Raw genomic sequence first — 53,839 nt, 5'->3', positions numbered from 1 at the left:
AAAATCCGTAGCAAATGCTACGGACAACCCGTCTCGCTATCTTTACCGGGTTTATTCTACCAAAACCCAAAACCCAAAACCCAAAACCCAAAACCCAACCCGTCCTCACCCCCGCTTCAAACCCTCCCAAACCGTATTTACGGCCGTGTTCAGCAACATAACATCCAGCGTCAGATCACCCGAAAGTTTCATTTTTACCACGGCGGTGATGTTGCCGTAGACCATCCAGGCCATCAAGCGGGAGGAAATGTCTTTCAATTGTCCCGTGTGAATCCCTTTTCGTAAAAACTCCCAGAGTGGCTGATAAAAGTTGAACATTTCCTCTTTGGAGAGCTTGTTCATAATGGGCGAATTGGCGTAATGCTCAATAAACAGAAACTGATCGGGATGACTTACATAGTAGTCGTACAAACCCAGAAATACACTTCTGAACCGATCACGGTACGGTTTAGTCGTATCATCACTTTCCTGAATCACCAGAGCAATTTTGTCCCGGTACAGGAGGAAAAGCTCATCAATCAGTTGCTCCTTGCTTTCGAAGTAATGATAAATCGTTCCGGCGGCTACGTTGGCGTGCTGAGCGACCATACTCATGGGTGTGGCATGGAACCCATTCTTTGATATCAAATCCAGCGTAGCCTCCAGAATCGCCGTGCGTTTATCCAGAGGTCTGTCCGATTTTTTAGGGGTATCAAGCCGTTTCGCCATGCCTCGTAGCCTTTGTTAAGTAATCAATGGATTTGAGTTCGTATTCGTGATTTATTGCAGACGAGCCACAATGATCCCCGTCTGATCCCGGTGCCGGTTCAAATACGCCGCCAACGGTTCCGCCGAAATCACTACCTTTTTCTGATCCGTTGAGGCGTGTAGCAAATACACCTTCCCCCCTTTTTGGTAGGCAAACCCTTCGTGTGAAACATCCAGTCCAGCTTTGGCTGAAGTAATACCAATGATATCGCCCGTACGCAGTTTCGACTCGATGGCAGGTAGTTTATCCTTCGGAATGTAGTACTTCTGAACCTGATTCAAGGCCTGTTCCAGGGACTGTACTCGCTCGAAATTCTGCGAATCGGCCAGCTGAGCGTATAAATTCCGGTGCTTCGTCATGAAGTCAATGGGTTTATTGTAGGGTACGCCACCCCACTCCTCTGCCATCAAGCGAGCATCGCCATAGCGAACCAGTTGCTGTAAAAACGATGAAAAATAGTGCTGCCGACTTCCATACCCCTGCACCTTCCCCTGATCGTAGCGATACCGGGCTAACTGGTGCTTAAAGTGATCCACGGTCAGCGTATCGGACTCAATGGTTTGGGTAAGGGCCAGTACATTTTCCACAAACGTCGTACAATCCAGTTCTCGCAGGTTTACCACCAGCTGTTCATCGCCGGGCTGTTCGAGAGTACGGGCCACGTAAGGCGTATTAAGAAAACTCAGGGCTACGGTACCCACCGTTTCTCCCGGCGTCTGACCTTTGGGGATTTGTAGCTTTTGCTGAATTAGCTCCGGGTCACCTATAACGCAGGCCAGCCATAAGCCAAGCCACATACTTACCTTTATCATTGACTGAATACGTAGAATCGTTTGTTAAGCCTTCTCTTCATCATCGACACGCAGGGTCATTAACCCCGCGATGATCAATAAAATTCCCCCGAAGACGATAACCTGAATCGGAGCCCAACCTACCAGCTTGATGAGATAGGATAATCCTAGGCTCGCCAGAAACTGAGGGAATACAATAAAGAAGTTGAATACGCCCATAAAGTAACCCATTCGTTCGGCAGGCAGGCTACCGGATAATAAAGCGTAGGGTATGGTCAGAATACTCGTCCAGGCAATACCGACGCCGGTCATGGAAAGTAACAGCCACTGAGGATTTTGTATGAAATAGATCGAAATGAGTCCAAACCCTCCGATTACCAGACTTAGCAAATGGGTCATTCGACGTCCGATTCGGGCGGCAATGGTTGGAACCAGTAGGGAGAAAAGGGCCGAGACGCCATTGTATACGGCAAATGCCGTTCCCACAAAATTGGCCCCTTCGTTGTACCGTTCGGAATGCGTATCGCTGGTTCCGTAGATGTGTTCCGTTACAGCATTGGTCGTATAAATCCACATGCAAAACAGCCCAAACCAGGTGAAAAACTGTACAACGGCCAGTTGACGCATGACCTTAGGCATTTGAAACAGGCCCGAAAAGGTTTCCCTGAATTCATCCCCCAGGCGACGATGTTGTCCTTCCTGACGGAAGGCTTCCAGATTTTCGGGTGGATATTCTTTCGTCGTGAGTACGGTATAGGAAACACAGGAAATAAAGGCGGCGGCTCCCAGGTAATACGACCACCGAACTGAGTTTGGAATTTCACCCGGATCTGCCGTATTCGCCACGCCAAGGTACGTAAATATAGCGGGCAGTGCCGACGCTATTACCGCTCCCACGCCAATGAAAAAGCTTTGCATGGCGAACCCAGACGTACGTTGTTCACTGGGCAACAGGTCGCCCACAAAGGCCCGGAACGGTTCCATCGAGATATTAATGGATGCATCCAGAATCCAGAGCATACTGCCCGCCATCCAAAGGCTGGAGGAATTAGGCATGAAAATCAGAGCCAGCGTAGCAAATACGGCTCCAAAGAAAAAAAACGGTCGCCGCCGCCCCCACTTGGGGTGCCAGGTTCGGTCACTGAAGTAGCCAATGATGGGCTGTACCAACATGCCCGTTAGCGGAGCCGCAATCCATAACAAAGGGATTTCTTCGGCGTCTGCTCCAAGGGTGGAAAAAATGCGACTCGTATTGGCGTTTTGCAGAGCAAAGCCAAATTGAATGCCCATGAACCCGAAGCTCATGTTCCAGATTTGCCAGAACGATAACCGGGGTTTTGAAAAAATGGAAGCAGAAGCAGGGGAACCGGGCATTCGCGTAGGGGATGGATTACGTTTGGGGAGTGATTTCGAAAATCAACGCACTATTGGCCGGAATTTGGACGGCAATTCCATCGGTGGCCTGGAAGCTTCCTTTTACTTTCTTGTTCAGGAAAATTTCCCTGTACGCATACGATGCCTGCGGTGAAAGGCCCGCCATATTCCAGAACAATTCGGGGATTCGTACCTGCGTTTGATACGTCTGCGTTCGACTGAAATTCGTTACGATCAGTAAGATCTGATTTTCGGTGTACCGTAGGTAACTATACAGTTTCGATTCGTCGTAGCCCGCGGATTGGCCGCCCCCATTCACGTACTGTACATCAAAGAAATTGCCGTATTGAATGGCTTCCGACTTGCGACAGAGTTTGTTGACAGTCAGGTAAAAATCGTACAGCTTTTTCTCTTCGGGCGACAATAGTCCGCCGTCGAATTTCCCATCATTCATCCACTTCTGCCACTGCGGCACCCGCCACCAGTCGAACAACGTAGTTCGGCCATCGTTCGTCTGGAACCCTTCGGCTTCGGCAGCGGGCTCGCCTACTTCCTGTCCGAAATAGTACATCACCGGACCGCGTCCCTGCGTGGCACTCACCACCCAGGCGGGAATGGCATACTCGGCTTTTCCGGCAAAAAATTCACTGGCAATCCGTTGCTCGTCGTGATTTTCCAGGAAACGTAACATGTGTTTCTCAATATCGCCGGACTCGTGTTGCCACACCCGCGTAATGCCCGAAGCGTGTCCCCGATCTTCCATCAGCTCTCGCAGGGTATCGTACATCCCTACTTTGTCGTACAGGTAATCAAACTGACCTACGTGGATGTAGTTATGGTACCGTAGCGGGTTATAGATTTCAGCGATAAAAATGACATCTCCTTTGGCTTTAATCTGGGGGATACACCAGGCCCAGAATTCGACCGGTACCATCTCGGCCATGTCGCAGCGGAAGCCATCTACGCCTTTCGCTACCCAGTACAGCAGAATGTCCCGCATTTTCAGCCAGGTATCCGGAATGGGGTCAAAGTGACAGGAACGACCATTCTGGTAATCAACGCCGTAATTAAGCTTACTCGTTTCGTACCAGTCATGGATACTGGGTTGAGCCTGAAATACATCATTTCCCGTGGCCCGGGCCGGATACTCGAAGTACGGGTGCGGGGACTCGATGGGCAGGTGAACGCCTTCCGGAATGGCAAATTCTTCGTTGGGCAGATAATAGAAATTGTTGGCCGGAGAAAAAGCCTGCGTATTCACGTCCGTTTCGCCAAAATCAAGCACCCCGGCGGGCTTGGCATCGGAGTGATACTGACGAGCCACATGATTCGGTACAAAATCAATAATCAGCTTTAGCTTCTGTGCGTGCACCCGTTTCACCATCGCTTCAAACTCCTCCATCCGCCGCGAAGGGTTCTGAGCCAGAAAGGGGTTTACGTCATAGTAATCTTTGATGGCGTATGGCGAGCCGGCCCGACCTTTCACCACGGCCGGATGATCTTTGGGAATACCGAGAGCCGAAAAATCTTCCATGGTGGCGTGTTCCAGCACACCCATCGTCCAGACGTGGGTCATACCGAAATTCTTCAAATTTTTCAGAGCGGTATCACTAACATCACTAAACGTGCCGGTACCATTTTCACTCAACGAGCCCCAGGGCTTTACCTGCGACTGTTTATTACCGAACAAACGAATGGTCAATTCATAAATGAGCAGCTTGTCGTTTTGCTTTTCTACAGACATGGTTGTTTTCTTGGGAAGTTATGAAATGACACTACCGCATTTTCACCGGAAGTGTTTCAAAAATCAGGGTTCTGAATCACACTTTCGAATTCTTTTCCCGACTATTTTTTCTTTACTATTACCCTTAACTATAATTAAGTATCCAAATCAATCAATTTTATCGCAACAAATTAATATTTCCGTAAATTTTACGTTCGTTTGCTACTCACTTTAATTATTCGCCCCATGTTTTTGCGGATCAGTTTTTTCTGTTTTCTGCTCCTTGAGACGCTACCCCTGTTTGCCCAAGGTCTTAAGATCCAACGTATTAACCCCACCAACTGGTACGTTGGAATGAGAAAGCAACAGGTACAGCTACTGGTATACGGGCCGAATATCAAAGGTGCGAAAGTGAAGGTTAATTACCCCAGCGTGTTTGTCGACCGGGTGCATCAGGTGGAAAGTCCGAATTATGTGTTTGTGGATCTGACCATCGGGGCGGATACTAAACCCGGCACCCTCCAACTTCAGTTTTCGAAAGTATTTCCCTTAACGGAAAGACGGAATAACAGTACGATCGTCAACGGGGGCCGGGAAATGATTGTCACCGTACCCTATGAATTGAAGGCTCGTACGGCCCGCCCCCAGACTGTCGATTCGCGGGACTTTGTGTATCTGCTGCTTCCTGATCGCTTTGCCAATGGCGATCCTTCCAATGATCGTTTTGCGGATATGGCCGATACGCAACTGGACCGTACCAATCCGTTTCTGCGACACGGTGGCGATCTGGCGGGTATTATGAAACACCTCGATTACTTCAAAGAACTGGGCGTGACCACGTTGTGGCTTAATCCCGTCATCGAAAACGATCAGCCAACCACCAATGAAGGTGGGGCCATGCGTTCTTCGTACCACGGTTACGGCTTTACGGATCATTACAGCGTTGACAAACGCCTGGGCGGGAACGAAGCGTACCTGAAACTCGTAGCGGCGGCTCACGCCAAAGGGTTGAAAATCATGCAGGATGCGGTCTATAATCACGTGGGGAAAAATCACTGGCTGGTTCGGGATTTACCCGCCAAAGACTGGCTGAACCAGTGGCCGCAGTACCAGAACACGACCTATAAAGACCAGCCCATCGTAGACCCCTACGCTTCGGAGTATGACCGCAAAGTGAGTCAGGATGGCTGGTTCGTCCCTTTCCTGCCCGATCTGAATCATAAAAATTCGTACGTAGCAAATTTTCTGATTCAGCATGCCCTCTGGACGGTCGAGTATTTCGGCATCGATGCCTGGCGGGTCGATACGTATTTCTACAACGATCTGAACTTCATGAATACGCTCAACCAGCGGCTACTGGAAGAGCATCCCAACCTGTACATCTGTGGTGAAAACTGGGTAAACAGTGTCACAAATCAGGCGTACTTCGTGAAGAATAAACTCAATGTTCCGTGGAAGAGTAACCTGCCCGGAGCCATTGATTTTCAGCTTTATAACGCCAGCAATGATGCCCTGAATCAGAACATCAACCGCTGGTACGAAACGCTGGGGCAGGATCTCCTCTATGATGATGCGTTCCGCAATCTGATTTTTCTCGACAATCATGATCTGGATCGCTTTTATTCGGTGATTGGGGAAAATTTGGACAAGTACAAAATGGGCATAACTTTTTTGCTTACGACCCGCGGTATACCCCAACTTTATTACGGAACGGAACTTCTCATGAAGAATTTTAAAAATCCATCGGATGCTGAAGTTCGTAAGGATTTTCCGGGAGGTTTCGCCAATGACCCTGCCAGCAAATTTACAGCCGCTGGCCGAACCGCTACCGAAAATGAAGCTTTTACCTATGTACGTACGCTGGCTAACTTCCGTAAAACCTCCACAGCTCTGCAAACAGGAAAATTGACGCAATTTTTGCCACTGGACGGAATCTATGCGTATTTTCGGCACGATACTAAGGGTACGGTAATGATACTCATGAACGCCAATACGACGGAGAAAACGATCGCTACGGATCGCTTTCGTGAACGTATGAATGGCTTTTCTTCGGCCAAAAATGTACTGACGGGAACCGGCGTAGCGAATCTACAGCAGATTCAGATTCCCGCTCGTTCTTCCCTTGTACTGGAGCTTCAATAACTGGAAACCAAAACTTTAGATTGCCTTGAAAGCTTGCCTGTTTGATCTTGACGGAGTAATTGTTGATACGGCTGTTTATCATTTTAAAGCCTGGCGACGACTCGCCAATGAACTGGGTTTTGACTTCACGGAACACCAGAACGAACAGTTGAAGGGTGTTTCCCGCATGGAGTCGCTGGAATTGATTCTGCAATGGGGTGGCGTTACGTTATCCGATGAAGAAAAACAGCAATGGGCCGCTCGCAAAAACGAATGGTATCTGGCCTATGTCAATCAAATGACGCCACAGGAAGTTCTTCCCGGCGTTCGTGACTTTCTTGATTCCTTACGAAAAGCGGGGATTGGCATTGCGTTGGGTTCCGCCAGCAAAAACGCCCGGCTGATTCTGGAGCGAATTGACATGCTCGATGCCTTTGATGCCATCATCGATGGTACACATACCACCAAAAGCAAACCTGATCCGGAAGTTTTCTTACTCGGAGCCCAGGCCTTACACCAGAATCCCGCCGATTGTGTCGTCTTTGAAGATGCCGTGGCCGGCATTGAAGCCGCCCACCGGGGGGGAATGAAAGCCGTCGGCGTCGGATCTCCGGAAGTACTCACGGAAGCAGACGTGGTCATTACGGCCTTCACGGAAACCAGTTGGACCAAGCTCAGCGACGAACTGCTGGGTTGGCAATAAACCCCTTTTGAAAAGAACTCACGTACGCTCGGACTACTCCTGACTGGGCGTACTTCACATATCGATTAGTAATCCCTCCTACTGGAAACAACTAATCGCTGAACTTAAACTCGGATGAAAAATTATTTGAAACACGATGAATGGTGCATCATCGAAGAAGGCTTCCATGCGGACTGGAATGAAATCACCGAATCGGTTATGTCCCTGGGCAATGGCCGAATGGGTCAGCGGGGCAATTTTGAAGAGGGCTACTCCGGCAAAACCCTGCCGGGTAACTACGTAGCTGGCGTCTACTTCCCGGACAAAACCCGGGTTGGCTGGTGGAAAAACGGCTACCCCAATTACTTTGCGAAAGTCATAAATGCCGCCAACTGGATTGGTATCCAGATTGAGCTGGAGGACGAAAAACTGGATCTGGCGAACTGCCACGTGCACGAATTCCGTCGGACCCTGAACATGAAAGAAGGCTGGCTGAGCCGTTCGTTTGTGGCGATGCTGCCTTCCGGCAAACAGGTGGGCGTCACGGCGAAACGGTTTTGTTCGCTCACGCACGATGAGGGCGGGGTCATTCGCTACTGCATCAAGCCCCTGAATTTTGATGGTAAACTCACCATCATGCCCTACATCGACGGGACGATTTCCAACCGCGACTCCAATTACGATCAGAAATTCTGGCAGGAGATTCACCGGGAAACGGGTTTTGCGGAAGGCTACCTCCACCTGACTACGGTACCGAATGAGTACGGGGTACCACAATTCGAAGTCGTTACGGGTCAGAAATTTTCTTTATACAAAGACGGAGCTTCGTTTCCGTTTCAGGCCTTGCCCGTCAAGCAGGAAGGTTTCGTTAGCAGTCGAATTCAGTTGGACGTCATTGCTGGTGAAGAAATCGCTCTGATCAAATACGCCTGCAACCTGAGTGACCAGAATCACGCCCGTGAGGACCTGCTCGCCCACGCCAAGACGTACCTGGCGACTATGGCCGAAAAAGGATACGAACAACTCTTGCGGGAACAAATCGAAGCCTGGGCCCAGAAATGGCAGCAGATGGATATTGTCATTGAAGGAGACGTCGCGGCTCAACAAGCCATTCGGTTTAATCTGTTTCAGCTCAGTCAGACCTATACGGGAGAAGACGATCGCCTTAACATTGGTCCCAAAGGATTTACGGGAGAAAAATACGGCGGCGTGACCTATTGGGATACGGAAGCGTACTGCATTCCCTTCTATCTCTCCACGGCAGAACCCAAAGTAGCCCGTAACCTGCTCATTTACCGTTGGAAACAACTGGGCAAAGCCATTGAAAACGCCGAGAAGCTGGGTTTCACGGGAGGAGCGGCCCTGTATCCGATGGTGACGATGAACGGCGAGGAATGCCACAACGAGTGGGAAATTACCTTCGAGGAAATCCACCGTAACGGAGCCATTGCCTACGCCATCTACGATTACATTCGGTATACCGGCGATACGGCTTACCTGGGTGAATACGGCTTTGAGGTACTCCTGGGCATTGCCCGTTTCTGGTCGCAGCGGATTACGTGGTCAGACGAGCGTCAACAATTTGTCATGCTCGGCGTAACCGGACCGAATGAGTACGAAAACAACGTGAACAATAACTGGTACACGAACTACATCGCTCGCTGGTGCCTGCAATACACGCTGGAGGTAACCGATCAGTTGAAGACTACGGAATCCGAGCGTTACGCCACTTTGAGTCAGCAACTGCAGCTCAACGAAGAAGCGGAGTTTGGTCGCTTCCAGGCTATTATTGACCAGCTTTACTTACCCGAGTCGAAAGAATTAGGAGTTTTCCTGCAACAGGATAGTTACCTGGATAAAGAACAAATTCTCGTAACCGACCTGCGTCCCGAAGATCGTCCACTGAACCAGAAATGGTCCTGGGATCGGATTTTGCGTTCCCCTTTCATCAAGCAGGCGGACGTATTACAGGGCCTGTACTTCTTCGAAGATCAATTTGAGGAAGCGACGATTCGGCAGAACTATGATTACTACGAACCCCGTACGGTCCACGAATCTTCCCTGTCGCCCTGCGTACATGCCATTTTGGCGTCCCGGCTGGGCATGGATGATAAGGCCTACGAAATGTATCTGCGGACAAGTCGTCTGGATTTGGATGATTATAACAATGATACTGAAGATGGACTGCACATCACTTCCATGGCAGGTACCTGGATGTCAGTGGTTAAAGGCTTTGGGGGCCTGCGGGTGAACGACGGACAGCTTCACTTATCCCCCCGCTGCCCGGAGCAATGGCAGAGCTATTCGTTTACCATTCGTTTCCGGGACAATATTCTCAATGTACACGTCCGTCCGGATGGCACAGTAATTGAGAACATGGCGGGTGACGAGCTTACGGTATGGGTTCAGGGCGAAAGCCGCAGCATTCCTGCGGCAGTAGTCGAAGCCCCCGAGGAAGAGTAATTTTCTTTGTGTCCGTAACGCTGTTTTACTTTTTGTCAACCGAACGATAAGATAGCATGAGTACTTTAAATGCCATTGGTTTAGATACCGATAAATCCGCTGAATTAGCCCAGAAGCTCAACCAATTGCTGGCTAACTATTCCATTTTTTACCAAAATACCCGTGGGTATCACTGGAATATCAAGGGCGAAAAATTCTTTGAATTACACGTAAAATTCGAAGAGCTGTACAACGATTTATTACTAAAAATTGACGAAGTAGCCGAGCGGATCTTAACGCTAGGGTATACGCCGAACCACAACTATTCGGAATATGCCCGTCAGTCGCAAATTCTGGAAAGTGCCAAAGTTTCCAACGGCACTACGGCGGTAGAAGGCATTCTGAATTCCTTTAAGGTAATTATGCCCCTGCAACGCGAAATTCTGGCGGTAGCGGGTGAAATTAATGACGAAGGAACCAGTGCCCTGATGAGTGATTACATTCGCTCGCAGGAGAAAATGGTCTGGATGTATTCCGCCTTTTTAAATAACTAAGCACAGGTTGGACTACTTACCTTGCGGAGAGCCGTTGTCAGACAACGGCTCTCCGTTTTTCTCAGGCAACCGGTTAATTTTACACGCATGCTAGTAATCGATGCCGCTCTTCCTTTACCCGAGCCTCAGACGGAGTACGAAGGTCAGGCCATAAACTTTTGCCAGCAGTGGCTTTCGGGTCAATCGCATTTCCAACTGCAGACTTCCGGTTCGACGGGTACGCCCAAAATCATTACGCTAACTCGGGCTCAGATGCAGGCTTCCGCCCGCCTTACGGCCGAAACTTTTCAATTGCAGCCCGGCGATCAGGCCCTTTGCTGTTTGAATGTCAACTACATTGCGGGAGTAATGATGCTGGTTCGCACGCTGGAATGCGGATTACGCACTTTTGTGATGGAACCCAGCTCCGACCCATTACCCAAGGATGTCTCGCTCGATTTCGCGGCGTTTGTACCCCTGCAACTGCAACATTTGCTGGAACAAGCGAGTGAATCTTTGCCGCAGCTCAATCAAATGAAGGCCCTTATCATTGGTGGGGCGGCCGTTTCGCAGAGCTTACACGCAGCCTTACAGGTAATACAGGCTCCCGTATATGCTACGTATGGCATGACCGAGACGGTTTCGCACATTGCCGTTCGCTGCCTGAATGGTCCCGAGCAGTCGGATTACTTTCAGGCCTTACCGGGAGTAGCTCTAGGGCTTGACGAACGCGATTGCCTGCACATTACTGCCGCTGCTTCTAATTTCGAACGAATTCAGACCAATGATGTCGTAGAAATGCAGGACGGTGGACGTTTTCGTATGCTGGGTCGGGCGGATCATATCATCAACTCTGGAGGGATTAAAATTCAACTGGAAGAAGTAGAGCGTTGGGTTGAACCGATCGTACGGGCCTATTATCCCGGGAAACGTTTTTTTGCCTGGGGTTTCCCGATGAACGGCTGGGGCAGGCACTGACGCTCGTCATCGAAGCGGAGTCGCTCGCTCCCGAACAAAATCAGGAACTGCTCCGGCAACTTAAAAATCAGCTTCCCGCGTATAAGTCCCCACGGTCTTTGCGTACGGTACATGCTTTCCAGCATACGCCTACGGAAAAAGTTGACAAACGGGCCACGGTACAGGGACTACCCACTGAATAATTGCTAAGATCTGCCCGAAAACTGCCTCTAAACGCCGAAAACTAAAAACTATTCACTATTTTTCACGCACAGAATTGTGCTTATGGAAACTCTTCTTCGATCCATCGAGATCAACTATCAAACGGCAGAGCTTATCCCTGCTCCCTATTCCCATAAATATTTCATCCGCTGTACGGTCAATCGGGCGGACGAATTACACGTGGTTTTTCGCATTGAATACACCGATCGGGACGATCTGACGGAAGAGGAAATTCTGGGCGAAGGATTCACGGGTAACGATGATTTCGAATGGGAAGGTACCCTCCTACCCGTCTGGACGGAAGAACTTCGGTCGCTGGTTGCTAAAACCGACTTTTATAAGACCAGTCGTCCGGCTCAGGAAGCTGAAAATCAGTTCTGGCTCAACATTGAATACAAGGATCAGGAACCCCTTTTGGGCAAACCCCGGAACCGGGAGCCCTGGGAATACCTGTCGCAGGAACTTATTCAGGCCATCTACGAAACGGCCCGTCTGGAAGCTCCGCTGAAACTCATTTATCTGAAAAAACTGAAGGATAAATCGGTACAACTGGAAATGAACGTCTTCTTCTCCAAACGTACGGTGAAGATGAATATGCAGGTGGACAACATTGAAAAGTCGAATGAACTTCGCTGGGATACGTTGAATCCGGTGCTACGGCTCATCTATGCGGGTGAGTTTCTGGCCGAAAAAGCTACGCCCAAGAAGCCCGATCATCCGGGTAACTTTATCAATGTCGGCGACGGCCTTTGGTACGAATTTGGCAAATCACTGGTTAATCCGAGCGGTAACAATCGGTTTCTGAACGACATCGAACGTACGTTGGACGAACTTTCGCAGTTGCCTACAGAATAAACAAAAAGCGGATGGTTGCCATCCGCTTTTTTATGTCTCAGGCTTTCGCCCGATCAAGTTCTTCTTTTAATTCTTCTACTAACGCTTTCATACGGTCAAGCGATACGGGCGGTTCGGGTAGCTTGGTACTATAAAAGCCGCGAACGGCCCAGACTTCTACAATGTCCTTCAGGGAAAGTTCGATCGTCTGAATACCTGGATTATCCGAACTTAGTAAAAGCGTACTTTTGATTTTCAGCTGATTATAGACCCGTCGGTACAGTAAACCCTGCATTCGGGATACGATCAGATAGTGCCGGGAGTCTTCAAGTGTATACCAATCCGTTACCTGTTCAGCAATCAGAATGGAACCGGGAATGGAAAAATCATCGCCTACTTCAAAAGCCCGGACAACACCCGCTTTCGTCTGCGGTCCCTGAAACGGCGGCAACTGCTGAATGTACTCCCCCTGCCGCGATTTCATGACGTATTCGCTCATCCGCCCCTGGTTGACCAGCCGAATAACCGAATCTACCGGAGTTGGGGCTGTCGTAACGGGAGCCTGAACCACGGAGGGAGCCGTAATCGTTGTCCGATTGAACGCTTCCGATGCTTTGGGTAATTCTACGGGCGTATCGGACAGAAAATCCAAGCGATTGAGTTTACGAAGCGTTACTCGCTGAGCCACCAGATTGACCTGCGATTTTTCCCGAAAATACGTATCCACCACTTTTTGAATGGGCTGCGGTGGACGGGCCGTTTCAGGACGGTAAACGGGAGGCGGAGGTGTCGCGGAGGCGGGACCTAAATTCAGGCTGGGCGTATCACGAATCCGGCGTAAATCAACCGTCAGCAACTGATCGAGCGTCACGCCAAACAATTGCGAAAGTTTAATGAGCGTCTCACGGGGCGGGTTAGCTCTTGCCTCTTCGTACGCACCAATGTTTGGCCTTTTGGTACCCAGGCGACGAGCTAACTGCTCCTGTGTCAGATCGTTACGGTTCCGCAGATACCGAATATTCTCGCTAATGATGCTCATACCGCCTCCTAAATTGACAAAATTTTTAGCAAAACTATTTAAAATAGAAAGCGAGTCAAGTTTTTTGATTCTTCGTTTCCTCAGATTCACCCCGTTTTTCCTCAAAAAAACCAATACGCTCAAATGCCCCTGCTAAAAATTTCAAAGTTTGTGCTTAGCTTACACCCTTCATTTTTTCCCTAGATTCGTAGGAATGAATCGCTTTCTTTTCTGTGTATGGTGCTGTTTGACTGGCTATCAGGCACTTGCTCAATTAGGTAACACCAGCCAGAATCCTGCCTCCATTCGCTGGTTTCAGTACCGGACGCCCCACTTCCAGATCATTTATCCGGAAGGTCTTGATTCAGTTAGTAATCGACTGGCAAATACCATGGAAACGGTTTATGAACCCGTATCCAAGACCCTCGGCCGGAAACCCCGTCGTATTCCTCTGGTGCTGCAAGCCCAAACTACGGTTTCCAATGGATTTGTGACCCTGACGCCCCGTCATACGGAGTTCTACATCACGCCGCCGCAGGACGCCAATTTTCTGGGAAATAATCGCTGGCTTGACCTGCTGGCCGTGCACGAATACCGGCACGTCGTTCAGAATGAGAAAGCGATGACCGGTATTAGTAAGGGATTGTTCTATCTGTTTGGCTACAATGCTACTAATTTTCTAAAAACCGGCATCCCGGACTGGTTTGCGGAAGGAGACGCCGTGTGCACGGAAACGGCACTCTCTCCTGGCGGACGTGGGCGAATCCCGGAGTTTAACCTGTTGTTTCGCACCCAGTTACTGAGCCGGAATAAACCTTTTAGCTATCCTAAAATCGTTGCGGGTTCGTACCGGGATAACCTTCCCGACTGGTACGTACTGGGCTATCACCTGACGAATTACGCCCGTAGAAAGCTGGGGCCTGAGGTCTGGAATTCGGTTCTTGATCGGTACTACCGTTTCCCCTTCTACCCCTTTTCTTTTTCGGACAAACTGCGGAAAATATCAGGCTTACGGACGGAGGACTTGTATCAGGAAGCAGCGGCTGATTTCACCCAACAGTGGGCTGCTCAGCAAGCCGTAGCGTCGCCCGCCCCACAGGTTTCTACCAAACCCATTCGAGTGTATACGGATTACGAGTACCCGCAACTATTGCCCGATGGCCGGATCGTTGCGTTGAAGTCGGGATTAGCGAATATTCCCGCCTTTGTACTGCTGGACGGGCAAAACGAAACCAAGCTGTACGAAACGGGTTTTCTCCAAAATTCCGCCACCCTTTCGCTGGGCCAGACTACGCTGGTTTGGGCGGAACAACACTTTGATCCCCGCTGGGGCATGCGGGATTATACCGTACTTAAGACGCTTGACCTGCGTACGGGAACGATGCGGCAGGTCACCCGAAAAAGTCGCTATTTTGCTCCGACGATTTCGCCCGATGGGCGTACCATTCTCACGGTGTCCATTGATACGGAAGGAAAAAGTGAATTGGTGTTAGTGCAGGCTTCCGACGGTCAGGTTCTTCGGACTTTTCCGAATCCTCAACAGTCTTTGTACCAGCAGCCCCGGTTTGCGGCGGATGGTCGCCGGGCCATTATGGTACGACAAGTGGGTTCTCAGAAAACGCTCACGATACTGAATCTGGAGACCGGGCAATTGCAGGACGTCTTTCCACTCCAAACACAGAATCTTTCTCAACCGCTGTTGTACGATAACTGGGTGCTTTACAATGCTCCGTACACGGGTACCGACCAGATTTACGCATTTCATCAAACTAGCCAAAAGCATTACGCCATCACGCAGCGGCCTTTTGGAGCGTACCACGCCGCTCTTTCGCCCGATGGTCGTACCCTGGCTTTTCAGGATTTTACAGAACAGGGTCACCGGATTGCCCGACTGCCCTTTAACCCGGCTGAATGGACTGAACTCACGGAAATCCCGACCGCCCCTACCCGCTCGTTTGGTCCGCTGGTACAACAGGAAAACAACCCTGCGTTACTGGCTTCCGTACCCAATCAGTCGCACGTTCGCAAGCCCTATTCCAGGGCTCATTTATTTAAAATTTACGGCTGGGGACCGGTGCTGACTTCGTCCGAGACGGACTTATCCGTGGGCATCCAATCGCAGAATCTGCTTTCTACGGCCTTTACCTCGGCCGGGTACACCTACAACGCCAACGAACGACAGGGCCGCTGGGAAGGCAACTTCAGCTACTACGGCTGGTATCCGGTCATCGATGTGAGTGTAGCGAGTGCCGGACGTCAGACGGTTTTTTCCATTGACGAGCAACCACCCATCGATAGCCTCCGAAAAGATTACTGGCGACAAAACGAACTTAACGTCGGACTACGCCTGCCCCTGGTGTTGACCCATTCCAAGTATCGGGAAGGCCTTTCGCTCGCGGTACAGGCCAATTTTATTCAGACGCAGGGTTACGATCTTCCCCTACGCAGCCGTACCGAGCCGGGCCGTCATAATTTATCGGCCACCACCGTTTCCCTAAGTTACTCCCGTCTGTTACGACAAGCCAAGCGGGATGTGCAGCCTCGCTGGGGACAAACGTTTAGTCTCTACGCCCGTAATACGCCTTTCGGAGGTGTACTACAGGGTAACTTACTGGCTTTACAAACGAGATTGTACTTTCCGGGATTTTTTCCCCATCATTCCATTCGTCTTTTCGGCGGTGTACAGTTTCAGGGTTCCGGCGACTCGTACGTATTTGGCAGCCCAATGTTTTACCCCCGGGGATATGCATACGCCAGTGCTGCGAAACTAACCACGGGTACGCTTCAGTACCAGTTGCCACTGGCCTACCCCGACTGGAGTCTGGGTCGCTTGCTGTACGTGCAACGAATCAAACTGAATGCGTTTGCGGATTTGGGCTATGCCGTCACGGGTGACCGAACCCGCACTTACCAGTCCACGGGTGTTGATGTTACGTTCGATTTCAACGTCCTGCGTTTACGGCAGGCTTTCGAACTGGGCTTCCGGGGCCTCTGGACCCGCGGCGGTACGTTTCAATCTCAATTTTTAGTTATTAATATTGGATTTTAAACCCTTTCCATCCGTTTCATTCTTCTCTATTCCGTATGAAAATCCGATCGCTCTACCTGTTTTCCACTCTGCTGCTGAGTAGTACGCTGAACGCTCAGCCTTCCCAGGAAAAACCCGTCCCCTTTGTGGCTCCGCCCAGCCCCGTTGAAACCAAAGGGCAAGTGACCATTCAGGGCAAAACCATTTCGTACACGGCCCGTACCGGCTACCTTACGCTGAAAGACGAAAGTGGTAAAGCCAAAGCTAACATTTTCTTCATCGCGTATACCCGGGATGGGGTGTCGGATCTGACGAAACGTCCCATTACGTATACCTTTAACGGTGGACCGGGTTCGGCTTCGCTCTGGTTGCACCTGGGATGCATTGGGCCCCGTCGGATTCCCATGACCGACAAAGGAGAATCGCTGGCTCCGCCCTATGCCCTGGTCAACAATGAATATAGCTGGCTCGACAAAACGGATCTGGTTTTTATCGACCCCGTCAATACGGGATATAGTCGGGCCGCAGCCGGTGAGAATGAGAAACAGTTTCTCGGGTACAATGAAGACATTCAGTCGGTGGGTGAATTTATTCGCCTGTACACCACGCAGTACGGCCGCTGGGGATCGCCTAAATTTCTGGCGGGCGAAAGTTACGGCACTACCCGGGCGGCGGGTCTTTCGGGCTATTTGCAGGATCGTTATAACCTGTACATCAACGGCATATCGCTCATCTCATCCATCCTGAATTTCCAGACGGCCCGTTTTGACCGGGGCAATGACTTGCCTTTCGCTCTGTTTTTACCTACGTACACGGCGATTGCCTGGTATCACAAGAAACTGGCTCCGGAGTACCAGGCCGATCTCAAGAAAACGCTTCAGGCAGCCCGCGAATTTGCCGCGGGCGAGTACACTACGGCTCTGATGAAAGGTGATTTACTGACGGAAACCGAAGAAAAAGCCTTGGTTGAAAAGCTGTCGAAGTTTACGGGCCTTTCCCAAACCTATCTGCGGCAAACGCGTTTACGCGTTGAAATTGGCCGTTTTGTGAAAGAATTACTCCGTTCGGAAGGCAAGACGGCGGGTCGGCTGGATGGCCGCATGACCGGTACGGATTTCGACGATGCGGGCGATGGCTACGAGTTCGATCCCAGTCTTGATGCTACGATTTCCGGTCCGTACTCCACGGCTTTGAATCACTACGTTCGGCAGGAACTCAAGTACGAAAATGACCTGCCTTACCTGGCCCTGACGGGGCGTGTACAACCCTGGAATTACAATAATGTCCAGAATAGCTACCTCAACGTGAGTGAAACCTTACGGCAGGCCATGAGCAAGAACCCCTTTCTGAAAGTTTGGGTGGGTGCGGGTTATTACGATCTGGCGACGCCATTTTTTGCCGCCGAGTACACCTTTCACCACATGGGACTTAAACCGGAACAGCGGAAAAACGTATCCTTTACCTATTACGAATCCGGGCACATGATGTACATCCATAAGCCGTCGCTAATCCAGTTGAAAAAAGATGCCGACACCTTTTACGATCAGGCTCTGAAATAACCGGATGAATTTCATCAAACGTATAGTTGCCAGCCCGAACAGGCTGGCAACTTTCGTTTCATGGGCCTCCCATCGCCTGAATTCACATTTTTTAACAGCTAAAAAGGCCCTTTTCATCGCAAAAGCGGCCTATGGCTATTGGCAAATCCATTTCTATCGCCCTAATTGCCCCCATCAAAGTAATGTTTGTACCCGTAAATTTTTAACACTTTAGCCATGAAACGTTATCTAGTTGCCTTCGCCATGCTGTTGTTCAGCACTTACTCTTTTGCTCAATTCGGTTCTAACCGCAATCGGCGTAACGACCGCGAAGCCGTTACTTTTTTCTCAAACTCCAACTACCGGGGTCAATCCGTACAGCAATATTCCGGTGATTTCCGAACTATCAATTTTTCCATTGGTTCCATTCGCGTACCCAATGGCTACGTAGTTGAAGCGTTTTCGGAACCTAATTTCCGGGGCCAATCGGTGAAGTTCAGTGGTAACGTAGCCCAGTCGGGTAACCAGATTCGTTCGTTACGCATCGTGCAGGACCGGAACTACAACGGTCGCCCCGATTATTCCGATAACCGTCCGGGCCGTGGCCGTCCGGATTACAATGATCGGCCGGGCTATAACAACAATCGGCCCGGGTACAACGACAATGGCTCCGTCGTTCTCTTCGCGGATGACGACTATCAGGGAGGTTCGGTGACCCTGAATACGGGTCGTTATCGTTCGTCAGCCCTGGGTCAGATGAGCAAAAAAGCTTCTTCGATTCAGGTTCCGGCGGGTTACACCATTCAGGTATTTGAAAACGATAGCTTCACGGGCAATTCCTACACCCTGACGAGCAGTAATAACCGCTTACGGAACATTGGCTGGAATGACCGCATTGGTTCCGTGATCATTACTCGCGGCGGTCGTCGCTAGAGTATAACTCGTTCAGTACACACAAAAAGAAAGGCAGTCTTCGTGACTGCCTTTCTTTTTGTAGGGTTCAAAATCGGTAATGGTCGGAAAGAAACTTTCGATCCTTACCAATTAACTGCAATACCTAGAACTGGAAATAAATAAAGGGCTGCACTTCTGCTGACTGTACCTGCGTCATCAACAGAATAACCGCCAGTAGCCAGGCCAGTTTACCCACGAGTGGCAGACGCGTAATCCAGTTTTCGGCCTGTAGTTCCAGTGACCGGGGCATAAAATGCAGGGTGTACCCCAACAACATCACCAGCAAGACGTTTTGATACCCTTCAACAAACTGGACAATCAGCGTTGGGTCAAACTGAGTAGCAATCTGATGCAACAGCTGCTGAGCAATTTCCATGGAATCGGCCCGGAAGAAAATCCAGCAAAAACAGACAAAATGAAAGGTCAGTAGCTGAGCCAGCCAGCGGTACATCGGGTACGCTCCGGGAGAAAAAACGAACGAATGAACCGATGAATGACCAGGGCCCCGCCGTGTAATCCCCCCCACAGCATAAATCGCCAGGCGGCCCCGTGCCAGAGTCCACCCAGAACCATCGTCATGAAGAGGTTGAAATAGGTACGGAATATCCCTTTCCGGTTTCCTCCCATCGAAATGTACAGGTAATCGCGGAGCCAGCTGGACAACGAAATATGCCAGCGACGCCAGAATTCGGTAATGTTCCGGGATTGGTACGGGGAGTCGAAATTGACCGGATACTCGAAGCCCAGCAACAAAGCAATGCCAATCGCCATATCGGAATAGCCCGAAAAATCGCAGTAAATCTGCAAGGCGTAGCCATACACGCCAAAGAGATTTTCCAGTCCCGAGTACAGGGTAGGGTTATCAAAAATCCGATCGACGAAGTTGATACTGATGTAATCGGAGATGATCACCTTTTTAAACAATCCGCTGCCAATTAGGAAGACCGCCCGTCCAAACTGTTCCGGCGTTACGACCGTGGGTCGGTAGAGTTGCGGAATGAAATCTTTGGCCCGTACGATTGGTCCTGCTACCAGCTGCGGAAAAAACGAAACGAAAAAGGCGTAATCCAGGATACTCTTGACGGGTTTGATTTCGCCCCGGTAAATATCGATGGTATAACTCAGGGACTGAAACGTATAAAATGAAACCCCTACCGGAAGAAAGATCGGCAGCGGATTATACGGTTGATGGGAAAACTCAGTCCAGGCCTGATAGAAAAAGTTGGTATACTTGAAATACGCCAGCAGACCCAGATTGAGGATCAGGTTGAGCACCATCCAGAGCCGTTTGAATATCTTCTGATCAGCATCGTAGATAAACCAGCCCAGTACGTAATCCACCACGGTCGCGAGTACCAGTAACAAAAAATACCAGCCCGAAGATTTGTAATAGAAATACAGCGAAAACAAGGTCACAAAAATCACCTTGCCCCGGTGGTTCGGCTGTAGTAGTACGTAGATCGACGAGAATCCCAGGAACAACCACAAAAACAGGCCACTGTTAAATAGAATCGGAGCCTCGGGCTGATACTGAAGCAGTTCCGTTAGTTTACTAAAGTCGATGGGTGGCATAATCGTTGAAGGCTTGCATTAAAGCCTGATACAGTAAATTTCCCTGCAATTCGTAGCCTTTGCGGTTGTAATGAACACCGTCGCTCGTAATCAGATGATTTTTTTTCCAGAACGCGGCTGGTCCCGTAATTCCATACAGATCCCAGCACGGCAGGTGATGTTCGCTGGCGTAGTTCAGGATGGTCTGGCGTACTTCCGCCATTTTCGGATTGGCGTGCGTGCGACGCTTGTACGAATCAGCGGGCGTGGTCAGTAAAATCGTAGCCTGCGGATTCGACTTTCGCAGGGCCTGTACCAACGCATCGATGTTCGCGTAAAACTCCGTCATGGTCAGAGCTGCACTATGGGCCTCGTTGGTACCCAGCGAAACCAGAATAAGCTGCGGATCGAGTCCTTGGGTTTGTTCGGCAAAATACTGGGCATCGCGGTAATGGGAGAACTGAGCCCCGTTTACCCCTACCGAGTGATACAGCACGCCAGGCTGACCATTTTCCAGACTGAACCCAAACAACGTCGCATGGTTTTGTCCGGCTTTTGTCTGTACGGATTCCAGCGAAAACTCATCGTTGAGTTCGTTGAGATCCACTAAAATCGGCAGTTGTCCCTCCGTTCCGCCGGACGTTTGTACGGAAGCCATCACGGCTCCCGAAGCATCCAGAATGTTGAAATCGTAACTGTTGGTATCCCGCAGACAGAAAAGTTTTAGCCGGTCAAACTGATACCCCAGAGCCGAGTCCGAGCGAATCTGTACGTTCATTCGTTTACCCGGATAGGTATTCCGAATGGTTACGCCTCCGATTCCGATCGGTAAATCTCCGTCCGGAAAAACGCAGCGTCTGGCTTGCCAGATGGCATCACTGTTAGTACGGTAGGTATGGGGTTCGTTGGTACGGGCCACGTGCAGGGGCACAACCAGGCCCCGTCCGGCATTCCCAAACTCGTACTGAAACTGTTTCCGAACGGTATTGGTCAGGAAATCAGCCTGCAGGTGGGAATCGCCAATGTGCAGAATATTGACAACGCCCTGCTGCTTTGCCTTTAACTCCGCCAGAGCATCAAAAAACGGATTCAGGCTTTCGACCTGCTGGATCGCGTTGGTTCCGGAGGTCTCGATGCTGGGAGACAATACGTTGACGAGAGCTGTCTGAGCCTGAGCGTTGGGCAGCAGTACGCATAGCAGCAGGCTCAGTCGTAAGATTCTGATCATATTTTTTCTTTTCAAACAAGAGGGCTTTGGCCAGCAAACGGGCAATCTTGCGGCCACCGGCGTATTTCAGGTGCGTGTAATCTTTATTGGCCAGCCCCGCATTTACGTACTTGACCATTGAGCCTTCCCCACCCATAGCTTCCCAGAGGTTCCAAAAGGTTACGCCCGTTTTGCGGGACATGCCGCGTTGGGCTTCGATCAGGTACGGGATACTGGGAAAAGAAACGTAGGAGTCCGCCTGTCGCATGCTCCGGTCCGATACACCGATGATTAAAATGCTGGCTTCCGGAAAACCTTTTTTGATTCGTTCGATGGCCGCCATCATTTTGGGAACGTACCAGCCCAGTTGCGTCGTATTCGGCTGAATGACATTTAAGCCATATTGCAGAATGACGAGTTTGTAATGCTGCAGGCTGTTAAACTGCTGGTACATCGATTCCGACACCCCCAGCAAACCCCAACCCGAATTTCCCCGAATACTGAAATTGTCTACATACACGCCGTGATCCGACTCGAAGCTTAAGCCGTACAGGGTCAGGCCGCTACCGAACGAAAACCGAACCTGACTCCCCGCTGCCGCCACGTCATGCTCGGTCAGCCTGGAGTGGGCTGTCAGGGTATCCGCCTGCTCCGGTTGTGACCCGAAGGTGTACCGCAGAGCACTGCTCCGATCCGCCTGATAAAAGACCCGCACGCGATCGAAGTGACTTGCCCCAAAGGGCCGTCCGGTACTGTAATTTACGACGTTGTTTCCCTCCGGAATAAAGCTGTATCCAGCTACACCCAGGGCGGGACTTCCCTGCTGCTTTTGTAGTACAGAATACGTTTTGAAATTCCGGAACTGATGGCGGATGGTCGCCCGAAAATTGGCTACGGGCGACGTGAGGGGTACGTAGCCCACGCCCCGCCCGCCGAATAAAGCTTGTAGCGTATCCCGAAAATCGCCGCATAACATATCACCCTCAATAAAGGAATCGCCGAAAAAGGCAATGCGTACGGGTCTGGTCTGAGCCTCTTCACTCAGGGCTTTCATAATCTGCTTGAGTCCCTGTCCCGTACTGTCGTAATCCTCAATACAGGTAATGCCGGCTGGACAGGGTAACTGATGTTTCTGTACGGCCACGGGCTCTTCAGCCTTCGGTGCAGTTTTTGCCGAGGGCGTTTTTTTAGCAAGAGACAAAGGTGGCGAGGGCTTCGTATCTTCCTGAATAGACGAAAACAATCGAACTGGTTTCAGATTTATATCGCTCCAAACCCTCTCGGGTACATACGAAAAGGCCACTAAACCAGCCACCAGCAACAAGGTCAATACAGGAACCTGCCGCAACGAATTGGAGGCCATGAAAAATTAGATACGGAGTTGGGTGAAGAATACCTAATCATTTGCGGACTTCCGTGGTGATTCAAATGAATCGGTTGGAAGCCCGCAAACGAACATTACTTTTTATAAATGCTGCCTTTGGCTGCCAAAAGCGTGTTTTGCATCAGTGAAATAATGGTCATTTGACCAACGCCACCGGGTACGGGCGTGATAAAGCTGGTCTTGGGAGCCACTTCATCAAATTTAACGTCTCCCTTCAGCGAGAAACCCGATTTTTTGCTGGCATCCGGTACGCGTTCGAGGCCTACGTCCAGTACTACGGCTCCTTCTTTTACCATATCCGCCGTAATGAATTCCGGGCGACCCAGAGCCCCTACCAGAATATCCGCCTGACGGCAGATTTCGGCCAGATTTTTGGTTTTGGAGTGCGTGATCGTTACGGTACAGTTACCCGGATACGTATTGCGTTGCATCAGAATGCTCATCGGTAAACCTACAATCTGGCTGCGGCCCACGACGACGCAATGTTTACCCGCCGTTTCGATGCCGTAATGTTCCAGCAGCATCAGGCAACCCTGAGGCGTAGCTGAAATATAGGCGGGCAGGCCTTTGGCCATGCGGCCGATATTGATGGGGTGAAAACCGTCCACATCTTTTGCCGGATGAATCGTTTCCATCACGGCATCAGGATTGATGTGAGCTGGCAGAGGTAGCTGGACGATCAGACCGTCCATGTCCGGATTTTCGTTGATTTCGCGGACTTTATCAAGCAGTTCGGCTTCCGTTACCGATTCGTCAAACCGAACCAGCGTCGACTCAAACCCCAGTTCTGCACAGGCTTTGACTTTGTGAGCGACGTAGGTTTCGGAAGCTCCATTACTGCCCACCAAAATCGCCACCAGATGGGGCGTTTTGCCGGATTGAGCTTTCAATTGTTGTACTTCTTCGGCGATCTGGGCCTTGAAATGGGAGGCAACAGCTTTGCCGTCAATCAATTGCATAATATTCTGCTCTAAATAGTAAAACGAAAATCAAACCCAAAGATACGCAATCCAGTGATTCCCTTCGTTCCCTTTAACTCATTTACCCAAGAAAACTAGCCCACCCCGCTTTGATAAAAACTGCGGGCAAATCCAGCCAAAGAGTTGATTTCAGGGCAGTTACGACGTATATTTGCAATGATTTATTACGCGTAACCCATGCAATTATCTTTCTTACCCGCTGACGAACGCCGTTTTTTATTGACCTGTTTGCTCAAGTGGTTTTCGATTCCCGCCGGAATCGGCCCCGGCTGAAAACCATTACCAATCAACGGGTTCCGGGCGATTTGTCCGTCCGTTGTCCGCTGCGTTTACTGCGTCAGTTTCCGGAAGGAACCATTTACAAACTGGATGCCCGGCTGGTACAAACGCCGGGAAAACAGCCGTACCTCGTCGCCGTTAATCAACGAACGCTGCACCGGGCTCTTGAATTTTATGACCATAATCTGACCGTACAGAACGGTGAATGTAAGGCTCCCCGCCCATCCCGCCGGGTCGTGAAAGAACGAACTCCCTAACTTTTCAGGGCTTTTCAATTGATATTCCACGCACTAGCTAAATTTTTACGCTTCCTATTACGGGCTTCTTTGCCTGCTTCCTTTCGATTCCTGTCTCTCCTTTCCCATTTCCTGCCAAACAATCCGTATTTTTGGGCGTTTTTCTACTAAAAACCATCGGTACTATGCCGGAAAACACGGAAGCAGGGGCGTTCGAAAACCCCATTAACCCAGACAAGGTAGCCGAAAATCCCGGTCTCCTTCCCTACGCCCATAACGCGGGCAGTGCCGTCATTCGTCCCGAAGACGAAGGTAAAATCAAAGCTAAAGCTCTGACCGCCATGCGGCAGCAGACGGGCAAGCAGTACGATCAGCTTGCCGGGCAAATGAAAACCCTGCTGGATCAGGCCAAGGCCATTCAGAAGCGGGTGGAAGTTTCAGAACGGGTCTATACAGCGGCGATTAACTTTGAGCCCTTCATTGGTCAGACCATGTATCTGTACGAAAAAGCGGATGGCTCAGACCTGCTCTCGCTGGTGGCTCCGCACGAATGGGGGCGTTCCTTTAAATATAACCGCTACGTAGCTCAGGTAACGATGCTGTACGATCACACCTGGGATGTACTGTTTTATAACGACGAAGGCGACGAAGAACGCGTTGAAATTTAGTCGCTGCGTAAAGACTTCATCTTGAAAATCACGAAGTAATGAGTAATAATCCGAAAACTGCTCCGATCCTTTCCTGGCAACTGCCCTGGGAACCGATTAAAGAATACCGCGAAATCCGCTATTTGTACTACGAAGGAATCGCGATGATTTCGATCAACCGTCCAGAGGTACATAATGCCTTTACGCCCCTGACGGTCAATGAAATGATTGAAGCGATGGAACTGGCCCGTCAGGATACGCGGGTCGGCGTAATCATTCTGACGGGTGAAGGCGGTCGGGCATTCTGCTCGGGCGGCGACCAGTCGGTACGTGGTCACGGTGGCTACGTGGGCGAAGATTCCGTTCCCCGTTTGAACGTCCTGGATTTACAGCGTCAGATTCGTTCGATTCCTAAACCCGTCATTGCAATGGTAGCCGGATGGGCCATCGGTGGCGGACACGTCCTGCACGTAATCTGTGACCTGAGTATTGCGGCGGAAAACGCCCGGTTTGGCCAAACGGGACCGAAAGTGGGAAGCTTCGACGGTGGTTTCGGTGCCAGCTACCTGGCCCGGATCGTGGGTCAGAAAAAAGCCCGTGAAATCTGGTACCTCTGTGATCAGTATGACGCTCAGGATGCTCTGTCCATGGGTCTGGTTAATAAGGTGGTACCCATCGAAAAACTGGAAGAAACAACGGTAGAATGGTGCCGTAAGATTCTGGCAAACAGCCCCATCGCTCTGCGGATGCTCAAGTCTTCGTTCAACGCCGACCTGGACGGACAGGCGGGTATTCAGGAGCTGGCCGGTAACGCCACCCTGCTGTACTACCTCAGCGACGAAGCCAAGGAAGGGCAGCGTTCGTTCCTGGAAAGACGCAAACCCGATTTCCGGAAATTCCCGCAGTTCCCTTAATAGTTTACGGTTGACAGTTTTCTGTTTTCAGTACATGCTCTGGTACTACTTTATTACGTATCTATGACTGAATCGATGTTGGCACGGCCATAAATCTGCTCTTATGCTAACTGGTAAGTAATACTGAAAACAGAAAACTAACCACTGAAAACTGAACGTATGAACTATCTGAAATCCATTTTGCTGTTTACGGCTCTTGTGACTCTTTTGGGCAGTTGTCGGGATACGAGTGATCCACAGGATCGGGATGAACTGAGTTATCTGCATCAAACCTGGAAACACTCCGACGAAGAAGATACCGAAGGCCGCCTGATTTATCGCAATGCCGCTTACAAGTTCCCGACTACCAAAGACCGTCAGACGTTTACTTTCAGTGAAAATGACGTACAGGTTTCGGTTATTAAAAACAACAAGCTTACCCCGTACAAAGGCAGCTATACGGTAGTAATGAACGGTAATTCCGTGAAAGAACTGACCCTTAACTACACGGAAGCGGGTCAGCGAATCCCTACGGTATTACGCTACGAAGTACTGATTCTCGCCAAGGATGCCCTCATTCTGAAGGTCCTGTAACGAGCGATCGGGCTTGCCTTTTTGCGGCTAATTCCCCCAATTGTAAAATTCATGAATTTTTGGCTCGTCAAATCCGAACCTTTTAAATATTCCTGGAATGATTTCGTTAAAGAAAAGCGAGGCGTCTGGGATGGTGTACGAAACTTTCAGGCTCGTAATAACCTGAAGGCGATGGCAGTCGGAGATTTGGTGTTATTTTATCATTCAAACGAAGGAAAAGAAATTGTAGGCATTGCTAAAGTGGTACGTGAGGCGTATCCCGACCCCACCACGGAGGATGACCGCTGGGTAGTCGTGGATCTGGAGCCCGTCGAGAAGCTTCCCCGAAGCGTCACGCTGGAAACCATCAAAGCCGATACCCGCCTGCAAAACATTGCCCTGATCCGTCAGTCACGCTTATCGGTTTCCCCCGTCCGGCCCGAAGAATTTGATATCATCGTTGGATTAGGCCATGAACATGCGTAGCCCCCTTATTGTCCTTGCCCTCATATTGGGCTCTTTTACTCTATTCGCTCAACAGAAGCGACTTGAAATCCCCATTCCCACGTCTACCGCCAATATTTTCACGATACCCGTGGGTCAGGAAGGCGTGATGCTGCTCACCCAAACGGGCCGAAACTCGTATCACATCGATCGGTTTGATACCAATCTGGATCGTAGCTGGTCGGTAGATGGCACGATTACGGATGGCCTGGAATACGTCACGTATTCATACGACGGCAAAAGCGTATATCTGCTTTTTAGTCGGAACAAGAGTAATGTGTACGAAATCATCAAGGTATACGTGGGTCCGGGTTTCACCGAAAAATTTGAAATTCATTCGGTGGATAAAATGGAAATTTCCCAGTTTAAAGCCTTCCACGACGGCGTCTATATTGCCGGTGTGGTTCGGGAGCAACCCATCTTATCGTACACGAACCTGCAAACGCGTCAGAATCGACTGCTGAATGCCTCCTTCAAAGGTCAGGCCGAAGTACAGACCATTGACGTAGATTCGGTAACCAACCGTGTGAACGTCACCTACGCCGTTCGGAAAAACCGGGAGTATTCCATTGTGGTGAAATCCTTTGATGATGCTGGAAAACAGCTTTCGGAGATTGTGGTAACCCCCGATGAAGATTACGCCCTGCTCGATGGCCGCCTGAGTCCGCTGGCCGATGGTACGAATCTGATGATTGGCACCTATGGCTTCCGGAATATGCAGTCGCAGACGAAGGGCCGAATGGTACAGGGGATTTACATCTGTAAGGTAACCGATAACGAAATTCTGCCCCTGAAGTATTACAGCTTCACGGATTTCAAAAACTTCTTCTCCTACCTGAGTCCCCGCGATCAGGAGCGTCGTGAGCGTCAGGTTCAACGCAAGAAGGAAAAAGGCAGCGACCTGAAACTGAATACCCAATTACTGTTACACGATCTGATTCAGAAGGATGGACAGTTGATTCTGGTTGCTGAAGCCTTCCAGGCTACCTTCCGTAATAATGGCAACGCCTGGGGTTACGGTGGTGGGCCCTGGGGCGGTCCGATGGGCGGTTTTTATCCCGGCTGGGGTTGGGGGATGTATAGTCTGAATCCCTTCTACTTCGGCAATCGTGGTTTCTATAACAACGGTTCCCAGATGTTTGATGGCTGGCAGTATACCCACGCCGTGGTGGCAGGTATCAACCAGCAGGGAGCATTGGTCTGGGACAACAGCTTTGAAATTGACAAGGTAAAAACCCTGTCCCTGAAGGAAAAGGTAAAAGTAAATCTCCAGAATGATCAGGTAACGCTGGTGTACAGTGACAAAGGCAGCCTCCGCTCGAAAAGTATCAAAGGCGGTATGGTGCTCGAAGACGGTACAGCTCAGGCGATTGCCACGAGCAACAATGGGGACCGGGTTCGTCGCAACTCGACCGATAATCTGGATTACTGGTACGATAACTACTTCCTGGCCTGGGGTTTCCAACGCATCACCAACGATGCCGAAGGCCGTCGGAACGTGTTTTATCTCAATAAAGTAGCGTATTAATTTTGTTCGAATACGATACGAAAGGACTGATGATTCCCCTCATCAGTCCTTTTCCTATCTATGAACGATCAACTTCTCTCAGGAATAGTAGCCCTATGTTAGTCCTTAGAAGTAAGACGTTCATCGATGAACGAACCGCACGCTCGGTAACTTGTACGAACGTGTGATTAAACCTGAAAGACTGAAGGCAAGCAAAAAAACTTGTCTAAACAATACCTTTATGAAATTACTGACGCCCACCCCCTGGTCTGATTACGAACTGATTGACTGCGGAGGTTTCGAGAAATTAGAACGCTTTGGTGCCTACGTACTGGCCCGCCCCGAACCGCAGGCCATCTGGGATAAAACCCTGTCGGATGCCGAATGGGAAAGCAAAGCCCAGGCGTACTTCAAACGCGAAAAAGGCAACTCCGAACGCGGCGAATGGCTGACGAAGCAGGGGATGCCCGACCGCTGGACGGGCACCTACCCCCTGGGTTCGCAGAAGCTTACCTATAAGCTGGCTCTCTCTTCCTTCAAACACGTAGGTCTGTTTCCGGAGCAGGCCGCTAACTGGGAATTCATCTACCAGAAAACCAGGGCACTCGGCGTAGAGAAACCCAAAGTCCTTAACCTGTTTGCCTACACGGGTGTGGCCTCGCTGGCAGCCCGGGCCGCCGGAGCTGACGTGACGCACGTGGATTCGGTAAAACAGGTCATTAGCTGGTCGCGGGAAAACATGGAACTCAGCAATCTGGAAAATATCCGCTGGATGGTGGAAGACGCCATGAAGTTCGTGAAGCGGGAAGTTCGTCGGGGCAACACCTATCATGGCATCATTCTGGACCCGCCCGCCTACGGTCGCGGTCCCGACGGCGAGAAGTGGGTATTGGAAGAACAGATCAACGAGTTACTCAAACTTTGTAAGCAATTACTGAACCCACAACAGCACTTCTTTCTGATCAATCTCTACTCCCTGAGTTTTTCGGCCCTGATTGCCGAAAGTCTGATTCTGCGAATTTTCGAGAAAACCGAAAATCCGGAGTTCGGGGAACTATACCTACCCGATTCATTCCATAAAAAGTTACCGCTGGGCATCTTTTACCGCTTTGCTACGGTTTAATGGCCGAGGTTTTTTGACTCCTGGCCCGTACCTTTCGCTTTGTTAGCGGAAACGGGCCGGAGCCTATCAAGATAGACGACTTATGAAACTATTGATCATCGAAGACGAGCCGAAAACCGTCCAGTCCATCAGACAGGGTCTGGAAGAAAATGGTTTTGAAGTAGATATTGCTTACGATGGTCTGATTGGTAAACATCTGGCCAAGCGAAATCCCTACGATCTGATCGTTTCGGATATTATCATGCCGGGCCTGAATGGCGTGGAACTGACCCGTGAGCTTCGGAGTGAAGGTGTGGAAACGCCCGTTTTGCTACTGACGGCCTTGGGTGGTATTGACGAAAAGCTGATGGGCTTCGATGCTGGTGCCGACGATTACCTGGTTAAGCCCTTTGAATTTGCCGAACTGCTGGCCCGTATCCGCGTACTGACCCGCCGCTGGAACGGCTCCATGCCCATCGCTTCCAATATTCTGCGGTATACGGATCTGGAAATGAATCTGGATTCGAAAACGGTAATCCGCGGCGAGAAGAAAATTGAACTTACCGCCCGTGAATTCGCCCTGCTGGAATTTATGTTACGGAATCAGGGCAAAGTGCTTTCGAAAGCCGAAATTGCCGAAAAAGTGTGGGATGTTAATTTCGATACGGGAACGAACGTGATTGAAGTATATATCAACCTGTTACGCAAAAAAGTGGACAAAGATTTCACGACCCGTCTAATCCACACCCAATACGGGATGGGCTACGTACTTAAGGTGGAAGATTAGCTGATGTTCCTGCCCACTTTCTCCTCTTTCCAAATATTGATTCATTAGCTTTCCATGCAAATTCGTACTCGTCTAACCATTCAATTCACCCTGCTGGTTTCGGTGATTGTTTTGCTGGCGTTTGCGGCCATTTACTACTTCCGGGAGTACTCCCTGCAGGAACAGTTCTATAAACGGCTCCGTCAGAAAGCCCTGAGTACAGTCGAGTTGCTGGTTAACCAGAATGAGGTAAACTCCGAGATTCTCAAGCTCATCGACCAGTCGAATTACGACCTGTTGTACAAGGAAAATGTCATTCTGTACACCTATCGAAATGACATCTACCATGCCAATAATGATACCATTCGCTTCGATCTGGACCGAAATATCCTGAACCGCATCCGACTGAATAAAGAACTGCGGATCGATCAGGGCGAGTATAAACTCTACGGACTCTATTACACCAGCGACGGCGAACGTATGGTAAGCGTAGCCGGAGCCGCCGACGTAGCCGATCAGGTGAGTATGCGTTCGCTCCTGCGGATTATGCTCTATGCCTACGTTGCCTGTATTTTGCTGGTAGCAGTAGTGGGCTGGTTTTTTGCAGGACGGGCTCTGGTACCCATATCGGACGTCATCAATGAAGTACAACGAATTTATCCGCAGAACCTGAGCAGGCGGGTGAACACGCAAAACGAAAAGGACGAAATCGGGCGGCTTACTTTCACGTTCAATGCCCTGCTTGACCGGGTGGAACAGGCGTTTCGTTTGCAGAATATGTTCATTTCAAATGTCTCGCACGAGCTTAAAAATCCGCTTACCAAGATTATCTCGCAACTGGAAGTAGTATTACTCCGGGAACGTAGTACCGAAGAGTACCGCCAGACGGCTTCTTCCGTCTTGGCGGACGCCCGCGACCTGAGTCAGCTCTCCAATACCCTACTCGAACTGGCTAAAGTTTCCGATCAGAATCAGCCCTTCCTAACGGCTCCCGTACGCATTGATGAAGTACTGTGGGATGCTCGTGATCTGCTCCGTTCGACTCATCAGTCGTATACCATCAAGGTAGAGTTTCCGGTTGACATTGAAGAAGATTCCGTTTTAACCTTAAACGGCAATGCGTATCTATTGAAAGTAGCGGCGATCAATCTAATGGAAAATGGCTGTAAGTTTTCCATCGATCATACGGTTTTTGTGAAGGTACTGCCCAGTGCAACGCAACTGGAGCTGGTCTTTAGCAACCGTTCGAATATTGCTCAGGAAGAACTAGGTCTGATTTTCCAGCCTTTCTATCGCAGTCAGAAATCGGTGCGTACTTCTGGGTATGGCATTGGGTTATCGCTCGTAGATCGTATTGTGAAATTGCATAATGGTACGATTGAAGTACATTCGCAGGAGGGAAATGTGACCTTCCACCTGGTCATTCCCCAGCATAAACCCAATTTTCAGTAGATTTTAAGGATTGCTTCACGTGTGCTTAAGTATTGGCCCGTTCATTTGTCCTTGCAAAGCAAACCAGTTTTCTCATCCGGTTAGATGGTTTGTAATGGGGGAAATGCAGACACGCTGGGGCCCATACCGTCGGCTCCAGCGTAGTCTTTTTGATCAGTAACCTCTTTTACCCTCATGAAGTATATGCCTTACCTGGTTTCCGCTATAGCCGGGTTTGCGTTAGGCGGTATGGTTCGTTGGTACTGCTATCCCTGGACCGACCTCGTATCCTCTCGTGAAATGTTCCTCGTTACGGTGCTCATTGGCGTACCTTCCGGATTCGTTTTACAAATCATCGCCGTTCGGTATCCTCCCCAGAGTCGTCTGCTTGATATACGGTTTTTCGTATGTTTGGGGATTGTCTGTTCTCTGATCTGGTAGGGCCATTTTTGTAATGTTTCAAGTAATCTTGTAGAAACATTCTTTCTTTATCGGCTTGTATCTGTCTAGTTACTCTTCTGGATCATTCATACCTTAAAGCTCTTCGAAAAGGCTTTAACCCGTTAAAGAAACCCACCCCTTTGGGCTATACGCAAAAAGTTACGAATCTTAACGTATATTCGAGACCTAAGAAAAGTGTTGTCCACTATTTGAATTATAGACAGTATAGTTAAGCTTCTAGAAGGTCAACTGATTAAGCCATTAACCTCTCGTACTTCACCCCCATCTTTACTGTATTATCGGTATGCATATCCTTTTTGTGAGCATCCTTTATTTGAGGCTAGCATCGCTTGGCCTCCCCACCCAGATCAGTATCAAAATTCTATTCTTTCAAAAAAGCTGCTACTCTAGAGCTTTCCTCTATTTTTTCAAACCACGTACGCTACTCTCTAATTAATACATCCTTGGTTTTAGGAAGGATTTGAAATCAAATTCAACCTTAAAGGATTCTGATCATTCAGCGTTTAAATGAATCAGTAGCTTTTCGCTTTTCTTTCAGCATTACCACGAATTCAGAATTATAGGTTCATTTTTAACTACACCACTAATGTACAAACTGTTTACTCCTCTCTTTTTTCTGATTTCTGTTCTATCAGCTTCCGCCCAAATGGGTATAGGTACGTCAACCCCACATGCAGGTGCTGCCCTTGATATTACCTCAGATGACAAAGCCTTATTAATCCCCAGGGTGACTCAGGCTAATCGTCCTGGTGAGATGGGTGGAAAACCGGCTATACCAGGCATGGTTATCTATCAGATCGATGGAGAGGCAGGTTTCTACGTCTTTGATCGTGAAGGTTGGGTAAAAATGTTGAAACCCCTGGATGCAAAACCTGATGGATACATTTTTGCAACCGGCTATCTCGCTTTGAATAATGTGGTTACAGCTAATCCAGGAGTTTCAGCACCTCTACTGTTGCAGGTTAACAACTCATCTCCCTATCTAAGTGGTCTGTGGACTGAAATACCCTTATATAAACCGGGTACTTATAGTATAGAGTATGATGTCACTCCAATTATTGTTGACGGCAATCAATACCAGGTACATCTCATCACTTCAGATAATAATGGACAACCTAATGGAATAGTACCAAATTCCGTTCAAACCTCTAACCCAGGAAACCCAAAAGTTCGGGGTCGTGCGTTTATATACGCTACAGCAGGCACAAAAATATCGCTGGCAATACTTCCATATCCTAACACCGCAACAACTACTCTAACATTTGATCAGGCATATTATCACCATAAAATTTCACTCACAATTATTAGGCAGTAATTTCCTAAATTGAGTTTATGACCCATCTCTAAGCACTCTTCGCCTAGTACATCCACATCAAAGATTTGATGTTTGAGTTTGTCGTGGAACAATTCAGCTTCACCCTCCACCTAGCGGATACTCTAGCCAAGAAGTAACTGGAGTGTAGAAAAGCGATAGGTCTTAAATCCGTTAGGATTGGGAATATGGTTAGACTTCCCTTACCTCTTTGCCTGCTCGAAAAATCGTACAAACGTAGAGCCTAGCGTAAAAGCTTTTTGTCGAAACGTTGATGTCTCCATTCTGGCTTTACGGCAACAATCTACTCACAATCAGCTTACATTAACGGTACTTAGAGTAGGTCTTCCGGACCTACTCTAAGTATTTTACAACAAGCGTATAATGCATCTTTTCCAGTAATCCATTACTTTTGACCCGCTTATGCTTTCACTTCACCGTACAAGGGTGAACGGTCTTTACCGGTTGGGACCTGAAGAAAGTACGAAGTGAAAGGATGCAGAGATACCTTGGCAGCAATATTCTTGCCCTGGACCGCATTCCTAGCCCCATACGATTTATATTTCTATAAAGCACAGATTTTCAGTTCGTTCTATTTGCACGACTGTATAAACTATGTAAGTATGGCATTTTACTTGAACGGACTTAGGTACCGACCCCGGCCGGCCAAACGGACTTCTGCCGGCATTCTCTCTGGACTACTCCTGCTTTCCATTTTAGGCAATCTCGTACAGTGGACCTCCCAAAAGGCCATACGTACGCAGTTAAACAATGCCATCGTTAGCAATGATTCGACGCTGGCGGCCAAACACGAAACCGAAAAACGGCTGCTTCGGATGGAAGAGGAACTGAACCAGCAAAAGACGTTACGACTCATTTCGGACAAACGTTAGAAGTACATCTCTTCCGCCAGTCGGAACGTGTTGCAATGAGCTTCGACAATATCGGCGAGCCGATGCGAGTAGCCCCCGCCCATGACCACCGCGAGCGGCAAACGGTAGCGTTGAGCCTGTTCGAAAACAAACTGGTCGCGACGGCGGCAGCCTTCTTTGGTCATCTTCAGCTTGCCGAGTTTGTCCGTTTCCAGCACGTCGACTCCGGCAATGAAAAAGAGAAAGTCGGGCTTTTCCCGTTCCAGTAAGCCGGGCAGCGTTTCGTAGAGTTGATGCAAATACGGTTCATCAGTCAGGTAAGAAGGCAGTGCGATGTCCAGATCCGACTTCTCCTTATGTAGCGGATAGTTGTCCTTCCCGTGCATCGAAAACGTAAACACGCGGGGTTCGTTTTCGAAAATGCAGGCGGTTCCATTCCCCTGGTGTACGTCCAGATCGATCACCAGAATTTTCTTCCGCTGTCCTTCATCCAGTAGATAATTCGCGGCAATGGCTACGTCGTTGAGGATACAGAATCCTTCGCCCTTGTCCGCGTAGGCGTGATGGGTACCGCCGGCAATGTTCATAGCTATGCCGTATTGCTGAGCGTACCGGCAGCAGTCGATCGTACCCTGAGCAATGACGATTTCGCGGTGTACTAAGGCCTCCGTTAAGGGGAATCCAATCCGCCGTACCATTTTATCGGATAAACGGAGGTTCCGAAGATCATCCCAGTACGTTTGCGTATGCGTTCGAAGAATCCAGTGCGGATCGAGGGGCTGGGGTTGAAAAAAGGAGTCCTCCCGAACGACGCCTTCCCGCAACAGTTGTTGGGGAATGAGTTCGTATTTTTCCATGGGAAAGCGGTGTCCTTCGGGAAGCGAATAGCAGTATTCGGCAGTGTAAGCAATTTTTAACATAGGGATTGAGTTGCCCCTGGCCCGCTACCATTTTCATTCCAGCGGCCCAGGTGGCCTTATTTTTTAGGCTATTGCGGATATTCAACCAACATATAGCTTATGAAAACGCTCCTGTTTGTATTCGCTCTGGGTATTACGGCCAGCTACGCTCAAACTTCCGTCAATGATTCTCGTAAGGATCTGATCGCGAACTTGAGCAGTACAGCCGATTACGCCACGTTCACCAACGCTCTCAATCAGAGCGGTTTGTCACAAACGTTACGTGCCAACGGTCCTTTTACCATATTCGCACCTACGGACAAGGCTTTTGCAAAGGTTCCTTCGCTGGATGAACTCCTGAAAAGCGAAAATAAACCCAAGTTGATCAAGTTACTCTCCAACCACGTCCTGACGGGAAAGTATACCGCTCAATCGATTCGCGAAGCCATTGAAAAAGGCCAGGGCAAAGCCACATTCAAAACCCTGGGTGGCGGCACCCTGACGGCAGCTTTATCAGAAAACGTCCTATTGATTACTGACGAAGCCGGGAGCACCTCCCGCGTGATCATGCCCGACCAGAATTCCGATAATGGCATTATTCACATTGTAGATACGGTTGATCAGACGAAGTAGGCATTTGTTTTCATACTAGTTTGTCACTACATTTTCGAAGGGTCGATGGAAGAGAATTTCTTTCGTCGATCCTTCGTTGCATATAGGAGTGATCTTGTAAATTGCTCCATCATCCGTTTACACTTTATATTTTTACATGGCTACGTGGTTTTTAGGAAAGATCCGATTTACAAAGGAAATTGATGCAGGGAAGTTTCAAACCGTTACGGAGGCGTATTTACTCGACGCCGTATCGTTTACAGATGCCGAAGCCCGCTTGTATGATTTGTTAGGTGACAACGCTCCCGATTTCCGGGTAACCAGCCTGTCGCCCATGAAAGTTCAGGAAGTTTTCCATGTAGAAGGCTCTGAATTAAAGTGGTTTAAAGTCAAAATTCTGATTACGACTTTTGACGAAAAAGCGAAGAAAGAAAAGAAGTCCTCGGCCTCCTTTCTCATCAACGCCGACTCCATCAAACAGGCCTACGATCGGGTGGAAGATGCGTTGGGTCGCGTAGAAGATTACGAAATTACGGACGTGTCCCTTACGCCCATTCTTGAAGTGGTTCCCTACGACGTGGACAACCAGAAGATGGATCAGTTGCGTCCGTTATCGGAGGCGGTGGCGGCGTTTGAAAATGATTCGAACGTACCAGCCAACGATTCACCCGAACAACCCTTTGAGCGGGTTGAACAAGCTGCGGAATAACCCCGGAATCCGGCAGGAGCGAATACCTGCCGGATTCTTATTCCTATATCCCCATCATGAAAAAAATCTGCTTTGCTTTACTCACTCTCTGGGCTACCGGCTGTGTAAGTAGCCAGGGCCCCAGCCGTACCTCTACCCCATCTCAACCGACTTCTCCTGCGGCTCCGGCCAGCGGCGGACGCGTAAATATCGCCCAGCATGCCGCCCGTTCGCAGGAACATAGTATTCTTACCAAAGCTCTCAAAGAGACCGGGTTTGTAAACACCCTCCAGAACTCTGGACCGTTTACGGTCTTTGCTCCCACGGACTCCGCCTTTCACAAGTCGCCGGAAGCTACTGCCCTGTTGCAACCCGATCAGATGAACCGCCTGCGAAAAGTGCTGGCCTATCACATCGTTACAGGCGTTTGGCAAACCAAAAACTTCCAGGAAGCTTTAGACCGGGGTATTCAACGCGTGGAATTGCGAACCCTCGCGGGCGAATACATCTACGTATCCAAGAACGGCGACCAGTGGTTGGTAACGGATAAAACCGGACATGAGGCCAAGCTTGAAACCACGGACTATGCCGTTAGCAACGGAATCGTACACGTAACTGACGCCGTACTTTGGCCCTAAGTCCGCAAGTTTCGGGTTACGGGCTTGCAATGAAGGCGGTATTTTTGGTTCATGAACGACTATCAACGTATTGAAAAAGCGATTCAGTACCTGAATACGCACTTTCAGCAACAGCCTTCGCTGGACGCGGTGGCTGAGCATGTACACCTGAGTCCGTACCATTTTCAACGCTTGTTTAAAGACTGGGCGGGGGTGAGTCCCAAGAAGTTTTTGCAGTACATCAGTCTCGAACATGCCAAGAGCTTACTAGCTCAAGGACACTCCCTGGCCGATACCAGTTTCGAAACCGGCCTTTCCAGTACCAGCCGTCTGCATGATTTATTCGTTACTATCGAAGGCATGACGCCCGGCGAATACAAAAACGGCGGACAGTACCTGCAAATTCAGTACAGCTTTGGTTCTACCCCTTTCGGACCGATTTGCATGGCTTCCACCGAAAAAGGCGTTTGCCATGTGGCGTTTATTACCAGTGAGGAAGAAGGTAAAGCCACTCTACAGCTTCGCTTTCCCCACGCTCAGCTGGAGCTTCTACCTACTGGCTTTCATCGGGCCGTGTTGCTGCGGTTTGAAGCTTCGCCTACGAATTTACCCCAGTTGAAGTTACATCTGAAGGGTACGGATTTCCAGCTCAAAGTATGGCAGGCTCTTTTACAGATTCCTCCGGGACGACTGAGTACCTATGCGGGTATTTCGCAGGCCATTGAGCAGCCTTCGGCCTGTCGGGCCGTAGGAACGGCGATTGGGCAAAATCCGATTGCGTACCTCATTCCCTGTCACCGCGTCATTCGCTCCACGGGCCTGATTGGTGACTACCACTGGGGAGCGAGTCGAAAAGCGGCTTTGATCGGCTGGGAATCAGCCCATATCTTAGGGGAACCGGAGAACGTTTGTTAGTAATTTTTAACACGACATTTATGGCATCGCATCGATAAATACCTAAACTTGCACTAGAATCAACGAAACCCATAATAACGATCACCCCTTAAAAATATAGGAATATGAAAGCGATTCTTTTGTCAGTCTTAGCCGCTGGTCTGCTCACCGCCACCCAGACCTTCGCTCAGGAAACAGCTCCCGTAGATGCGGCTAAAAAAGGTCAAATTATCATGAGTGCCCAGAAAATGATTGTGGAAAATGCCGTTCAATCACCGGGCTTAAAGACTTTTACCGCCGCGTTGAAACAAACCGGCGTTAGCAATACCCTAGCCTCCAGCGGTCCCTTCACGGTTTTTGCTCCTACCGACTCAGCATTTTCTGCCGTTCCTGACGCGGCTCAATTCGTTTCGGCTGGTAACGTGACGACCTTACGTAAAACCTTGCTTCATCACGTCGTAACCGGCAAGTGGACGGCTAACGACCTCCAAAACGCCGTGAATAAGGGCAAAGGGAAAACCGTACTCCGCACCTTAACGGGTCAGAACCTGACGGTAACAAAATCAGGCGATCAGTTTGTAGTAGCCGATGAAAAAGGCCATCAGGCAGTCGTCGAATTTCCTGATCAGGCTCAGAAAAATGGTGTAGTACACGTGATTAGTGCCGTACTCATGCCGAAATAATTATTGCGTTTTACCCAATACAAAAAGCCTTCTCTGATTACTCAGAGAAGGCTTTTTGTTACAAACGTCCGTCAGATTTCTTTGATGAACATGACCCGATCCTGTCCCTCCCCCGCGTAATTTTTAACGACGGGTACATCATAATCGCCCAGCTCACCGATCATTTTCATTCCCATTTTATAATGGTGGAAGGCAATTGATTTCGTATTCTCCGGCGTCGTAATGGCTCTTACATGCGTACGGCCTTTCGCTTGGCAATAGTTGATAAAATGCTGGTACAGGAGCGTACCAAGCCCTTTTTTCTGGTGACTTTCGCGAATCCCAACGAGATGGACGTATCCTGACTGATCCGTCTGGGAGAGAAAACCGAAGAGATACGCTACGGGTTTTTGTTCTTCCCGAATGACAAAAGCTGTATTCCCAAATTCGTGAATGTAAATGGGATGATGGAAAGATAGCGTACGTTCGCTTCCCCAAAACGCAACGATGTCCCGAATGATGATAAAATAGTCGTCGAGCGTACAGTTTTCGATAAGCATAGTTGGATGGTTAACAGTGGAAGAAAGCTTGGGGCATACAGATACCGTGGCAAATAAAAAGTCCCTAACCAATTTCGCAATTGATTAGGGACTTTTACTGTACGTATTCAGAAAGAATTACTTCACTTCTTCGAAGTTCACATCCTGAACATCTTTATCGTTACCAGCAGAACCGCCAGCCTGACCGTCGGTAGCATCACCACCGGGGTAACCATTCGGCTGAGCACCACCACCGGCATTAGCAGCATTGTACATTTCAGTAGAAGCGGCCGCCCAAGCATTGTTCAGTTGTTCGGAAGCAGCATCGATAGCCGCAACGTCCTGGCTTTGGTGAGCCGTACGCAGAGCAGCAACGGCCGTTTCTATGGCTGATTTATTGCCTTCTGACAGTTTATCACCGTACTCTTTCAGTTGACGTTCCGTTTGGAAAATTAGTGAATCGGCTTGGTTCAGCTTCTCGATTTTTTCACGTTCAGCCTTATCGTTGGCTTCGTTCGCTTTGGCTTCGTCACGCATCCGTTGGATTTCGGCGTCGCTCAAACCGCTGGAAGCTTCGATCCGAATCTTCTGCTCTTTGTTCGTAGCCTTATCTTTAGCAGATACGTTCAGGATACCGTTCGCATCCACGTCGAAAGTTACCTCGATTTGAGGAATACCACGGGGTGCGGGCGGAATATCGCTCAGGTGGAAACGACCCAGGGTACGGTTTTGACCGGCCATCGGACGCTCGCCCTGCAATACGTGAATTTCAACCGAAGGCTGATTATCCGACGCCGTTGAGAACGTTTCAGATTTTTTCGTAGGAATCGTGGTGTTCGCATCGATCAGTTTCGTGAACACACCACCCATGGTTTCGATACCCAGTGACAAAGGAATAACGTCCAGCAGCAGTACGTCTTTCACTTCACCCGTCAATACGCCCCCTTGTACGGCAGCACCAATGGCTACGGCTTCATCAGGGTTGATATTTTTCGAAGGTTTCTTACCGAAGAATTTCTCTACTTCTTCCTGTACTTTCGGAATCCGCGTCGAACCACCTACCAGAATCACTTCGTCGATTTCGGAAGTGCTGATGTTGGCGTTCTTCATCGCTTTGCGAACGGGTTCCATCATCCGTACGAACAGGCTATCCGCCAATTGTTCGAACTTCGCCCGCGTCAGCGTACGCACCAAGTGCTTGGGCATACCGTTTACCGGGAAGATGTACGGCAGGTTGATTTCCGTTTGGCTGGAAGAAGAAAGTTCTACTTTCGCTTTTTCAGCGGCTTCTTTCAAACGTTGCAGAGCCATCGGATCCTGACGCAGGTCTACACCTTCGTCTGCTTTGAATTCGTTGGCCAGCCAGTCGATGATCACTTGGTCGAAGTCATCACCACCTAAGTGCGTATCACCGTCGGTTGATTTTACTTCGAATACGCCATCACCCAGTTCCAGAATCGAAATATCGAACGTACCACCACCTAAGTCAAACACGGCAATTTTCATGTCATGTTTTTTATCCAGACCAAAGGCCAGAGCAGCAGCCGTAGGCTCGTTAATGATCCGTTTTACGTCCAGACCAGCGATTTGTCCGGCTTCTTTCGTAGCCTGACGCTCGGCATCGTTAAAGTACGCAGGTACTGTAATAACGGCTTCCGTTACGGTTTGCCCCAGATAATCTTCAGCCGTCTGCTTCATTTTCGTCAGAATCTGAGCTGAAATTTCCTGAGGCGTATACAGACGGTCACCAATCCGTACACGAGGAGTATTGTTAGGGCCTTGTTCTACGACATACGAAATGGTTTTCATTTCGTTTTGTACTTCCGTAAAACGTTTACCCATGAAACGCTTGATTGACTGAATAGTATTCGTAGGGTTCGTAATAGCCTGACGTTTGGCAGGATCTCCCACTTTACGCTCGCCATTACCATTATCCATAAAGGCTACGACTGAAGGAGTCGTACGACGTCCTTCGCTGTTTGGGATAACAACGGGCTCGTTACCTTCCATTACAGCAACGCAGGAGTTTGTCGTGCCTAAGTCAATGCCAATGATTTTTCCCATGATAAAGTATTTGGTTTAATTTCTCGGTTATCGGTAGATGCTATATTTATCTAAATCCCCGTGCCTATCGCTATTTTCTGTCTTAATTCTGACAGATTGACAGCATAAAAAAGGGCCCGCAGGGAAAAAATCTGCGGGCCTTTGACACAAACTTTACTCATCGCTGAGGTACTGACAGTTTATTTACCAAAAAGTCCGCCCAGCATACCGCCGAGTCCGCCTTCGTTGTTTTTGTCATTTTTATCGTTGGACGAGCCAAACAAGCTACCTCCAATATTCTTCAAATCATTCATATCAAGTTTACCGTCGGCCAAAGCCGCTCCTACCTGATTAAAGTTAAATCCACCCGTGTTGGCGTCCGTACCCGCCAGAAGTGATCCCATCATGGAATTAGCATCCACGGATGTATCGTTCGGATTGTTCAATTTTCCGATGATTGTACTCAAAACCATTGGCACGATGGCTCCAACAATGTTTTGAGCTACGGAACCACTGATTCCAAATTTGTCCATCAGACTCCCTATGGCATTTTGGGAAATTCCCGAAACAATGGGACTCTGTTGTACTGCCTGGCGACCGGAGAATAATTCCATCAGGCCACTGATGTTTCCCTTGGCCGCTTCGCCCTGTAAACCCTGTACGATAGACGTAAAGATGGTCGTCTGAGCGGCTTCGTTCTGTTGTTCAGGAATAGCCGGATTGTTGACAATGGCTTCCTGTGAATTATTTTTGACGAGATTGAGGAGCTGATCTAACATGGTTGTTTATTAGTAAGCGTATGGTCGTTTTTACTCAGCAATAGTACTCTACTTTTTTGAAAAACAAAAATTACCTTTGCTGCATTACTTTGTAAAAAAGTTGAGCCTACCTCCCTTAGTACGCTTATTTTTGATTCAATTTCGGACTTTTTCAACCTTACGATTATGGCTGCCCGACTGGCTTCAAATCTCTTGATCGAAAACCTGAAGCAGGAAGTAAATGGCCTGCTCTATACCAGCGAATCTGATGCTCCTTTTGAGGTAAACGCGTTGCCTGAATGGCAGGAAGAGACGCCTCCCGAGGCAGAAGCATTGCGTACCTTGCTGGGACTAGAAGCGGATGTACCCGTGAAAATCCAAAAAATAGAATCGTTTTTCAGACCTCTGCTGAAGACCTATGACTGGTTTGGGGAAGAAGAAAATCAGACGGTAGAACGCTATCAGCAATTGAAAAGCTTCGTCGCTACGCAATTGACGAAACCTCAGGTATACCGCGTGGGAGAAGTAGAAATCGATATTTACATCGTGGGGCAGTCCGTGGATGGCCCCTGGGTAAGTTTAAAAACCAAAGCGACGGAAACGGAATAAATACCATTTTCAAGCCTGACGTGTAGTCATGAATTGCGGCTTCCTTTCTTAAAAAAGTGACATTTCGTCGTATTTTCCATAGGCTACTAAAACAAAAATCCTCCGGCAAGCCGGAGGATTTTCTATAGATCGAAACTTGATTTCTAATCTATGGCTCATTTCACGTGGTCAACCACAGCTTTGAACGCATCGGGATGGTTCATTGCCAGGTCAGCCAATACTTTACGGTTCAGTTCAACGCCTGAATTATGCAGTTTACCAATGAATTGTGAGTAGCTCAAGCCATGCTGACGAGCACCGGCATTGATACGAGCAATCCAAAGAGCACGGAAATTCCGTTTTTTCTGCTTACGATCGCGGTAAGCATAATTTAAACCACGTTCAACGGCATTTTTAGCTACCGTCCAAACGTTTTTACGACGGCCATAATAACCTTTGGCCAGTTTGAGCACCTTTTTGCGACGGGCCCGAGACGCTACGTGATTGACACTACGTGGCATGTTGTGTTAGTTTTTTGACGTTGGCGGAGGAGAGTTTTGAGTTCTGAGTTCAGGGTTTTGAGTTAAACTCGTAACACTAAACGCTAAACCCTAAACGCTGTTCTCGCTTAAAAAGCCATGAGTCGGGTTAAACAAGGAAACCTGTAATTGGTCCGAAGACAAACTACTTGGCAAGCAGAGCGATTACGCGAGCGTGATCTGACTCATGTACCAGCGTGCTCTTAACGAGGTTAGCCTTACGTTTGTTAGACTTCTTCGTCAGGATGTGGCTGTGGAAGGCGTGCTTCCGCTTGATTTGTCCGGTTCCAGTCAGCTTAAAACGCTTTTTGGAGCCCGAGTTTGATTTTTGCTTAGGCATAAACTGAACCTGTTAATAGATGAAAAAAGTACTCAAAGTGAAATGAACCGCAAAAGTAACAAAAAAACCAATAATAGTTACGATTTAATTACGTTTTTTAAGCTATCTTCCTCGTTTTCAGGTCGTAAAATAACCCATGGGGTAGCATTCGTGTGAATACTACCCCATGGGTTGGTACAGATTCGACTTTGCTAAAAAGCAGGTCGATTTATTTTTTCACTTTTGGAGCGATGATGATGTTCATCCGGCGACCTTCCAGACGAGCTTCTGATTCCAGTTTTCCGTGTTCTTCCAGATCCGACATGAATCGTTTCAGCAGATTGAAACCCTGGTCTTTAAATACGATTTCACGTCCGGAGAATTGTACGTAAGCTTTCACTTTCGAACCTTCTTTCAGGAAGTTGGTCGCGTGCTTTAATTTAAAGTCGTAATCGTGATCATCCGTCGTAGGACTAAAGCGGATTTCTTTAATTACCACTTTAATTTGCTTGGATTTCAGCTCCTTCTGTTTTTTCTTCTGTTCGTATTTGAACTTCGAATAATCAACGATACGGCATACTGGGGGATCTGCATTAGGAGAAATCTCCACTAAATCCAGAGCCTGTTGCTGAGCCATCTCCAGAGCCTGACGAATATCAACAATCCCCTGGTCCACGTTTTCGCCAACCAAGCGTACTTGCTGTACTCCGCGAATCAATTGATTAATGCGGTAGGGTTCTTCTTTCCTTACAGGAGGTCTGCGGTTCATACCGCCGGGGCGTAATGCCATACTTGTTAATTTGGTGATTTTTAAGTTTTCAGTGATTACTGTTTTCAGCAGAATGGAAGTAGACTGAAAACTCCTGATCCTGAACTGAAAACTGAGAAGAAGCCGTCACGAAAGCTTCCTTACGTAACGGCTTCGAAAAATACGTGCCTAAGATGAAGTATTTTTAAAATTTAAGCAAATTTTTATTAATTTCCTCCTTAGCCAGGGCAATAAACTGACCGATTGGCATACTGCCTAAGTCACCTTCGCCTTTTTTACGGACAGAAACGGTTCCTTCGGCCTGTTCTTTCTCACCTACGATGAGCATAAAGGGTGTTTTCGAAACCTCCGCATCACGGATTTTTTGCCAATTTTTTCATCCCGGTGATCTACGTAGCCCCGCAAGTCATCTTCCTGAAGCAACAGAAAGATTTCGTTGGCGTAGTCCGTGTATTTCTCTGAAATCGGTAATACTGCCAATTGTTCCGGTGACAGCCACAGCGGGAAATTTCCAGCTGTACTTTCAATCAGAATAGCTACAAAACGCTCGAGCGATCCAAAAGGTGCCCGGTGGATCATCACGGGGCGGTACTTTTTATTATCCGCTCCGGTGTATTCGAGATCAAAACGTTCGGGCAGGTTATAATCTACCTGAATGGTACCCAACTGCCACTTACGACCCAGGGCATCTTTCACCATGAAGTCCAGCTTGGGACCGTAGAAGGCCGCCTCACCGTATTCAATGACCGTATTCAGTCCTTTCGCTGCGGCGGAGCTGATGATGGCCTGTTCGGCCCGATCCCAGTTTTCTTCCGAACCGATGTATTTGGACCGGTCTTCCTGATCCCGTAATGAAATCTGAGCACTGTATTCGTTAAAGCCCAGGGCTTTGAAGACGTACTGAACCAGATCAATTACTTTCATAAACTCTTCCTCGACCTGATCGGGACGGCAGAAAATGTGAGCATCATCCTGCGTAAAGCCACGTACGCGGGTCAGTCCGTGCAACTCACCCGACTGCTCGTAGCGATAGACCGTACCGAATTCCGCAAACCGTACCGGAAGATCGCGGTAACTGCGGGGCTTCGACCGATAGATTTCGCAGTGGTGCGGGCAGTTCATCGGTTTCAGCAGGAACTCCTCGTCTTCATCCGGGGTATGAATGGGCTGGAAAGAATCCTTACCGTATTTTTCGTAGTGACCGGAAGTCACGTAGAGTTGCTTGGAACCAATGTGCGGCGTTACGACCGGTAAATACCCGGCCCGAACCTGAGCCCGACGAAGGAAATTTTCCAGCCGCTCGCGAAGGGCTGCACCTTTGGGCAACCACAGGGGCAAGCCCTGCCCTACCCGCTCGGAGAAGGTAAATAACTCCAGCTCTTTACCCAGCTTCCGGTGATCCCGCTTCTTGGCTTCTTCGAGCAGGTGGAGGTATTCATCCAGCTCTTTCTGCTTGGGGAAGGTCACCCCGTAAATCCGGGTGAGCATTTTATTGTTTTCGTTGCCCCGCCAGTAGGCTCCGGCTACGTTGAGAATTTTGGCAGCTTTAATGAAACCAGTATCCGGAATGTGCGGACCCCGGCAGAGATCGGTGAAATTTCCCTGCGAATAGAAGGTAATCTTTCCATCTTCAAGGTCTTTCAGCAGATCCAGTTTGTACTCGTCGCCTTTTTCTTCAAAATACGCAATGGCCTCCGCTTTTGAGATCGGTGTACGGGCGTACACTTCTTTCTGCCGGGCCAGTTCGAGCATTTTGTCTTCTACTTTCTTGAAATCTTCCTGCGAGAATTTCTGATCGCCCAGGTCAACGTCGTAGTAAAAACCGGTTTCGATGGCCGGACCAATCCCGAATTTCACGCCGGGGTACAAGGCTTCCAGAGCTTCCGCCAGCAAGTGAGCCGACGAGTGCCAGAAGGTTGCTTTTCCGTCCGTGTCGTTCCAGGTCAGCAGTTTGACGGTTGAATCGTTTTCGATGGCACGACTAGCGTCCCATACTTCGCCGTTTACTTCGGCGGCTAATACATTACGGGCAAGGCCTTCGCTAATGCTACGGGCAATGTCCAGGCCGGAGACGCCCTTCGGAAACGTACGGATGCTTCCGTCCGGCAGGGTAATCTGGATTTGATTTTCCATGAATATGTGAAATAAACGATTAAAAATCACGGAGATACAAAGTCCGTGAGAGCTTTACGGTTTTCAGTATACCGTTTGCTGTTTTCAGTGAATTGTGTCCAGAAAACGATTCTGTCAACGCCATGTATAGTTACTTCTACTATGAAATTCTTTCAATGCCCTAAACTAACAAGCGTTTCCGATAAACGCACTACTAAATGGAATCGGCGGCGGCGGTTCCCGTTTTGTCAGGAACAGTCAGGGCTGGCCGGTAGCGTTCATCCTGCCGCAGCTCCGGGTAATTGGTGAGCTGTTTTCGTCGCGTTCGCCAGTACCCGCCTATGGCCTTTCGGTTGCCTGGATTCTGCTGAGCTTCCGTCAGGTAGTAATCCATGGCTTTGTCGTCGTTGCCTACTAACTCAAGACATTGGGCCATCAGAAAGTTCAATCCGGGATAGTTGGGGTTCACCTTCTCAACCACCTGTAAATGCTTTAGTGCAGCCGCCGCTTTTTCAACGTTGAACAAGAGCGAAGCTACGTACAGGTTCGCTCCCGGATTATTAGGCTCCGTTTTAATGGCTTTCATGAACTCGGTGTACGAACTGTCCACTTGCGAAGTTTGCAGGAAGGTGAGCCCCCGACGGTAATGCAAATCGGCATCATTCGGGTAAAAATTAAGTCCTTCCTGAGCAAACCACAACGCCTTGGGATATTCCTTTTTCTGATAGTAAATCCGGGATAGTTGCTGATACGCATCCAGAAAACCGGGCATCAGCGTACGGCTTCGCAGAAACAACACCAGGGCCGAGGTCGTATCTCCTAATTTTGCGGCAATCATGCCGCGATAGAAATAGGCTTCGCGTGGTACGGGTTGATTTGCAGGGTACGGGCCAGGTACTGTCGGGCTTTTCCCAACTGGTACTTCTGCTGGTACAAATCCGCGAGCAGGACGAAGAGTTCGGGGGTACGTTCATTAAGAATTTCGGCCCGTTGAGCCGCATACAGAGCTTCGTCAATCTGCCGGCGTTGCCGCAGAATCTTCGCTTTGGTTACGTAATAACGACCCGTATTTCGTTTGAGTTCGATGGCCCGGTTGATGTCTTCCAGGGCGGCATCCAGCTCCGAACGCTGGAGATAAATTTCGGCCCGTTTCTGGTAGTTATCCGGAGCATCCGGATACTGATGAATGACCCGGGTCAGCAAATCCAGGGCCTTGGGCGTAGAAAAACCTTCGTTCATGTTCGGCAACGGCGGAATACGTATACCCGCCTGCTCTTCCGAAGAACAGGCCATCATTCCCCCGAGTAAACCTAGAAACACAAAAACCAGAACCGAACGAATCATCCCCAAAGTCTAAAATCGCCGCAAAACTACGGAATTTACAGGACTGACTCTACCTGATTGCCAGAAAAGACACAAACCAGCCTTAACGATCCAAAGACACTGACGGACTTTTCTTTCGGAAGAAGTAGCGGTAATCGTAGTAGTCATTAACCGTTTTCGGTTGCTGAAACACCGCCTGCTGGTATTCCCAGCCATTGTCAATCATAAAATTGACTACCTCCATCGAAGAGTTGAATTTTTTAGCTTTTCCGGTTTCGGGGTCTTCAATGGCCATCTTTCGATTCGAAACCTGATCTTTCTGACCGTAATCGACCCGTGAAGAGAGCGAACTTAGAATGGAAGGTTCACGGATTTCAATACTAATCATGGTTCCTTCTTTCAGCGTATTCAGATCCACTCCATTGACCAGCACCTGGGCTTGCACCAGAGAACCCAGGCCACAAAGCATAAGCACATAGACGACACGTTTCATAGGCATAGTTTAGGAATAAAGGTTTCATTCCTTAAACTCCACGAGCCGGACCCTGGTATCTGTTTTAGAATTTTTAACAATCCCAGCCCGCTCTGCCCCTACTTCCTCTTCATTCGTGCCGGTTCGTATTTCCGTATTAAACCATTGTTTTTCCGGTTTACGATGCTTGTGGTACGCATTGATTTGAGCCGCAAAATCTTCCTGAGCATTGCGAAGAAAACTGGCAGAAATGTACGTATCGGTAGTACGAACGGTGGTTAAGTACACCAGGCGTGTCGTGCCCGGCGTTCGAATTTCATCATTCGTAGCTGTCAAAAAATAATAATAGGTTTCTGGTGGACGAACCAGCATACCCATTACGAAAAACAGGCGGATTAGTAAATACTGCATATGGAAGAAAAAATCAGTTAGCCCTTTCAGACTTGGCTGAACGCTTCAGGCCTGTACTTGATCGACGATAATCCCAGACAGGTGCATTTGAATTCTATCTTTTGTCGATCCACGATCCGAGTAGGAGAAAATTCGCCTAATTTTGAAGTTTCCGGATAATACACAACATCGGCATGAAAAAAGTTTCCCTTTTCTTTCTCCTAACCCTCTTTGCGTACCCAGTTCTGGCTCAGAAGACTCCCAAAGAATTTTTAGGATACGAACCCGGTACCATTCGTTGTACCCCCCATTACCGGGTTCTGGATTATTTTGAGTACCTGTCTCAGCAGTTTCCCAAGCAGGTCAAACTTCAGCAGTACGGCACCACCTATGAAAACCGTCCTTTGATAGTGGCCATCATCGCGTCTGAAGAAAATTTCCCCCAACTTGAAACCATCCGTACCAATCACCTCAAGTCGATTGGCTTACTGGAAGGTTCCGCTTCCGGAAAGTCGGTACCCGTCTCCTGGATGAGTTATAACATTCACGGCAACGAAAACGTGTCGTCAGAAGCAGCCATGATCGTGGCGTATAACTTATTGAAAGGCGATAACACGGCCGTTCTCAAGAACACGGTCGTGATCATCGATCCCTGCGTCAACCCTGATGGCTACGATCGCTACGTAAACGGGTACAACCAGCGTCTGGGCAACGTAGCTAACGCCTACGCCGGTGCCTGGGAGCACTCGGAACCCTGGCCGGGCGGACGGATGAACCACTACATGTTTGATCTGAACCGCGACTGGGCCTGGATGGTACAGAAAGAAAGTCAGGCTCGCAATACGATTTATCAGCAGTGGATGCCGCACGTATTCGCTGATTTCCACGAGCAGGGCATCAATTCTCCCTATTTCTTTACGCCCCCAGCCAAACCTGTACACCAAGACGTTACCGCCTGGCAACGGGAGTTTCAGACGATCATCGGTGATTACAACCGGAAAACCTTTGATAAAAACGGCTGGCTGTACTTTACCCGCGAGAACTTTGACCTGTTCTACCCTAGCTACGGCGATACGTACCCGACTTTCAACGGGGCTATTGGTATGACCTTCGAACAGGCCGGAAATGGCCGGGCGGGTCTGGCCATTCAGAAGGAAGACGGTGATACCCTGACGCTTCACGAACGCATCAGTCACCACGTAGCGGCCAGTAAGGCAACGATGGAAGCTCTTTCAGCCAATGCGGATAAAGCGGCGTCGGAGTTTATTAAGTTCTTTACCAATGCCAAAAATAACCCAACTGGAACGTACAAGTCTTACGTAATCAAAACCAAAGGCAGCGAAGGAAACGCCCGGGCGTTCACAGCGTACCTTAAACGCATGGGCTTCCAGTACGGTTACGCAGACAAGTCTGCTAACTTCTCGGGTGCCTACAGTTTTGCGGATGACAAATCAGCCTCTGCGTCCGTGGAAGCCGGTGATATTGTGATTAGTACGGCCCAGCCCCGTTCGACCTTCCTGAAAATTCTGATGGAGCCGAAAACGACGCTGGAAGATTCCGTTACTTACGATATTACGTCGTGGGCTCTGCCTTACGCCTACGGTCTGAAAGCGTTTGCTCTGAAAGAAAAAGTGCCGTTTACGACCACCGCTCCGGCAGCTACTACGCCAGCGGGCATTACGACGAAACCCTACGCGTATCTGCTTCGCTGGAAATCGCAGGAAGATGCTCATTTGCTGGCTCATTTGTTCCGGAAAAACGTTCGGGCCCGGGTAGCTACGAAGGCGTTTGAGGTAGAAGGTCAGAAATACGACATTGGTACGGTCATTCTGACGCGGGGCGAAAACGCCAGACTGGGTGACGCGTTCGACACGATTTTACAACAGGAAGCCAAAGAAATGCCGGGCAGTCTGATCCCCGTGGCTACGGGTTACGTAACGAACGGTCCGGATTTGGGCTCGAATTACGTAGCACAGATGAAGGCACCAAAAGTAGCGATTCTGACGGGTGAAGGCACCTCTCCCTACGCCGTAGGCGAAGTTTGGCATTACTTTGATCAGCAACTGCACTACCCGGCCACGATGATTCACACGAACGATTTTGCGAGTGCCAAGCTGGCCGATTTCGACGTACTGATTCTGGCGAATGGTAATTACGGACGGGTGCTCAACGAATCCGGTCTGGCCAAGTTGAAAAGCTGGGTACAGGCGGGGGGTAAACTGATTGCTCTGGAAGGTGCCGTTGGATCATTGGCGGGCAAGGATGGTTTTGAAATCACGAAAAAAGAGGAAAAGGACGAGAAAGGAAAAGCGGCCAGCGACCTGAAAGTATTCGGTAACCGCGAACGCGAATCCGTATCAACCGACACGCCGGGAGCCATTTACAAATTCAACCTTGACACCACACACCCGCTGGCGTACGGGTTAACGAATCCTTACCACGGACTGGTACTTTCGACGAGTGAGTATGGATTCCTGAAGAACGGCTGGAATGTAGGGTATCTGCAGAAAAACCCAGCCGTTGCTGGTTTCGTGGGCTTTGAAGCGAAAAAGAAACTGGAAAATACGCTGATGTTCGGTACGCAGGATTTAGGTCGTGGTCAGGTGGTTTACCTGGTCAACAACCCCCTCTTCCGTGGGTTCTGGCATCAGGGCAAGCTGGTATTTGCGAACGCCGTATTCATGGTGAACTAAGCCCTACCTGCTTTCAATTCAAACAAAAAATCCCGGACTAATCAGGTTCCGGGATTTTTTGTTTGTTTACCCTATAAAAAACAATTAGACGTTTGTCTAATTACTGAGAAATAGTTAGATATTTGTCTAATTATCTATTTACCGGATGAATACTTTATTTAAGGCTCTGAATGATTCCACGCGGCGACAAATACTGGAACTACTCCAGGAGAAAGATTTGACGGCGGGTGAGATTGCGGAGCATTTTGATATGACCAAGCCCAGCATTTCTCACCACCTGGATTTACTCAAACAGGCCGATCTGGTGGTCTCCCTGAAAAAAGGACAGCACATCATTTATTCGCTCAACATGACCGTGCTGGACGAAGTACTCGCCTGGATCATGCACTTACGTACACCCAAACCCTAACCTTATGAAAGCCTCCCGTACTTTACTTGCCATCGTTATTTCGCTGTTGCCGCTGCTGTATCTAAATTTTATCTTTCCTGAACTGCCGGACCGCGTACCGATTCATTTCGACTACCAGGGCCGGGCGGATAACTATGCGTCCAAATCCGGCTTTTATGGCTTACAGTTTGGCATGGCCGCTTTTTCCATAGGTATCTTTCTTTTGATTAAAAAAGGCCATACAACCAAGGCAACATCCACGAAATACACGCAGGAAACCCCGGAGCAATTAGGCCTGGGGTCCACGGTGTTTCTGGCCGCTCTGAACTTCATTATTATTCAGGCTGCTATCGCTCAGGACGGCGGTAAAATGATTGATTATGTATTGCTTTTATTTCCCTTTCTCTTCCTTTTCTTAGGCAACTATTTTATCCGCTTGAAGCCCAATTATTTCATCGGCATTCGTACACCGTACACGCTAATGAATGAAGAAATCTGGCGAAAGACGCATCGGCTGGCAGGACGCTTGTTGGTCGTTTCCAGTCTGGTTAGTATTCTGCCCATGTTGTACGTTGATTTTACAGGTAAAATGCTGATTGTCGGCGGTATGCTCGCGATTGGTTTCATTTATCCTATGTTTTATTCCTATCAGTTATCCCGTAAATAATTACTTTCCTAAAACCTTTCATGGCTCTCATATGAAGTTATTTACTTCCCTGCTAGTTTGCCTGAGTACGCTTGCCTTTGCTCAGGAAACGAAACCTTTTCACGAAGAGGAAGTCAGCTACTGGAACACTAAAGATTCCGTGCAGTTGAAAGGAACGCTGACGCTGCCGAATCAGGGTAAAAATTTCCCGGCTCTAATTCTCATTACGGGCTCGGGGCCGCAGGATCGGGATGAAACGATTCTGAGTCATAAACCTTTCAAAGCCATTGCTGAATACCTGGGCAGTCGCGGGTACGCCGTCCTGCGATACGACGATCGCGGCGGAGGAAAAATGAATAAAACCTTCATCAATGCTACGATTGATAACTTCATTAAGGATGCGGAAGCGAGTCTGGATTACCTGAAAACCCGGAAAGAAATCAATCCCAAGAAGATCGGTATGCTCGGCCATAGTGAAGGCGGCAGTGTAGCTCCGGGGGTGGCGGCTCAGCGAAAAGACGTTGCGTTTGTCATCCTGATGGCCGCACCGGGTCGATCCATGGTGGAAGTCATGCGGCAGCAAAACCGTGATTTGTTCTATACGGCAAAAATCGACTCAACAGTCGTTGAAACCTACGTTACGGAGTACTTCGACAAGGTCTTCCCTGCCTTTGCTACGCAACAGGATACGGCCCAACTGAGTGGGTTGATCCGGGAACGCATTGGTTTTTTACGCACGAAAATGTCGCCCAACCAGCTATTCGTTTTTGGTATTCCCCCCAAAGAAGAGATGTACGTCAAACAGGTGGTTACTAACTATAACGGGGAATGGTTTCGTCGCTTCATCACTTTCGACCCCGTTCCTTCCCTCCAAAAATTGACGGTACCGACGCTCGCATTGAATGGTACCAAAGACGTCCAGGTGAACGCCGATATGAACCTTCAGGGGATTGAAAATGCGTTGCAAAAAGCCGGAAATAAACGGTACAAAATCGTACGTCTGGAAGGATTAAATCACCTGATGTTACCCGCCAAAACGGGCTTACCTCAGGAATACGCCGCCATCAAGGGTGACATTGATCCGACGTTCCTGGAAGCTGTCTACGAATGGTTACAGAAAGAGGTGAGGTAATGATGGTGGCGGGATGCGGCCCGCCCGGTAGGCACAGCCTACCAACTTCTACGTCCGTAGCAAATGCTACGGACAACCCGCCCCG

52 protein-coding genes and 1 pseudogene are annotated in these 53,839 nt (G+C 49.1%); 31 read left to right on the top strand and 22 right to left on the bottom strand.

What is annotated here, in order from left to right:
• Nucleotides 1-105: 105 nt before the first annotated feature.
• Genes BWI93_RS27000 through BWI93_RS26985 form a run of 4 tightly spaced genes read right to left on the bottom strand, consistent with a single transcriptional unit; the run spans nucleotide 106 to nucleotide 4,657 of the window.
• Entirely contained in the window at nucleotides 106-708 is a 603-nt protein-coding gene (locus BWI93_RS27000; protein WP_094817042.1) for a TetR/AcrR family transcriptional regulator, read from the bottom strand.
• A 51-nt stretch (nucleotides 709-759) separates the two neighbouring features.
• The gene (locus BWI93_RS26995; protein WP_176454352.1) at nucleotides 760-1,545 is read right to left on the bottom strand and encodes an N-acetylmuramoyl-L-alanine amidase-like domain-containing protein; all 786 of its coding nucleotides are present in this window, start codon (nucleotides 1,543-1,545) and stop codon (nucleotides 760-762) included.
• Between the two features lie 39 nt (nucleotides 1,546-1,584).
• Entirely contained in the window at nucleotides 1,585-2,913 is a 1,329-nt protein-coding gene (locus BWI93_RS26990; protein WP_255158093.1) for an MFS transporter, read from the bottom strand.
• A gap of 16 nt (nucleotides 2,914-2,929) precedes the next feature.
• Nucleotides 2,930-4,657 (bottom strand): alpha-amylase family protein, encoded by a 1,728-nt coding sequence (locus BWI93_RS26985; RefSeq protein ID WP_094817040.1) that lies wholly within the window; start codon nucleotides 4,655-4,657, stop codon nucleotides 2,930-2,932.
• A gap of 225 nt (nucleotides 4,658-4,882) precedes the next feature.
• On the opposite strand from BWI93_RS26985, the gene BWI93_RS26980 reads away from it, so the two are divergent.
• From BWI93_RS26980 to BWI93_RS26955, 6 genes are all read left to right on the top strand, one after another.
• Nucleotides 4,883-6,778, top strand: a complete 1,896-nt coding sequence (locus BWI93_RS26980; RefSeq protein WP_094817043.1) for a glycoside hydrolase family 13 protein — start codon at nucleotides 4,883-4,885, stop codon at nucleotides 6,776-6,778.
• A gap of 19 nt (nucleotides 6,779-6,797) precedes the next feature.
• Nucleotides 6,798-7,460: a beta-phosphoglucomutase gene (gene pgmB / locus BWI93_RS26975; RefSeq protein WP_094817039.1), complete on the top strand. Its 663-nt coding sequence runs from the start codon at nucleotides 6,798-6,800 to the stop codon at nucleotides 7,458-7,460.
• A 114-nt stretch (nucleotides 7,461-7,574) separates the two neighbouring features.
• Nucleotides 7,575-9,902: a family 65 glycosyl hydrolase domain-containing protein gene (locus tag BWI93_RS26970; RefSeq protein WP_094817038.1), complete on the top strand. Its 2,328-nt coding sequence runs from the start codon at nucleotides 7,575-7,577 to the stop codon at nucleotides 9,900-9,902.
• Nucleotides 9,903-9,958: 56 nt separating this feature from the next.
• Nucleotides 9,959-10,435: a Dps family protein gene (locus tag BWI93_RS26965; RefSeq protein ID WP_094817037.1), complete on the top strand. Its 477-nt coding sequence runs from the start codon at nucleotides 9,959-9,961 to the stop codon at nucleotides 10,433-10,435.
• An 87-nt stretch (nucleotides 10,436-10,522) separates the two neighbouring features.
• Nucleotides 10,523-11,392 carry an AMP-binding protein gene (locus BWI93_RS26960; protein WP_255158092.1) on the top strand — a complete coding sequence of 290 codons (870 nt, stop codon included), beginning with the start codon at nucleotides 10,523-10,525 and terminating at the stop codon, nucleotides 11,390-11,392.
• 264 nt (nucleotides 11,393-11,656) lie between these two features.
• Nucleotides 11,657-12,448, top strand: coding sequence for a hypothetical protein (locus tag BWI93_RS26955; RefSeq protein ID WP_094817036.1), 792 nt, complete (start codon nucleotides 11,657-11,659; stop codon nucleotides 12,446-12,448).
• A 37-nt stretch (nucleotides 12,449-12,485) separates the two neighbouring features.
• Here BWI93_RS26955 and BWI93_RS26950 read toward each other — a convergent pair whose 3' ends face one another.
• Entirely contained in the window at nucleotides 12,486-13,466 is a 981-nt protein-coding gene (locus tag BWI93_RS26950; RefSeq protein WP_094817035.1) for a helix-turn-helix transcriptional regulator, read from the bottom strand.
• A 193-nt stretch (nucleotides 13,467-13,659) separates the two neighbouring features.
• Between BWI93_RS26950 and BWI93_RS26945 the strand changes: the two genes are divergently transcribed.
• From BWI93_RS26945 to BWI93_RS26935, 3 genes are all read left to right on the top strand, one after another.
• The gene (locus BWI93_RS26945; protein WP_141217617.1) at nucleotides 13,660-16,494 is read left to right on the top strand and encodes a PD40 domain-containing protein; all 2,835 of its coding nucleotides are present in this window, start codon (nucleotides 13,660-13,662) and stop codon (nucleotides 16,492-16,494) included.
• A gap of 35 nt (nucleotides 16,495-16,529) precedes the next feature.
• On the top strand, nucleotides 16,530-18,032 hold the full coding sequence (locus BWI93_RS26940; RefSeq protein ID WP_094817033.1) for a S10 family peptidase: 1,503 nt from the start codon (nucleotides 16,530-16,532) through the stop codon (nucleotides 18,030-18,032).
• Between the two features lie 216 nt (nucleotides 18,033-18,248).
• Entirely contained in the window at nucleotides 18,249-18,944 is a 696-nt protein-coding gene (locus BWI93_RS26935; RefSeq protein WP_094817032.1) for a hypothetical protein, read from the top strand.
• A 124-nt stretch (nucleotides 18,945-19,068) separates the two neighbouring features.
• On the opposite strand, the gene BWI93_RS29270 is transcribed toward BWI93_RS26935, so the two are convergent.
• The 5 genes from BWI93_RS29270 to BWI93_RS26920 form a co-directional block, all read right to left on the bottom strand.
• The gene (locus tag BWI93_RS29270) at nucleotides 19,069-19,416 is read right to left on the bottom strand and encodes a hypothetical protein (protein ID WP_255158091.1); all 348 of its coding nucleotides are present in this window, start codon (nucleotides 19,414-19,416) and stop codon (nucleotides 19,069-19,071) included.
• Nucleotides 19,389-20,537: an MBOAT family protein gene (locus tag BWI93_RS26930; RefSeq protein ID WP_255158090.1), complete on the bottom strand. Its 1,149-nt coding sequence runs from the start codon at nucleotides 20,535-20,537 to the stop codon at nucleotides 19,389-19,391. The genes BWI93_RS29270 and BWI93_RS26930 overlap by 28 nt, the downstream gene beginning before the upstream one ends.
• On the bottom strand, nucleotides 20,518-21,174 hold the full coding sequence (locus BWI93_RS29265; protein ID WP_233207744.1) for a GDSL-type esterase/lipase family protein: 657 nt from the start codon (nucleotides 21,172-21,174) through the stop codon (nucleotides 20,518-20,520). The genes BWI93_RS26930 and BWI93_RS29265 overlap by 20 nt, the downstream gene beginning before the upstream one ends.
• A 418-nt stretch (nucleotides 21,175-21,592) precedes the next feature.
• Nucleotides 21,593-23,086 (bottom strand): hypothetical protein, encoded by a 1,494-nt coding sequence (locus BWI93_RS27565; protein WP_141217616.1) that lies wholly within the window; start codon nucleotides 23,084-23,086, stop codon nucleotides 21,593-21,595.
• A gap of 95 nt (nucleotides 23,087-23,181) precedes the next feature.
• Nucleotides 23,182-24,066 carry a bifunctional 5,10-methylenetetrahydrofolate dehydrogenase/5,10-methenyltetrahydrofolate cyclohydrolase gene (locus BWI93_RS26920; RefSeq protein ID WP_094817030.1) on the bottom strand — a complete coding sequence of 295 codons (885 nt, stop codon included), beginning with the start codon at nucleotides 24,064-24,066 and terminating at the stop codon, nucleotides 23,182-23,184.
• A gap of 257 nt (nucleotides 24,067-24,323) precedes the next feature.
• Here BWI93_RS26920 and BWI93_RS26915 point away from each other — a divergent pair, with 257 nt between their 5' ends.
• From BWI93_RS26915 to BWI93_RS26860, 12 genes are all read left to right on the top strand, one after another.
• A complete protein-coding gene (locus BWI93_RS26915; protein WP_255158089.1) occupies nucleotides 24,324-24,623 on the top strand; it encodes a hypothetical protein in 300 nt (99 codons plus the stop codon).
• Nucleotides 24,624-24,787: 164 nt separating this feature from the next.
• Nucleotides 24,788-25,270 (top strand): DUF2452 domain-containing protein, encoded by a 483-nt coding sequence (locus BWI93_RS26910; protein WP_094817028.1) that lies wholly within the window; start codon nucleotides 24,788-24,790, stop codon nucleotides 25,268-25,270.
• Nucleotides 25,271-25,308: 38 nt separating this feature from the next.
• Entirely contained in the window at nucleotides 25,309-26,163 is an 855-nt protein-coding gene (gene menB, locus BWI93_RS26905) for a 1,4-dihydroxy-2-naphthoyl-CoA synthase (RefSeq protein WP_094817027.1), read from the top strand.
• Between the two features lie 159 nt (nucleotides 26,164-26,322).
• Entirely contained in the window at nucleotides 26,323-26,736 is a 414-nt protein-coding gene (locus BWI93_RS26900; RefSeq protein ID WP_094817026.1) for a hypothetical protein, read from the top strand.
• 51 nt (nucleotides 26,737-26,787) lie between these two features.
• A complete protein-coding gene (locus BWI93_RS26895; RefSeq protein WP_094817025.1) occupies nucleotides 26,788-27,201 on the top strand; it encodes an EVE domain-containing protein in 414 nt (137 codons plus the stop codon).
• Entirely contained in the window at nucleotides 27,194-28,747 is a 1,554-nt protein-coding gene (locus BWI93_RS26890; protein ID WP_141217615.1) for a hypothetical protein, read from the top strand. Before BWI93_RS26895 ends, BWI93_RS26890 begins: the two co-directional genes overlap by 8 nt.
• A 220-nt stretch (nucleotides 28,748-28,967) precedes the next feature.
• Nucleotides 28,968-29,849, top strand: coding sequence for a class I SAM-dependent methyltransferase (locus BWI93_RS26885; RefSeq protein ID WP_094817023.1), 882 nt, complete (start codon nucleotides 28,968-28,970; stop codon nucleotides 29,847-29,849).
• An 82-nt stretch (nucleotides 29,850-29,931) separates the two neighbouring features.
• Nucleotides 29,932-30,615 (top strand): response regulator, encoded by a 684-nt coding sequence (locus tag BWI93_RS26880; protein ID WP_094817022.1) that lies wholly within the window; start codon nucleotides 29,932-29,934, stop codon nucleotides 30,613-30,615.
• A 54-nt stretch (nucleotides 30,616-30,669) separates the two neighbouring features.
• Nucleotides 30,670-32,046, top strand: a complete 1,377-nt coding sequence (locus tag BWI93_RS26875) for an ATP-binding protein (protein WP_094817021.1) — start codon at nucleotides 30,670-30,672, stop codon at nucleotides 32,044-32,046.
• A gap of 174 nt (nucleotides 32,047-32,220) precedes the next feature.
• The gene (locus tag BWI93_RS26870) at nucleotides 32,221-32,466 is read left to right on the top strand and encodes a hypothetical protein (RefSeq protein WP_094817020.1); all 246 of its coding nucleotides are present in this window, start codon (nucleotides 32,221-32,223) and stop codon (nucleotides 32,464-32,466) included.
• Nucleotides 32,467-33,073: 607 nt separating this feature from the next.
• Nucleotides 33,074-33,802, top strand: coding sequence for a hypothetical protein (locus BWI93_RS26865; protein WP_094817019.1), 729 nt, complete (start codon nucleotides 33,074-33,076; stop codon nucleotides 33,800-33,802).
• A gap of 620 nt (nucleotides 33,803-34,422) precedes the next feature.
• Nucleotides 34,423-34,692, top strand: a complete 270-nt coding sequence (locus BWI93_RS26860; RefSeq protein WP_094817018.1) for a hypothetical protein — start codon at nucleotides 34,423-34,425, stop codon at nucleotides 34,690-34,692.
• Here BWI93_RS26860 and BWI93_RS26855 read toward each other — a convergent pair.
• On the bottom strand, nucleotides 34,689-35,591 hold the full coding sequence (locus BWI93_RS26855) for a histone deacetylase (protein ID WP_094817017.1): 903 nt from the start codon (nucleotides 35,589-35,591) through the stop codon (nucleotides 34,689-34,691). The genes BWI93_RS26860 and BWI93_RS26855 overlap by 4 nt on opposite strands.
• A 99-nt stretch (nucleotides 35,592-35,690) precedes the next feature.
• Between BWI93_RS26855 and BWI93_RS26850 the strand changes: the two genes are divergently transcribed.
• The 5 genes from BWI93_RS26850 (at nucleotide 35,691) to BWI93_RS26830 (ending at nucleotide 39,064) form a co-directional block, all read left to right on the top strand.
• Nucleotides 35,691-36,203 (top strand): fasciclin domain-containing protein, encoded by a 513-nt coding sequence (locus BWI93_RS26850; protein WP_094817016.1) that lies wholly within the window; start codon nucleotides 35,691-35,693, stop codon nucleotides 36,201-36,203.
• A 136-nt stretch (nucleotides 36,204-36,339) separates the two neighbouring features.
• Complete coding sequence (locus tag BWI93_RS26845) at nucleotides 36,340-36,891, top strand: DUF4494 domain-containing protein (RefSeq protein ID WP_094817015.1); 552 nt, start codon at nucleotides 36,340-36,342, stop codon at nucleotides 36,889-36,891.
• A 56-nt stretch (nucleotides 36,892-36,947) separates the two neighbouring features.
• Nucleotides 36,948-37,508, top strand: coding sequence for a fasciclin domain-containing protein (locus BWI93_RS26840; protein WP_094817014.1), 561 nt, complete (start codon nucleotides 36,948-36,950; stop codon nucleotides 37,506-37,508).
• A gap of 51 nt (nucleotides 37,509-37,559) precedes the next feature.
• Nucleotides 37,560-38,402: a bifunctional transcriptional activator/DNA repair enzyme AdaA gene (locus BWI93_RS26835; protein WP_094817013.1), complete on the top strand. Its 843-nt coding sequence runs from the start codon at nucleotides 37,560-37,562 to the stop codon at nucleotides 38,400-38,402.
• Between the two features lie 104 nt (nucleotides 38,403-38,506).
• Nucleotides 38,507-39,064: a fasciclin domain-containing protein gene (locus tag BWI93_RS26830; RefSeq protein ID WP_094817012.1), complete on the top strand. Its 558-nt coding sequence runs from the start codon at nucleotides 38,507-38,509 to the stop codon at nucleotides 39,062-39,064.
• Between the two features lie 71 nt (nucleotides 39,065-39,135).
• Here BWI93_RS26830 and BWI93_RS26825 read toward each other — a convergent pair whose 3' ends face one another.
• The 3 genes from BWI93_RS26825 to BWI93_RS26815 all read right to left on the bottom strand — a co-directional run bounded on the left by BWI93_RS26825 (nucleotide 39,136) and on the right by BWI93_RS26815 (nucleotide 42,404).
• The gene (locus tag BWI93_RS26825; RefSeq protein ID WP_094817011.1) at nucleotides 39,136-39,603 is read right to left on the bottom strand and encodes a GNAT family N-acetyltransferase; all 468 of its coding nucleotides are present in this window, start codon (nucleotides 39,601-39,603) and stop codon (nucleotides 39,136-39,138) included.
• A 117-nt stretch (nucleotides 39,604-39,720) separates the two neighbouring features.
• The gene (gene dnaK, locus BWI93_RS26820) at nucleotides 39,721-41,646 is read right to left on the bottom strand and encodes a molecular chaperone DnaK (RefSeq protein WP_094817010.1); all 1,926 of its coding nucleotides are present in this window, start codon (nucleotides 41,644-41,646) and stop codon (nucleotides 39,721-39,723) included.
• Between the two features lie 179 nt (nucleotides 41,647-41,825).
• Entirely contained in the window at nucleotides 41,826-42,404 is a 579-nt protein-coding gene (locus tag BWI93_RS26815; protein WP_094817009.1) for a hypothetical protein, read from the bottom strand.
• Nucleotides 42,405-42,569: 165 nt separating this feature from the next.
• Here BWI93_RS26815 and BWI93_RS26810 point away from each other — a divergent pair, with 165 nt between their 5' ends.
• Nucleotides 42,570-42,992 (top strand): nuclease A inhibitor family protein, encoded by a 423-nt coding sequence (locus BWI93_RS26810; protein ID WP_094817008.1) that lies wholly within the window; start codon nucleotides 42,570-42,572, stop codon nucleotides 42,990-42,992.
• A gap of 155 nt (nucleotides 42,993-43,147) precedes the next feature.
• Here the strand turns inward: BWI93_RS26810 and rplT are convergent, their stop codons facing one another.
• The 8 genes and pseudogenes from rplT to BWI93_RS26770 all read right to left on the bottom strand — a co-directional run bounded on the left by rplT (nucleotide 43,148) and on the right by BWI93_RS26770 (nucleotide 48,916).
• Nucleotides 43,148-43,492, bottom strand: coding sequence for a 50S ribosomal protein L20 (gene rplT, locus BWI93_RS26805; protein WP_094817007.1), 345 nt, complete (start codon nucleotides 43,490-43,492; stop codon nucleotides 43,148-43,150).
• Between the two features lie 163 nt (nucleotides 43,493-43,655).
• Nucleotides 43,656-43,850: a 50S ribosomal protein L35 gene (gene rpmI / locus BWI93_RS26800; protein WP_094817006.1), complete on the bottom strand. Its 195-nt coding sequence runs from the start codon at nucleotides 43,848-43,850 to the stop codon at nucleotides 43,656-43,658.
• Between the two features lie 208 nt (nucleotides 43,851-44,058).
• Nucleotides 44,059-44,619: a translation initiation factor IF-3 gene (gene infC, locus BWI93_RS26795; protein ID WP_094817005.1), complete on the bottom strand. Its 561-nt coding sequence runs from the start codon at nucleotides 44,617-44,619 to the stop codon at nucleotides 44,059-44,061.
• A 163-nt stretch (nucleotides 44,620-44,782) separates the two neighbouring features.
• Nucleotides 44,783-46,731, bottom strand: a pseudogene (gene thrS / locus BWI93_RS26790) (threonine--tRNA ligase).
• 193 nt (nucleotides 46,732-46,924) lie between these two features.
• The gene (locus BWI93_RS26785; protein ID WP_094817004.1) at nucleotides 46,925-47,548 is read right to left on the bottom strand and encodes a lipopolysaccharide assembly protein LapB; all 624 of its coding nucleotides are present in this window, start codon (nucleotides 47,546-47,548) and stop codon (nucleotides 46,925-46,927) included.
• A complete protein-coding gene (locus BWI93_RS26780; protein ID WP_094817003.1) occupies nucleotides 47,545-48,054 on the bottom strand; it encodes a M48 family metallopeptidase in 510 nt (169 codons plus the stop codon). The genes BWI93_RS26785 and BWI93_RS26780 overlap by 4 nt, the downstream gene beginning before the upstream one ends.
• An 82-nt stretch (nucleotides 48,055-48,136) precedes the next feature.
• Entirely contained in the window at nucleotides 48,137-48,526 is a 390-nt protein-coding gene (locus BWI93_RS26775) for a hypothetical protein (RefSeq protein ID WP_141217614.1), read from the bottom strand.
• A gap of 24 nt (nucleotides 48,527-48,550) precedes the next feature.
• Nucleotides 48,551-48,916, bottom strand: coding sequence for a hypothetical protein (locus BWI93_RS26770; RefSeq protein ID WP_094817001.1), 366 nt, complete (start codon nucleotides 48,914-48,916; stop codon nucleotides 48,551-48,553).
• A gap of 173 nt (nucleotides 48,917-49,089) precedes the next feature.
• Between BWI93_RS26770 and BWI93_RS26765 the strand changes: the two genes are divergently transcribed.
• The 4 genes from BWI93_RS26765 (at nucleotide 49,090) to BWI93_RS26750 (ending at nucleotide 53,754) form a co-directional block, all read left to right on the top strand.
• Nucleotides 49,090-51,588 carry a M14 metallopeptidase family protein gene (locus BWI93_RS26765; protein WP_094817000.1) on the top strand — a complete coding sequence of 833 codons (2,499 nt, stop codon included), beginning with the start codon at nucleotides 49,090-49,092 and terminating at the stop codon, nucleotides 51,586-51,588.
• A gap of 145 nt (nucleotides 51,589-51,733) precedes the next feature.
• Nucleotides 51,734-51,997 (top strand): autorepressor SdpR family transcription factor, encoded by a 264-nt coding sequence (locus tag BWI93_RS26760; RefSeq protein WP_094816999.1) that lies wholly within the window; start codon nucleotides 51,734-51,736, stop codon nucleotides 51,995-51,997.
• 4 nt (nucleotides 51,998-52,001) lie between these two features.
• A complete protein-coding gene (locus BWI93_RS26755) occupies nucleotides 52,002-52,643 on the top strand; it encodes an SdpI family protein (RefSeq protein ID WP_094816998.1) in 642 nt (213 codons plus the stop codon).
• Between the two features lie 31 nt (nucleotides 52,644-52,674).
• A complete protein-coding gene (locus BWI93_RS26750) occupies nucleotides 52,675-53,754 on the top strand; it encodes a S9 family peptidase (RefSeq protein WP_094816997.1) in 1,080 nt (359 codons plus the stop codon).
• The last annotated feature ends 85 nt before the right edge of the window (nucleotides 53,755-53,839 follow it).

It is taken from the genome of Siphonobacter sp. BAB-5385 (genome assembly GCF_002261125.1).
In the GTDB taxonomy this organism is placed as follows: Bacteria; Bacteroidota; Bacteroidia; order Cytophagales; family Spirosomataceae; genus Siphonobacter.
Note: the sequence above shows the minus strand (reverse complement) of the source record. Positions and strands in the feature narration are given on the sequence as shown.

Excerpts from the sequence above, each read along its gene's own strand:
- BWI93_RS27000 (WP_094817042.1), bottom strand. The coding sequence starts at position 708 with ATGGCGAAACGGCTTGATACCCCTAAAAAATCGGACAGACCTCTGGAT.
- BWI93_RS26995 (WP_176454352.1), bottom strand. The coding sequence starts at position 1,545 with ATGTGGCTTGGCTTATGGCTGGCCTGCGTTATAGGTGACCCGGAGCTA.
- BWI93_RS26990 (WP_255158093.1), bottom strand. The coding sequence starts at position 2,913 with ATGCCCGGTTCCCCTGCTTCTGCTTCCATTTTTTCAAAACCCCGGTTA.
- BWI93_RS26985 (WP_094817040.1), bottom strand. The coding sequence starts at position 4,657 with ATGTCTGTAGAAAAGCAAAACGACAAGCTGCTCATTTATGAATTGACC.
- BWI93_RS26980 (WP_094817043.1), top strand. The coding sequence starts at position 4,883 with ATGTTTTTGCGGATCAGTTTTTTCTGTTTTCTGCTCCTTGAGACGCTA.
- BWI93_RS26970 (WP_094817038.1), top strand. The coding sequence starts at position 7,575 with ATGAAAAATTATTTGAAACACGATGAATGGTGCATCATCGAAGAAGGC.
- BWI93_RS26965 (WP_094817037.1), top strand. The coding sequence starts at position 9,959 with ATGAGTACTTTAAATGCCATTGGTTTAGATACCGATAAATCCGCTGAA.
- BWI93_RS26960 (WP_255158092.1), top strand. The coding sequence starts at position 10,523 with ATGCTAGTAATCGATGCCGCTCTTCCTTTACCCGAGCCTCAGACGGAG.
- BWI93_RS26955 (WP_094817036.1), top strand. The coding sequence starts at position 11,657 with ATGGAAACTCTTCTTCGATCCATCGAGATCAACTATCAAACGGCAGAG.
- BWI93_RS26950 (WP_094817035.1), bottom strand. The coding sequence starts at position 13,466 with ATGAGCATCATTAGCGAGAATATTCGGTATCTGCGGAACCGTAACGAT.
- BWI93_RS26945 (WP_141217617.1), top strand. The coding sequence starts at position 13,660 with ATGAATCGCTTTCTTTTCTGTGTATGGTGCTGTTTGACTGGCTATCAG.
- BWI93_RS26940 (WP_094817033.1), top strand. The coding sequence starts at position 16,530 with ATGAAAATCCGATCGCTCTACCTGTTTTCCACTCTGCTGCTGAGTAGT.
- BWI93_RS26935 (WP_094817032.1), top strand. The coding sequence starts at position 18,249 with ATGAAACGTTATCTAGTTGCCTTCGCCATGCTGTTGTTCAGCACTTAC.
- BWI93_RS29270 (WP_255158091.1), bottom strand. The coding sequence starts at position 19,416 with ATGTACCGCTGGCTGGCTCAGCTACTGACCTTTCATTTTGTCTGTTTT.
- BWI93_RS26930 (WP_255158090.1), bottom strand. The coding sequence starts at position 20,537 with ATGCCACCCATCGACTTTAGTAAACTAACGGAACTGCTTCAGTATCAG.
- BWI93_RS29265 (WP_233207744.1), bottom strand. The coding sequence starts at position 21,174 with ATGGCTTCCGTACAAACGTCCGGCGGAACGGAGGGACAACTGCCGATT.
- BWI93_RS27565 (WP_141217616.1), bottom strand. The coding sequence starts at position 23,086 with ATGGCCTCCAATTCGTTGCGGCAGGTTCCTGTATTGACCTTGTTGCTG.
- BWI93_RS26920 (WP_094817030.1), bottom strand. The coding sequence starts at position 24,066 with ATGCAATTGATTGACGGCAAAGCTGTTGCCTCCCATTTCAAGGCCCAG.
- BWI93_RS26910 (WP_094817028.1), top strand. The coding sequence starts at position 24,788 with ATGCCGGAAAACACGGAAGCAGGGGCGTTCGAAAACCCCATTAACCCA.
- menB (WP_094817027.1), top strand. The coding sequence starts at position 25,309 with ATGAGTAATAATCCGAAAACTGCTCCGATCCTTTCCTGGCAACTGCCC.
- BWI93_RS26900 (WP_094817026.1), top strand. The coding sequence starts at position 26,323 with ATGAACTATCTGAAATCCATTTTGCTGTTTACGGCTCTTGTGACTCTT.
- BWI93_RS26895 (WP_094817025.1), top strand. The coding sequence starts at position 26,788 with ATGAATTTTTGGCTCGTCAAATCCGAACCTTTTAAATATTCCTGGAAT.
- BWI93_RS26890 (WP_141217615.1), top strand. The coding sequence starts at position 27,194 with ATGCGTAGCCCCCTTATTGTCCTTGCCCTCATATTGGGCTCTTTTACT.
- BWI93_RS26885 (WP_094817023.1), top strand. The coding sequence starts at position 28,968 with ATGAAATTACTGACGCCCACCCCCTGGTCTGATTACGAACTGATTGAC.
- BWI93_RS26880 (WP_094817022.1), top strand. The coding sequence starts at position 29,932 with ATGAAACTATTGATCATCGAAGACGAGCCGAAAACCGTCCAGTCCATC.
- BWI93_RS26875 (WP_094817021.1), top strand. The coding sequence starts at position 30,670 with ATGCAAATTCGTACTCGTCTAACCATTCAATTCACCCTGCTGGTTTCG.
- BWI93_RS26870 (WP_094817020.1), top strand. The coding sequence starts at position 32,221 with ATGAAGTATATGCCTTACCTGGTTTCCGCTATAGCCGGGTTTGCGTTA.
- BWI93_RS26865 (WP_094817019.1), top strand. The coding sequence starts at position 33,074 with ATGTACAAACTGTTTACTCCTCTCTTTTTTCTGATTTCTGTTCTATCA.
- BWI93_RS26860 (WP_094817018.1), top strand. The coding sequence starts at position 34,423 with ATGGCATTTTACTTGAACGGACTTAGGTACCGACCCCGGCCGGCCAAA.
- BWI93_RS26855 (WP_094817017.1), bottom strand. The coding sequence starts at position 35,591 with ATGTTAAAAATTGCTTACACTGCCGAATACTGCTATTCGCTTCCCGAA.
- BWI93_RS26850 (WP_094817016.1), top strand. The coding sequence starts at position 35,691 with ATGAAAACGCTCCTGTTTGTATTCGCTCTGGGTATTACGGCCAGCTAC.
- BWI93_RS26845 (WP_094817015.1), top strand. The coding sequence starts at position 36,340 with ATGGCTACGTGGTTTTTAGGAAAGATCCGATTTACAAAGGAAATTGAT.
- BWI93_RS26840 (WP_094817014.1), top strand. The coding sequence starts at position 36,948 with ATGAAAAAAATCTGCTTTGCTTTACTCACTCTCTGGGCTACCGGCTGT.
- BWI93_RS26835 (WP_094817013.1), top strand. The coding sequence starts at position 37,560 with ATGAACGACTATCAACGTATTGAAAAAGCGATTCAGTACCTGAATACG.
- BWI93_RS26830 (WP_094817012.1), top strand. The coding sequence starts at position 38,507 with ATGAAAGCGATTCTTTTGTCAGTCTTAGCCGCTGGTCTGCTCACCGCC.
- BWI93_RS26825 (WP_094817011.1), bottom strand. The coding sequence starts at position 39,603 with ATGCTTATCGAAAACTGTACGCTCGACGACTATTTTATCATCATTCGG.
- dnaK (WP_094817010.1), bottom strand. The coding sequence starts at position 41,646 with ATGGGAAAAATCATTGGCATTGACTTAGGCACGACAAACTCCTGCGTT.
- BWI93_RS26815 (WP_094817009.1), bottom strand. The coding sequence starts at position 42,404 with ATGTTAGATCAGCTCCTCAATCTCGTCAAAAATAATTCACAGGAAGCC.
- BWI93_RS26810 (WP_094817008.1), top strand. The coding sequence starts at position 42,570 with ATGGCTGCCCGACTGGCTTCAAATCTCTTGATCGAAAACCTGAAGCAG.
- rplT (WP_094817007.1), bottom strand. The coding sequence starts at position 43,492 with ATGCCACGTAGTGTCAATCACGTAGCGTCTCGGGCCCGTCGCAAAAAG.
- rpmI (WP_094817006.1), bottom strand. The coding sequence starts at position 43,850 with ATGCCTAAGCAAAAATCAAACTCGGGCTCCAAAAAGCGTTTTAAGCTG.
- infC (WP_094817005.1), bottom strand. The coding sequence starts at position 44,619 with ATGGCATTACGCCCCGGCGGTATGAACCGCAGACCTCCTGTAAGGAAA.
- BWI93_RS26785 (WP_094817004.1), bottom strand. The coding sequence starts at position 47,548 with ATGATTGCCGCAAAATTAGGAGATACGACCTCGGCCCTGGTGTTGTTT.
- BWI93_RS26780 (WP_094817003.1), bottom strand. The coding sequence starts at position 48,054 with ATGATTCGTTCGGTTCTGGTTTTTGTGTTTCTAGGTTTACTCGGGGGA.
- BWI93_RS26775 (WP_141217614.1), bottom strand. The coding sequence starts at position 48,526 with ATGAAACGTGTCGTCTATGTGCTTATGCTTTGTGGCCTGGGTTCTCTG.
- BWI93_RS26770 (WP_094817001.1), bottom strand. The coding sequence starts at position 48,916 with ATGCAGTATTTACTAATCCGCCTGTTTTTCGTAATGGGTATGCTGGTT.
- BWI93_RS26765 (WP_094817000.1), top strand. The coding sequence starts at position 49,090 with ATGAAAAAAGTTTCCCTTTTCTTTCTCCTAACCCTCTTTGCGTACCCA.
- BWI93_RS26760 (WP_094816999.1), top strand. The coding sequence starts at position 51,734 with ATGAATACTTTATTTAAGGCTCTGAATGATTCCACGCGGCGACAAATA.
- BWI93_RS26755 (WP_094816998.1), top strand. The coding sequence starts at position 52,002 with ATGAAAGCCTCCCGTACTTTACTTGCCATCGTTATTTCGCTGTTGCCG.
- BWI93_RS26750 (WP_094816997.1), top strand. The coding sequence starts at position 52,675 with ATGAAGTTATTTACTTCCCTGCTAGTTTGCCTGAGTACGCTTGCCTTT.